General features: G+C 40.8%; 56 protein-coding genes, 1 pseudogene and 1 riboswitch (1 of these 58 running past the window's edge). Of the genes and pseudogenes, 42 read left to right on the plus strand and 15 right to left on the minus strand.

The window, feature by feature from the left end; all coding sequences use genetic code 11:
• The 3 genes from E4T79_RS05995 to E4T79_RS06005 all read right to left on the minus strand — a co-directional run.
• Nucleotides 1–316 (minus strand): IS630 transposase-related protein (locus E4T79_RS05995; RefSeq protein WP_135028632.1); only part of this gene is annotated, 316 nt, incomplete at its 3' end.
• A 705-nt stretch (nucleotides 317–1,021) separates the two neighbouring features.
• The gene (gene yidC, locus E4T79_RS06000) at nucleotides 1,022–1,939 is read right to left on the minus strand and encodes a membrane protein insertase YidC (protein WP_135028634.1); all 918 of its coding nucleotides are present in this window, start codon (nucleotides 1,937–1,939) and stop codon (nucleotides 1,022–1,024) included.
• A 65-nt stretch (nucleotides 1,940–2,004) separates the two neighbouring features.
• The gene (locus tag E4T79_RS06005) at nucleotides 2,005–2,289 is read right to left on the minus strand and encodes an acylphosphatase (RefSeq protein WP_135028636.1); all 285 of its coding nucleotides are present in this window, start codon (nucleotides 2,287–2,289) and stop codon (nucleotides 2,005–2,007) included.
• A 71-nt stretch (nucleotides 2,290–2,360) separates the two neighbouring features.
• On the opposite strand from E4T79_RS06005, the gene E4T79_RS06010 reads away from it, so the two are divergent.
• From E4T79_RS06010 to E4T79_RS06020, 4 genes are all read left to right on the plus strand, one after another.
• Nucleotides 2,361–3,101 carry an RNA methyltransferase gene (locus tag E4T79_RS06010; protein ID WP_135028638.1) on the plus strand — a complete coding sequence of 247 codons (741 nt, stop codon included), beginning with the start codon at nucleotides 2,361–2,363 and terminating at the stop codon, nucleotides 3,099–3,101.
• A 273-nt stretch (nucleotides 3,102–3,374) separates the two neighbouring features.
• A complete protein-coding gene (locus E4T79_RS11045) occupies nucleotides 3,375–3,518 on the plus strand; it encodes a hypothetical protein (RefSeq protein WP_167752635.1) in 144 nt (47 codons plus the stop codon).
• Between the two features lie 56 nt (nucleotides 3,519–3,574).
• The gene (locus tag E4T79_RS06015; RefSeq protein ID WP_135028640.1) at nucleotides 3,575–4,270 is read left to right on the plus strand and encodes a Bax inhibitor-1/YccA family protein; all 696 of its coding nucleotides are present in this window, start codon (nucleotides 3,575–3,577) and stop codon (nucleotides 4,268–4,270) included.
• 598 nt (nucleotides 4,271–4,868) lie between these two features.
• Nucleotides 4,869–5,525 (plus strand): CBS domain-containing protein, encoded by a 657-nt coding sequence (locus E4T79_RS06020; RefSeq protein ID WP_135028642.1) that lies wholly within the window; start codon nucleotides 4,869–4,871, stop codon nucleotides 5,523–5,525.
• 519 nt (nucleotides 5,526–6,044) lie between these two features.
• Here the strand turns inward: E4T79_RS06020 and E4T79_RS06025 are convergent.
• A complete protein-coding gene (locus E4T79_RS06025) occupies nucleotides 6,045–6,908 on the minus strand; it encodes a YitT family protein (protein ID WP_135028644.1) in 864 nt (287 codons plus the stop codon).
• Nucleotides 6,909–7,399: 491 nt separating this feature from the next.
• Here E4T79_RS06025 and tmk point away from each other — a divergent pair, with 491 nt between their 5' ends.
• The 10 genes from tmk (at nucleotide 7,400) to E4T79_RS06075 (ending at nucleotide 14,815) form a co-directional block, all read left to right on the plus strand.
• Nucleotides 7,400–8,032, plus strand: a complete 633-nt coding sequence (tmk, locus tag E4T79_RS06030; RefSeq protein WP_135028646.1) for a dTMP kinase — start codon at nucleotides 7,400–7,402, stop codon at nucleotides 8,030–8,032.
• Between the two features lie 3 nt (nucleotides 8,033–8,035).
• On the plus strand, nucleotides 8,036–8,941 hold the full coding sequence (locus E4T79_RS06035) for a DNA polymerase III subunit delta' (protein WP_135028648.1): 906 nt from the start codon (nucleotides 8,036–8,038) through the stop codon (nucleotides 8,939–8,941).
• A 3-nt stretch (nucleotides 8,942–8,944) separates the two neighbouring features.
• Nucleotides 8,945–9,262 carry a DNA replication initiation control protein YabA gene (gene yabA, locus E4T79_RS06040; RefSeq protein WP_076995439.1) on the plus strand — a complete coding sequence of 106 codons (318 nt, stop codon included), beginning with the start codon at nucleotides 8,945–8,947 and terminating at the stop codon, nucleotides 9,260–9,262.
• Between the two features lie 2 nt (nucleotides 9,263–9,264).
• Nucleotides 9,265–10,131: a 16S rRNA (cytidine(1402)-2'-O)-methyltransferase gene (gene rsmI / locus E4T79_RS06045; RefSeq protein WP_135028651.1), complete on the plus strand. Its 867-nt coding sequence runs from the start codon at nucleotides 9,265–9,267 to the stop codon at nucleotides 10,129–10,131.
• A gap of 746 nt (nucleotides 10,132–10,877) precedes the next feature.
• Nucleotides 10,878–11,969, plus strand: coding sequence for a 3-phosphoserine/phosphohydroxythreonine transaminase (gene serC / locus E4T79_RS06050; protein WP_135028713.1), 1,092 nt, complete (start codon nucleotides 10,878–10,880; stop codon nucleotides 11,967–11,969).
• Nucleotides 11,969–12,529, plus strand: coding sequence for a GNAT family N-acetyltransferase (locus E4T79_RS06055; RefSeq protein ID WP_135028653.1), 561 nt, complete (start codon nucleotides 11,969–11,971; stop codon nucleotides 12,527–12,529). The genes serC and E4T79_RS06055 overlap by 1 nt, the downstream gene beginning before the upstream one ends.
• Nucleotides 12,530–12,585: 56 nt before the next feature.
• Nucleotides 12,586–13,767, plus strand: coding sequence for a 3-phosphoglycerate dehydrogenase family protein (locus E4T79_RS06060; protein ID WP_135028655.1), 1,182 nt, complete (start codon nucleotides 12,586–12,588; stop codon nucleotides 13,765–13,767).
• A 2-nt stretch (nucleotides 13,768–13,769) separates the two neighbouring features.
• Nucleotides 13,770–13,973, plus strand: a complete 204-nt coding sequence (locus E4T79_RS06065; RefSeq protein ID WP_135028657.1) for a DUF6440 family protein — start codon at nucleotides 13,770–13,772, stop codon at nucleotides 13,971–13,973.
• Entirely contained in the window at nucleotides 13,960–14,472 is a 513-nt protein-coding gene (locus E4T79_RS06070) for a methylated-DNA--[protein]-cysteine S-methyltransferase (RefSeq protein ID WP_135028659.1), read from the plus strand. The genes E4T79_RS06065 and E4T79_RS06070 overlap by 14 nt, the downstream gene beginning before the upstream one ends.
• On the plus strand, nucleotides 14,456–14,815 hold the full coding sequence (locus tag E4T79_RS06075; RefSeq protein ID WP_135028661.1) for an arsenate reductase family protein: 360 nt from the start codon (nucleotides 14,456–14,458) through the stop codon (nucleotides 14,813–14,815). Before E4T79_RS06070 ends, E4T79_RS06075 begins: the two co-directional genes overlap by 17 nt.
• A 601-nt stretch (nucleotides 14,816–15,416) precedes the next feature.
• On the opposite strand, the gene E4T79_RS06085 is transcribed toward E4T79_RS06075, so the two are convergent.
• Nucleotides 15,417–15,827 carry a VOC family protein gene (locus tag E4T79_RS06085; RefSeq protein WP_135028665.1) on the minus strand — a complete coding sequence of 137 codons (411 nt, stop codon included), beginning with the start codon at nucleotides 15,825–15,827 and terminating at the stop codon, nucleotides 15,417–15,419.
• Nucleotides 15,828–15,836: 9 nt separating this feature from the next.
• A complete protein-coding gene (locus E4T79_RS06090) occupies nucleotides 15,837–16,664 on the minus strand; it encodes an exodeoxyribonuclease III (RefSeq protein WP_135028666.1) in 828 nt (275 codons plus the stop codon).
• A gap of 143 nt (nucleotides 16,665–16,807) precedes the next feature.
• Between E4T79_RS06090 and E4T79_RS06095 the strand changes: the two genes are divergently transcribed.
• The 5 genes from E4T79_RS06095 to pepF all read left to right on the plus strand — a co-directional run bounded on the left by E4T79_RS06095 (nucleotide 16,808) and on the right by pepF (nucleotide 24,061).
• Nucleotides 16,808–17,260, plus strand: coding sequence for a DUF3290 family protein (locus tag E4T79_RS06095; protein ID WP_135028667.1), 453 nt, complete (start codon nucleotides 16,808–16,810; stop codon nucleotides 17,258–17,260).
• Nucleotides 17,257–17,889, plus strand: a complete 633-nt coding sequence (locus tag E4T79_RS06100; protein WP_135028668.1) for a DUF421 domain-containing protein — start codon at nucleotides 17,257–17,259, stop codon at nucleotides 17,887–17,889. Before E4T79_RS06095 ends, E4T79_RS06100 begins: the two co-directional genes overlap by 4 nt.
• Nucleotides 17,890–18,644: 755 nt before the next feature.
• The gene (gene metG, locus E4T79_RS06105; protein ID WP_135028669.1) at nucleotides 18,645–20,648 is read left to right on the plus strand and encodes a methionine--tRNA ligase; all 2,004 of its coding nucleotides are present in this window, start codon (nucleotides 18,645–18,647) and stop codon (nucleotides 20,646–20,648) included.
• A 595-nt stretch (nucleotides 20,649–21,243) separates the two neighbouring features.
• Nucleotides 21,244–22,209 carry a competence protein CoiA family protein gene (locus E4T79_RS06110; RefSeq protein WP_135028670.1) on the plus strand — a complete coding sequence of 322 codons (966 nt, stop codon included), beginning with the start codon at nucleotides 21,244–21,246 and terminating at the stop codon, nucleotides 22,207–22,209.
• Between the two features lie 49 nt (nucleotides 22,210–22,258).
• The gene (gene pepF, locus E4T79_RS06115) at nucleotides 22,259–24,061 is read left to right on the plus strand and encodes an oligoendopeptidase F (RefSeq protein ID WP_135028671.1); all 1,803 of its coding nucleotides are present in this window, start codon (nucleotides 22,259–22,261) and stop codon (nucleotides 24,059–24,061) included.
• 578 nt (nucleotides 24,062–24,639) lie between these two features.
• On the opposite strand, the gene E4T79_RS06120 is transcribed toward pepF, so the two are convergent.
• The 4 genes from E4T79_RS06120 to E4T79_RS06135 form a co-directional block, all read right to left on the minus strand.
• A complete protein-coding gene (locus tag E4T79_RS06120) occupies nucleotides 24,640–25,143 on the minus strand; it encodes a hypothetical protein (RefSeq protein WP_135028672.1) in 504 nt (167 codons plus the stop codon).
• The gene (locus E4T79_RS06125; protein WP_135028673.1) at nucleotides 25,140–25,763 is read right to left on the minus strand and encodes an ATP-binding cassette domain-containing protein; all 624 of its coding nucleotides are present in this window, start codon (nucleotides 25,761–25,763) and stop codon (nucleotides 25,140–25,142) included. Before E4T79_RS06125 ends, E4T79_RS06120 begins: the two co-directional genes overlap by 4 nt.
• Entirely contained in the window at nucleotides 25,760–27,742 is a 1,983-nt protein-coding gene (locus E4T79_RS06130) for an ABC transporter permease (RefSeq protein ID WP_135028674.1), read from the minus strand. The genes E4T79_RS06125 and E4T79_RS06130 overlap by 4 nt, the downstream gene beginning before the upstream one ends.
• A gap of 64 nt (nucleotides 27,743–27,806) precedes the next feature.
• Nucleotides 27,807–28,049, minus strand: a complete 243-nt coding sequence (locus E4T79_RS06135) for a hypothetical protein (RefSeq protein WP_135028675.1) — start codon at nucleotides 28,047–28,049, stop codon at nucleotides 27,807–27,809.
• A gap of 365 nt (nucleotides 28,050–28,414) precedes the next feature.
• Here E4T79_RS06135 and E4T79_RS06140 point away from each other — a divergent pair, with 365 nt between their 5' ends.
• From E4T79_RS06140 to E4T79_RS06170, 7 genes are all read left to right on the plus strand, one after another.
• A complete protein-coding gene (locus E4T79_RS06140) occupies nucleotides 28,415–29,134 on the plus strand; it encodes an O-methyltransferase (RefSeq protein WP_135028676.1) in 720 nt (239 codons plus the stop codon).
• A 61-nt stretch (nucleotides 29,135–29,195) separates the two neighbouring features.
• Nucleotides 29,196–30,179 (plus strand): peptidylprolyl isomerase, encoded by a 984-nt coding sequence (locus tag E4T79_RS06145; protein WP_167752636.1) that lies wholly within the window; start codon nucleotides 29,196–29,198, stop codon nucleotides 30,177–30,179.
• A 295-nt stretch (nucleotides 30,180–30,474) separates the two neighbouring features.
• Nucleotides 30,475–30,969: an LURP-one-related family protein gene (locus E4T79_RS06150; protein WP_256958062.1), complete on the plus strand. Its 495-nt coding sequence runs from the start codon at nucleotides 30,475–30,477 to the stop codon at nucleotides 30,967–30,969.
• Between the two features lie 21 nt (nucleotides 30,970–30,990).
• Nucleotides 30,991–33,609 carry an alanine--tRNA ligase gene (alaS, locus tag E4T79_RS06155; protein WP_135028678.1) on the plus strand — a complete coding sequence of 873 codons (2,619 nt, stop codon included), beginning with the start codon at nucleotides 30,991–30,993 and terminating at the stop codon, nucleotides 33,607–33,609.
• Nucleotides 33,610–34,677: 1,068 nt separating this feature from the next.
• Nucleotides 34,678–34,884: a helix-turn-helix transcriptional regulator gene (locus tag E4T79_RS06160; protein WP_135028679.1), complete on the plus strand. Its 207-nt coding sequence runs from the start codon at nucleotides 34,678–34,680 to the stop codon at nucleotides 34,882–34,884.
• 220 nt (nucleotides 34,885–35,104) lie between these two features.
• Nucleotides 35,105–35,869 (plus strand): DUF3169 family protein, encoded by a 765-nt coding sequence (locus E4T79_RS06165; RefSeq protein ID WP_167752637.1) that lies wholly within the window; start codon nucleotides 35,105–35,107, stop codon nucleotides 35,867–35,869.
• An 11-nt stretch (nucleotides 35,870–35,880) separates the two neighbouring features.
• Nucleotides 35,881–36,549 (plus strand): type II CAAX endopeptidase family protein, encoded by a 669-nt coding sequence (locus E4T79_RS06170; RefSeq protein WP_135028681.1) that lies wholly within the window; start codon nucleotides 35,881–35,883, stop codon nucleotides 36,547–36,549.
• Between the two features lie 697 nt (nucleotides 36,550–37,246).
• On the opposite strand, the gene nrdF is transcribed toward E4T79_RS06170, so the two are convergent.
• From nrdF to nrdH, 3 genes are all read right to left on the minus strand, one after another.
• Entirely contained in the window at nucleotides 37,247–38,206 is a 960-nt protein-coding gene (nrdF, locus tag E4T79_RS06175) for a class 1b ribonucleoside-diphosphate reductase subunit beta (protein ID WP_135028682.1), read from the minus strand.
• A gap of 775 nt (nucleotides 38,207–38,981) precedes the next feature.
• Nucleotides 38,982–41,141, minus strand: a complete 2,160-nt coding sequence (gene nrdE, locus E4T79_RS06180) for a class 1b ribonucleoside-diphosphate reductase subunit alpha (protein WP_135028683.1) — start codon at nucleotides 41,139–41,141, stop codon at nucleotides 38,982–38,984.
• Between the two features lie 37 nt (nucleotides 41,142–41,178).
• On the minus strand, nucleotides 41,179–41,403 hold the full coding sequence (gene nrdH, locus E4T79_RS06185; protein ID WP_135028684.1) for a glutaredoxin-like protein NrdH: 225 nt from the start codon (nucleotides 41,401–41,403) through the stop codon (nucleotides 41,179–41,181).
• 334 nt (nucleotides 41,404–41,737) lie between these two features.
• Between nrdH and E4T79_RS06190 the strand changes: the two genes are divergently transcribed.
• Together E4T79_RS06190 and ptsP are read left to right on the plus strand one after the other, a co-directional pair.
• Nucleotides 41,738–42,001, plus strand: a complete 264-nt coding sequence (locus tag E4T79_RS06190) for a phosphocarrier protein HPr (RefSeq protein ID WP_018378296.1) — start codon at nucleotides 41,738–41,740, stop codon at nucleotides 41,999–42,001.
• A gap of 4 nt (nucleotides 42,002–42,005) precedes the next feature.
• Complete coding sequence (gene ptsP, locus E4T79_RS06195) at nucleotides 42,006–43,739, plus strand: phosphoenolpyruvate--protein phosphotransferase (RefSeq protein ID WP_135028685.1); 1,734 nt, start codon at nucleotides 42,006–42,008, stop codon at nucleotides 43,737–43,739.
• A gap of 604 nt (nucleotides 43,740–44,343) precedes the next feature.
• On the opposite strand, the gene E4T79_RS06200 is transcribed toward ptsP, so the two are convergent.
• Entirely contained in the window at nucleotides 44,344–45,831 is a 1,488-nt protein-coding gene (locus tag E4T79_RS06200; protein WP_135028686.1) for a DUF1846 domain-containing protein, read from the minus strand.
• A gap of 214 nt (nucleotides 45,832–46,045) precedes the next feature.
• Between E4T79_RS06200 and E4T79_RS06205 the strand changes: the two genes are divergently transcribed.
• The 14 genes and pseudogenes from E4T79_RS06205 to E4T79_RS06270 all read left to right on the plus strand — a co-directional run bounded on the left by E4T79_RS06205 (nucleotide 46,046) and on the right by E4T79_RS06270 (nucleotide 56,586).
• Nucleotides 46,046–46,282, plus strand: a complete 237-nt coding sequence (locus tag E4T79_RS06205; RefSeq protein ID WP_135028687.1) for a hypothetical protein — start codon at nucleotides 46,046–46,048, stop codon at nucleotides 46,280–46,282.
• 468 nt (nucleotides 46,283–46,750) lie between these two features.
• Nucleotides 46,751–46,987, plus strand: coding sequence for a YneF family protein (locus E4T79_RS06210; protein WP_135028688.1), 237 nt, complete (start codon nucleotides 46,751–46,753; stop codon nucleotides 46,985–46,987).
• Between the two features lie 611 nt (nucleotides 46,988–47,598).
• The gene (gene racE, locus E4T79_RS06215) at nucleotides 47,599–48,393 is read left to right on the plus strand and encodes a glutamate racemase (protein WP_135028689.1); all 795 of its coding nucleotides are present in this window, start codon (nucleotides 47,599–47,601) and stop codon (nucleotides 48,391–48,393) included.
• 275 nt (nucleotides 48,394–48,668) lie between these two features.
• Nucleotides 48,669–49,658, plus strand: a complete 990-nt coding sequence (locus tag E4T79_RS06220; protein ID WP_135028690.1) for a nucleoside-triphosphate diphosphatase — start codon at nucleotides 48,669–48,671, stop codon at nucleotides 49,656–49,658.
• Nucleotides 49,628–50,158: a metallophosphoesterase gene (locus E4T79_RS06225; protein ID WP_135028691.1), complete on the plus strand. Its 531-nt coding sequence runs from the start codon at nucleotides 49,628–49,630 to the stop codon at nucleotides 50,156–50,158. Before E4T79_RS06220 ends, E4T79_RS06225 begins: the two co-directional genes overlap by 31 nt.
• Entirely contained in the window at nucleotides 50,155–50,601 is a 447-nt protein-coding gene (cbpB, locus tag E4T79_RS06230; protein WP_135028692.1) for a cyclic-di-AMP-binding protein CbpB, read from the plus strand. The genes E4T79_RS06225 and cbpB overlap by 4 nt, the downstream gene beginning before the upstream one ends.
• Nucleotides 50,601–51,347, plus strand: coding sequence for a site-specific tyrosine recombinase XerD (gene xerD, locus E4T79_RS06235; RefSeq protein ID WP_167752640.1), 747 nt, complete (start codon nucleotides 50,601–50,603; stop codon nucleotides 51,345–51,347). Before cbpB ends, xerD begins: the two co-directional genes overlap by 1 nt.
• Entirely contained in the window at nucleotides 51,337–52,056 is a 720-nt protein-coding gene (locus E4T79_RS06240) for a segregation/condensation protein A (protein WP_135028693.1), read from the plus strand. The genes xerD and E4T79_RS06240 overlap by 11 nt, the downstream gene beginning before the upstream one ends.
• Complete coding sequence (gene scpB / locus E4T79_RS06245; protein ID WP_135028694.1) at nucleotides 52,040–52,615, plus strand: SMC-Scp complex subunit ScpB; 576 nt, start codon at nucleotides 52,040–52,042, stop codon at nucleotides 52,613–52,615. Before E4T79_RS06240 ends, scpB begins: the two co-directional genes overlap by 17 nt.
• On the plus strand, nucleotides 52,602–53,333 hold the full coding sequence (locus E4T79_RS06250) for a pseudouridine synthase (protein ID WP_135028695.1): 732 nt from the start codon (nucleotides 52,602–52,604) through the stop codon (nucleotides 53,331–53,333). Before scpB ends, E4T79_RS06250 begins: the two co-directional genes overlap by 14 nt.
• Nucleotides 53,330–53,572: a membrane protein insertion efficiency factor YidD gene (yidD, locus tag E4T79_RS06255; RefSeq protein WP_135028696.1), complete on the plus strand. Its 243-nt coding sequence runs from the start codon at nucleotides 53,330–53,332 to the stop codon at nucleotides 53,570–53,572. The genes E4T79_RS06250 and yidD overlap by 4 nt, the downstream gene beginning before the upstream one ends.
• Before the next feature lie 523 nt (nucleotides 53,573–54,095).
• Nucleotides 54,096–54,638 carry a tRNA (cytidine(34)-2'-O)-methyltransferase gene (locus E4T79_RS06260; protein WP_135028697.1) on the plus strand — a complete coding sequence of 181 codons (543 nt, stop codon included), beginning with the start codon at nucleotides 54,096–54,098 and terminating at the stop codon, nucleotides 54,636–54,638.
• Between the two features lie 489 nt (nucleotides 54,639–55,127).
• A riboswitch (FMN riboswitch) is annotated at nucleotides 55,128–55,240 on the plus strand.
• A gap of 105 nt (nucleotides 55,241–55,345) precedes the next feature.
• Nucleotides 55,346–55,912, plus strand: a pseudogene (locus E4T79_RS06265) (ECF transporter S component); the annotation flags it as partial.
• Between the two features lie 23 nt (nucleotides 55,913–55,935).
• Nucleotides 55,936–56,586 (plus strand): phosphatase PAP2 family protein, encoded by a 651-nt coding sequence (locus tag E4T79_RS06270; RefSeq protein ID WP_135028699.1) that lies wholly within the window; start codon nucleotides 55,936–55,938, stop codon nucleotides 56,584–56,586.
• A gap of 351 nt (nucleotides 56,587–56,937) precedes the next feature.
• Here the strand turns inward: E4T79_RS06270 and E4T79_RS06275 are convergent, their stop codons facing one another.
• Nucleotides 56,938–57,671: the final stretch of an acyltransferase family protein gene (locus E4T79_RS06275; RefSeq protein ID WP_135028700.1), read on the minus strand. 1,099 nt of this gene lie beyond the right edge of the window; 734 of the gene's 1,833 nt are visible here — the last part of the coding sequence; the start codon falls outside the window, past its right edge; it ends in the stop codon at nucleotides 56,938–56,940.

Raw genomic sequence — 57,671 nt, forward strand, 5'->3', positions numbered from 1 at the left:
CGTCTTTTTTTAAAGTGATAGCGAGCTGTTTGAGGGCTGCCCAAACAGAGGAGATACGACAGTTGAAATGTTCTGCTAGTTCTCGTAAAAAAGCATCTGGGTGCTGTTGAACATAGGCTTCCAACTGTTCTAAGGGAATTTTGCGAGACTTAGCAACACGTTTTTTCCGCTCTAGATGCCCTTGTTCTGAAAGTTGTTTTTCCCAAACGTAAAGTGTGTTTGTGCTAATGCCAAAAAGCGCACAGGTTTCTTTTTTGCTGTGACCAGCAGTTACGTATTCTAATACTCGGTTCCTAAAATCTAAATCATATGCCATATAACTACTATACCATATACTGTTTATAAACTAAAGGAGTATACTAGGCAACGAACTGCAAGCTGTACTGGAGTACGGCAAAGCGAGTTAATGAAGTATTAAAAATATAAACGAAATGACTATATAAACATCAACTTCTGACTAGGGGAGTAGGAAAGAAGTTGATAGGTAGAAAAAGAGCTCGGTTTTTTCCTCACTTCTTACATTCTAGGTTCGGCCTGAAATAGTCGTCGTCTGGGAATAGACTGTTTCCTTGAAGCAAAAAGAACAACCTTTTATTTCTAACTTTCAACGGCATTATTCGCGAAGCACTCAATCACTGAACTGGGCTGTTGATACAAACTCTGGGAGGTGGAGCTGGGCTTTTTGTCTAGGAATAGCAGGCTAGTTTCCTCTAAACTGCAGGTAGAAGAGGGATATTCAGCAAGGTGAGCTAACGATTTAGACTAGAATAGATAGACTTTTAGTTTGCTTTTATAGCCGTTTTAGTACTAGGCAAGGAGCTGCAGGCTGTACTGGAGTACGGCAAAGCGAGGTAACGAAGTAATAAAAATATAAACGAAATGACTATAGCACTAGGCAAGGAGTTGCAGACTGTAACTAGAGTAGGCAAAGTAAAATAAACTGAAGGACTATAATATCACAAAAAAACTTGGTACTAATGGTGGCACCAAGTTTTCATATTATGCTCTAGAGGTAGCTGTTCTATCGTGAACGTTGCTTACCGGCGTTGCGGTTTTTCTTTTCCGATGATGATGTAATCGCAGTATCCATTGTAGGTGTGATATCTTTGGCACGACTACTTGTATGGAGTGGTTTTGGAGGATTTTGTTCAAATTCCTCTGCAATTTGTCTGCGAAGTTTTGGTTTAAGGAAGAAGTTGGTGATGCCCTGTTGAATGATTCCGATAAGTCCACCGACCACCCAGTAGAGAGTTACACCAGCTGGGGAGCTCCATGAGAAGAAGATGATCATAAGCGGGTTCATTAGCATCATCGATTTCATCTGATTTTTTTGTTCTTCTTCCATGCCGACCTGCATGAGAAGTGATTGGAAGAAATAGAGGATACCAGCTACCGCTGTAAGAATAAGGCTTGATTTTCCAAGAGCAATTCCCATGAAGCTAGCATCTGCAATTCCTTCTGTATAGCGGGCTGCATAAAAGAGTGCTGAGAAGAATGGCATTTGGATGAGTAGTGGGAGACAGCCCATTCCACCAAACATGCTGACACCGTATTCTTTTTGAGTGGCAAACAATTCTTGTTGGGCAGCCAATTGTTCCTCTTGCGAACTAGCATTTTTCATTCGCTCTTGAATAGGACCAAGAATCGGTTTGAGGTACTGCATTTTCTCAGACTGATAGGTCGCTTTCCAAGATTGATAAATACCAAGTGGCAAGATGAGCAAGCGAACACAAATGGTTACAACGATAATGGCTACTCCAAAACCTAAACCTTGGTTTTCAGCAAAGAATTGAATAACATTTCCCATCGGCTCAACGAGGAGCTTGTAGACCCAGCCTTCCCCAGTCGGTACCCCGTTTTTGGTCTTTACACAACCAGATAGGAAGAAGAGCATAGATAGGACAAGTCCTGACAATATAATACGGTTTGATTTTTTCACTTTCTCAGTTCCTTTTTTACATGATACACTCTATTTTACTTGTTTTGGAGAAAATATACAAGTCTTTAATGCCATTGTTTTACTTGAAAGTCCTGAAAGTTTTCAAAGTTTGCAAGGGTCACATCGAGATAGGTGACCTTGGCCATACGAGAGGGGCCTTTACGAATTTCTTGGATAAATTGGCTGAGTTTGGCTGGCTTATCCGATTGGGCCAGAATGGAGACAGTTCCGTCTTCGTTATTCCAGACCCGACCATAGATGTCCCCAATCTCTGCTGCCAGATATTGGACGGACCAGCGAAAGCCAACTCCCTGTACCCGACCAGAGGCAATCATTTTTACTTTTTGCATATGTTTCTCCTTTTGACAAGACCTTTACTTTATTATATCATTGTTGGTAGTGAAAGAAAACGGAGAGTGATATGGAAGTTATTCGTTCCAAGTCTAATAGACTGATAAAGGAAGTAAGAAAATTACACCAAAAGAAATACCGCAAGCAGTCCTACTTGATTGAGGGATGGCATTTGTTTGAAGAGGCTTGTCAGGCAAAAGCTGATATTGAGCAAATCTTTGTTTTAGAGGAATACTGTGAAAGGGTGGCGGGAGATATTCCTATGACGGTGGTTAGTCCGGAAATTTTGCAAGACTTAGCGGATAGTCAAACTCCGCAAGGCATTGTCGCTCAGTTAACTTTACCAAAGACTAGGATACCGAACCAGTTTAGAGGGAAATACCTCGTTTTAGAAGATATCCAGGATCCAGGAAACGTTGGAACCATGATTCGGACAGCAGATGCAGCCGGCTATGATGCCGTCTTTCTCTCAGATAAGTCAGCAGATATCTATAGTTTAAAAACCCTGCGTGCCATGCAGGGAAGCCATTTTCATTTACCGGTCTATCGCGTTGCTATAAAAGAGCTTCTTACCCAATTCAAAGATGATGGGGTACAGATAGTAGCGACAACCTTATCTGAGAAATCTATAGATTATAAGGCAGTTGATCTAGCAAGCTCATTTGCCCTTATCATGGGCAATGAGGGACAGGGAATTTCAACATTCGTCAAAAATCATGCTGATGACTTGGTTCACATCAGCATGCCAGGCCAGGCAGAGAGCTTGAATGTTGCAGTAGCAGCTGGCATTCTTCTCTTTAGCTTTCTTTAAGCCAGAATTTATAGACTATGGTATAATAGAAGACAGAATGACGAGATGATTATCTAATAATAGGAAATTGAACAGTACATAACCTATGTCGGGCATTTAATCAAAAAGCTCAGGGAAATCCCTCATCATTATCATTTGACTTGTTTAGAGGCTTTTAAGCCAGCTATAAGACTGCCATATCAACGGCCTATAGTAGGCTCGTGTGTTTGGTTACGCTTAGCCGAACCAAGTTGAAAAGAGCCCTCTACGGCTCGCAGAAAAAAGAGCGGAAAGTTGACTGATTTGAAAAAGGTCGAAGAAACGCTCATTTTCAAATACCTGTTTGGCATGACTACTGTGCTAAAGGAAGCGGGGATTGTGACCTATGTTGATAAGTATTGGGTGGTGACAGAAGCAACATTCCTTTTACAACAATAGGGTGGCAGCGCCGTTTTCATACTCATTCAATCGTTATTCATTAGAGGAGGATTAAGATGAATCAGAACCCCTATATTATCAATCAAGTGGATAATACCGCTATCAATCGTTTCTTTGGTAAAATTTATGGTCTTGTGGCAGTAGGAATCGGAGTTTCTGCTCTGGTAGCTTATCTGTCTCTGACTGCTTTCTGGCCCTTTACCAGAAGTCTGTTATTAGGAAGCTCATTTGTCATCTGGCTTATCATGCTGGCTGAAATCGGACTTGTCTTTGTAGCTTCTCGTATGGCAGCTCAAAATAGTCCGTTGGCCTTCCCCCTGTTTTTAGCTTACTCTGTCATGAATGGTTTTACATTTAGTATCGTACTATTGGCCTATACAGGTACGACAGTCCTAACAGCCTTTCTATCAGCTACCCTGATGTTTGTTGTAATGGCTGTGATTGGTCTGACAACTAAGAAAAATCTTTCAGCTATGGGACAGGCTCTCTATGCAGCCCTATTTGGTGTGATTATTGCAAGTCTTATCAATCTCTTCTTAGCGAGCTCAGGCATGAGCTTTGTCATTTCAATCATTTCGGTCTTGATTTTTTCCGGTTTGATTGCCTATGACAACCAACGGATTCGTTATGTCTTTGAAGAGACGAATGGAGAGGTTGGTCAAGGTTGGGTTGTTTCAATGGCCTTGTCTCTCTACCTTGACTTTGTTAATCTTTTCTTGAGTCTTTTGCGTATCTTTGGTTCGAGAGACTAAGGGAGTATAATGTGTATAAGAAGATTGCCTGGTGCAGTCTTCTTTTGTGTAGTATAGTCTTTTGTTTACTTTTAATACTAGGCAACGAGTTGCAGGCTGTACTGGACTACGGCAAAGCGCGTTAACGAAGTCATAAAAGATAAACGAAATGACTATAAAAAGATGAAAGAAGTACCAGTATTCATACTTTTCTAAATTGTCAAAGGTACCTTGGGGATATTTTTAAGGCAGTGCGGACAAATGTGCCATAAGGAGAATGAGCCCAGCTCCTGATTATTTTCACTCTCCGACAGTTTACAGGACTGTCAGAGAGGTTGATACTGTTGCTTTTCATTTCAAACAGTCAATGTGATGATTCATTGAGTAAACGTTGTTACGGCATGATGAGATAGCTAGGAATGTTGCCTACATCGTTGGATTTGGGCTTCTGTTAGGGATAGCTTTTTCTATTTGTTGAATGGGTCATTCATTTCCTATGTTGAGTTTTTAACGAGCCCTACCTCTTGTAAAAGAAACCGTTCATTTTTTTAATAAAAATTGAAATCGTTTTCTAATTTGTGGTATACTAGACCTATAGAAGAAACTAGGAGGATTGTACATGGCAGTGAAAGATTTTATGACGCGAAAGGTTGTTTATATTTCACCTGACACGACGATTGCGCATGCAGCTGAATTGATGCGTGAGCAGGCGATTCACCGTTTACCTGTCATTGAAAATGATCGATTGGTTGGTCTTGTCACAGAGGGAACGATTGCAGAAGCGAGTCCATCAAAGGCGACTAGTCTTTCAATCTACGAGATGAATTATCTGTTGAACAAAACCAAGGTTCGTGACGTGATGATTCGTGATGTGATTACGGTATCCAAGTTTGCAAGTTTAGAAGATGCCGTCTATTTGATGTATAAACATAAGGTCGGTATTTTACCTGTCGTAGACAATGATCAAATGGCAGGGGTTATTACAGACCGTGATGTTTTTGCGGCTTTTCTACATGTATCTGGTTACGGTGAGGCAGGTGTACGTGTGCGTTTCCTAGTAGAAAATAAGGCTGGAGAACTTGAAAAGATTATCAGACTGATTTCAGAGCAGGGCTACAATATTGTCAGCACCGTTCAGATTGCAGATAGATCAGGTCGCGTGGTGATTGAAGTGCAGATTGAAGGCAAGGTAGATAGCCAGCAGGTCGCAGAAACGTTTGAGCAGGCAGGGATCAAAGTGGACAGCATGGTGCCAACTGAAACTAAAAAAATATAAGAGAGTAGGGCAAGGGAGTGATGTCAAAGTTTTGATTGTTCCTACCCTTTTATCCTGGGGTTGAGTTGATAATATTCTGTAAAAATCAACCTCTGACGAGCTTTTACTATTGAGAGTGTGCAGTTGGAGATAAGGGGAGTAATGCTAGCTCCCTTTTACATAAGCTGAAAGTAGAACTGAAGTTCAGCAAGGTGAGGTAGGCTGGTCAAACTTGAAAACCTACTATCAGTCATGTCGTTTATCTTTTATGACTTCGTTCACTCGTCTTGCTGTACCATTGAGAAAAGTTACACTTTTCTTATCTGTCACTTGAAATAGTTATCAACTATTTCAACTACCTGCGACTCCTTGCCTCGTACTAAAAATAAACGAAACGGCTATAACAGCAAAGGAAAAGACTATAAGGTTCAGCATTTTTGTTTCAACTGCCTTATGTTGAATTGCTTGCCTTATAGCTAAATGATTTTTTGAGAGAGAAAAAGAGTAGCCACTCACACTTGATTGTGAATGGCTTTGTGTTTATTTTTCAAAGGGTTGTTTGTTACTGTCCAGCGTAAATCCTTCTCCTAATACTTCGTGGGCATCGGTAATGGTGATAAAGGCATGGGGATCGATACGGTGAATCAAATCTTTCATTTCTTGTAGCTGACTCTTGTAGATGACGGAGTAAACCATGTCAATTTCTTTACGGCTATAGAAGCCTTGAGCTTTGATAAGGGTAATACCGCGTTCGATAGTTTCATCAATAGCTTGGGCCAGTTCGTGTGATTTCTCAGAAACAATCATAACCCCCTTGCTACCATAGTTTCCATCGCTGATAAAATCAATGACACGAGAGACAATAGCAACCATGACCAAGGTATAGAGTACATTACGGAGATCATGAAAGACCAAGATAGTTAGGGTCAAGACGAGCACATCGATAGCCAAAATGATTTGTCCAATGGTAAAAGAGGTGTATTTATGACCAATGCGAGCAAGAATGTCGCTTCCTCCCGTTGTACCACCAGCCTTGAAGATAATCCCGAGACCTGCTCCCATAAGGATTCCTCCTAAAATAGACACTAGAACCAAATCGCCCTCCAATGGAATATGAATAGGAATGCGTTCAAAGAGTGCCAACCAAGCAGTCACCCCCATAGTGCCCAAAATGCTATAGTAGAGGGTTCGTTTCCCTAAAATTTTCCAACCAAGGATGAAGAGAGGAATATTGATGAGGATATTCATTATCCATGGTTGAATACGGAATAGATAATAGATAATGAGATTGATCCCTGTTGCACCACCTTCATAGAGATGGTTTGGGATAATCAAGTAGTTGAGTCCAAAAGAAAAAAGTCCAGCACCCAGTATAATAAAAAAGAGATTCTTAAATCGTAGCATCCTCTGCTCCTTCCAGTTTACCTATTCCCATTCTACCAGATTTAAAAGGGATATACAATACAAATAAAAAGTGCTTTTTCGCTATTTTTTTGGTAGAATAAAATGAAATACACTTACGCAAAAGAATCGTACTCTATAAAAATTAAGGTCTGAATAGACAGCGAAATCGTAGATAGTTGGAACAGTTGACCAGTATTTCAAGCTTATGAATAGGAAGTAGAGCTAAAATCGTGATGACAAGGTCTGCCTTGTTAGCTTTATGTCTAGGTTCATGACTGTTTTCATTTGCTAGTTTTTGGGGTTGGGTATCAGTTGTCACTTTCTTGACGATTTGATAGTTGATCAAACTATGTATGTTATAAAATTTCAGGAAAACAGTGCTTTTGTCTCAGCGACTGAGCGTTCAGCAAGGTTCATTAAGGACGGAAAGAACTGCTTTTTAACGAGTATTAGGTGAATTTCAAAGAGTATCGATAGTATAGGGGATTCGTATGACACAAGGAATATTTATCACATTGGAAGGACCAGATGGTGCAGGAAAGACGACAGTTCTACAACAATTAGTCCCGCGCTTGGAAGTGCTAGGAAAGCAGGTCACAACGACTCGTGAGCCAGGAGGGGTTGCGATTGCAGAAGATATCCGATCTGTCATCTTAAATCCTCAAAACACAGCCATGGATGATAAGACAGAGTTACTGCTCTATATTGCTGCACGGCGTCAGCATTTGAAAGAAAGGATTCTACCAGCCTTAGCAAGCGGACAGCTACTCCTGGTTGATCGTTTTATTGACTCCTCTGTTGCCTACCAAGGTTTTGGTAGGGGATTAGATATTGAGGCGGTTCATTGGCTAAACCAGTATGCAACAGACGGACTGAAGCCAGATTTGACACTTTATTTTGATATTGATGTGAAAGAGGGGTTGGCACGGATTTCTCGCAATGCGAATCGGGATGTCGATAGGCTTGATATGGAAACCCTAGACATGCACGAACGTGTGAGAACAGGCTATCTGGCGATTTTGGATAAGGAAACAGAACGTGTCGTAAAAATCGATGCATCTAAGCCCTTGGAGGAAGTGGTAGAGGCAGCCTTTACTGTCATCTATGACCGCTTTTTTAAATAACATATGAAAAAAGAAGAATTACAGGCTCTACAGCCCCAGATTTATCAGTCTTTTCAAGTCATTTTGCAACAAGGACGCTTGGCACATGCCTATCTTTTTTCGGGTGATTTTGCTAGCTTTGAAATGGCTATCTTTCTCAGTCAAGCGATTTTTTGTGAAGATAAGATAGCAGAAATCCCTTGTGGACAATGTCGCTCGTGTCGTTTGATTGAGCGGGGTGAATTTACTGATGTGAGCATTATTAGCCCTCAAGGAAATACTATTAAGACGGAAACGATTCGCGACTTGGTCAAGCAGTTTTCTCAGTCTGGTTTTGAATCGAATCAGCAAGTCTTTATCATTCGTGATGCGGAGAAGATGCATCCCAACGCGGCTAATTCTCTGTTAAAAGTCATGGAAGAACCGCAGAGTGATATTCGAATTTTTTTATTGACCAATCAGGAACACGCAGTACTGGCAACGATTAAAAGTCGGGTTCAGATTGTTCCCTTTCCTAAAAATCTGCTCGTTTTGGAGCGATTGTTGGAAGAAGAGGGGGTGTTAAAAACGCAGGCCAGACTGATTGCCCGTCTCGTTGCAAGTATTGAAGAAGCCAAACAATTAGCCAGCCAGAAATCCTTTTTAGAATTGATGCTGGTTGCGAAAAAGTGGATTGATGTGTTGGTAAAACAGCCCGATAAGGCCTACTTACAGGTAGGAAGTCTGGTTCGTTTGGTAGATGAAAAGTCAGATCAAGTGCGCTTGTTTCATTTGCTCACATTGTTACTGGCAGAGCGGATGACAGAGCCGATTGTTTTGATCTATTTAGAGAATTTACAGTTCGCTTATCTACAGTGGCAGGGGAATGTTAGCCTGCAAAATGCTTTAGAATACTGGTTGTTATCAACAGAAAAACAAGTGAAAGGATAGAGAATGGATAAGAAGGAGATTTTTGATGCCTTAGATGGTTTTTCTCAAAACTTGCTCGTCACTCTGGCAGAAGTAGAGGCTATCAAGAAACACTTGCGCGGTGTGATTGAAGAAAATACCGATTTACGTTTAGAAAATTCCAAACTACGGGAGCGCTTGGAAAAAGATGATCGAGAACAGAGTAGGACGGCAAATTTCGGAAAAGAAAATTTGGAAAATATTTATGAAGATGGCTTTCATATCTGCACTTTTTCTTATGGACAACGCAGGGACAATGATGAGCCGTGTATGTTTTGTTTGGAGTTATTGAATAGAGAGTAGTCATGCAGATTCAAAAATCAGTTAAACATTCGTTACCCTACGGCACCCTGTATTTAGTCCCGACCCCGATTGGCAATCTTCAGGATATGACCTTTCGAGCTATTGATACCCTAAAAGCAGTGGCTGTCATTGCAGCAGAAGATACACGCAATACGGGTCTTTTGCTCAAGCATTTTGAGATTGAAACGCGTCAGACATCCTTTCATGAGCATAATGCCCATGAAAAAATTCCCTATCTACTAGATTTGCTCTGTTCGGGTCAGTCCATTGCCCAAGTTTCAGATGCAGGACTTCCAAGTATATCAGATCCTGGACATGACTTGGTGAGGGCTGCGATTGCGGAAAATATTCCAGTGGTTGCCTTGCCGGGCGCTTCTGCAGGAATTACAGGTTTGATTGCTTCAGGCTTAGCACCGCAACCACATATTTTTTATGGCTTTTTGCCGCGGAAATCAGGGCAACAAAAAGCCTTTTTTGAAGAGAAAAAGAATTATCCCGAAACACAGATTTTCTATGAATCACCGCATCGGGTCAAAGCAACTCTGGAAAATATGCAGGTGGTTTATGGAGATCGATCGGTGGTGGTTGTTCGTGAATTGACAAAACTGTATGAAGAATACCAGCGCGGACAAATCAGTGAACTCCTGACTTTTATCGCTGACAATCCCCTAAAGGGTGAATGCTTGATAATTGTGTCAGGTTATGCTGGAAAGGGGACAAATCAAGCTGACGAGGTGGACTTGGTAGAAGAAGTAGCTGCCTTAATCGCTACAGGTTTTAAGCCTAATCAGGCGATTAAAGAAGTAGCCAAACGTTACCAACTCAAAAAACAAGAAGTATATGATGTGTATCATGGACTAGGGGAATGATACAGAGATTATGATGTTGGAGCAACTGGCTCCAGGTTCTGTATAGGTCTAGGGCTGGGGCAATGAATTCACCAGCTTCTTCTACTTTTCAGCCATATAGTCCTTTCGTTTCTCTTTTATTACTTCGTCACCTCGCTTTGCCGTACTCCAGTACAGCCTGCAGCTCGTTGCCTAGTACTAAAAGTAAACTAAAAGACTATATCAGAATGTAGACACTTATCGTAAGGAAGCGATAAAGTCCTGCTAAAAAACTTCACTTGATGAGCGGAGCAAGTCCTAAGCGGGACTTGCTGCTGTGATAAAGTGTCTGAAACGATGCATTCTACATCTCAACCTTAAACGATGTTATAGGAGTTTGCACGGCAGACTTCTATTTTTATAGTCCTTTTATTCCTTCGTTCACTCGTCTTGCTGTACCATTGAGAAAAGTTACACTTTTCTTATCTGTCACTTGAAATAGTTATCAACTATTTCAACTACCTGCGACTCGTTGCCTAGTACTAAAAATAAACGAAACGGCTATACTAAAAGTAAACGAAAAGACTATATTTCCAAAAGTAGAGGATACTTTCTAAGCTTTAGGAAGATTTCTACTTAGTTGGATTATTTTGAAAAAAGGTCTATAGCTGGAAAAAAGCTGATGCATATTCTCTGCCTGCGGATATCGTATAGATTAAGTTAAAAATATAGAATTGTCTGAACATTTGTGATATAATAAGCAAAATCATTTTAATTGGAGGGTTATGATGACAATCTATAATTTTTCTGCAGGTCCTGCAGTATTGCCAACATCTGTTTTAGAAAAAGCTCAGGCTGAATTTCTGGATTATAATGGCTCAGGTATGAGCGTATTAGAGATGTCGCATCGCTCCAAAGAATTTGATGAAATTATAAAAGGTGCTGAGGCGACCCTGCGCGAGCTAATGGCCATTCCAGATAACTATAAAGTGTTATTTTTGCAAGGTGGAGCTTCTCTTGAATTTACCATGATTCCCCTCAATTTTGCGCGGGGGAAGAAAGCCTACTATCTAGCAGGTGGTTCGTGGGGGAAAAAGGCCTATACGGAGGCTGTTAAACTTTCCAAAACAATGGCCTTTGAACCAATTTTATTGGGTTCGACTGAGGACATTATCTATGCAGAATTGCCAAGTTTTGATAAGAATGTGATTGATCCAGAGGCGGCCTATGTCCACTTGACGACCAATAATACTATTGAGGGAACAGCGGTTTACACCATTCCAGATACGAATGGGGTCCCTATCATTGCAGACATGTCTTCTAATATTTTAGCGGCTCGTTACAATGTGGAAGACTTTGCCATGATTTATGCGGGTGCCCAGAAAAATATCGGTCCTGCTGGTGTGACGGTCGTCATTGTTCGGGAAGATTTCTTGAATGATGAACCAGTTTTGTCTAGTATGTTAGACTACCGTATTCAAGCAGCTAATGAATCGCTTTATAATACACCTCCGGCTTATGCTATTTACATTGCTAAATTGGTCTTTGAATGGGTTAAGAAAATGGGTGGGGTTGATGAAATGGAAAAGCTCAACCGTGAAAAATCAGGCCTCTTGTATGATTACATTGACCAGTCTAATTTTTATAAGAACCCAGTCCGTAAGGTGGAAGAACGATCTATAGCTAATATTCCCTTTGTATCGCCCAATCCAGAACTGGATGCAAAATTCGTCAAGGAAGCGACAGCAGCAGGTTTTCAAAATATCAAGGGGCACCGCTCAGTAGGTGGTATGCGAGCTAGTCTTTACAATGCCTTTCCACGTCAGGGAGTAGTTGATTTGATTGCCTTTATGAAGAAATTTGAAGAGGAGAATGCTTAATGGAAATTCGGCTTGCTCATCCCAATGAAGTGATTGCGATTTGTCAAATTTTTGAAGAAGCCCGTGTTTTTTTAGCTCAATCAGGTAGTGACCAGTGGCAGGGTGTCTATCCAAGTCAAGAAGATGTCTTTGAGGATATCTTATCGGGACGTGCTTATGTTGCTATTGTTGAGGGGCAGGTGGCAGCCTATGCAGCTGTCCAAATTGGTAATGAACCAGCCTACAATGAGGTTTATGACGGCAAATGGCAGCACAACAATTTTCTTTACACTACTTTTCATCGCATAGCTGTTGCTCAAAAGTTTCGTGGTCAGCAACTGGTCCAGACCTTTTTACAGGGCTTGATTGAGGGACAAAAAGGTCCAGATTTTCGCTGTGATACCCATGAAAAGAATCTAGCGATGCAACATATCTTGGAAAAATTGGGCTTTATCTATTGTGGAAAAGTACCGATTGACGGAGAGCGATGGGCTTATCAGAAGATAAAAAACAAGCGGGAAACCAGCCTTTATCAAGAAATTGCTGAAGATGACCGTTGGTTGCTTGGTAAAAACGATTAAATGAAGAATAGAAAGAGGAGGGAATGGGTCAAGGCCGCTCCCTTTTAGGAAATAAAATGGTATTTAGTGTACGAACTTTTAATAATATCAACCAGGTTGGCTTGAAAGAATTAGGAAATACATTCCAAATTGACGGAGACCAGGCAGCGAATCCAGATGCTTTTATCATTCGCTCTGAGAATTTGTACGGTTTTACTTTTCCAGAAAATCTGAAAGCCATTGCTCGAGCAGGAGCGGGGACGAATAACATTCCGATTGAAGAAGCAACCGCTCAAGGAATTGTCGTTTTTAACACGCCAGGTGCTAATGCTAATGCGGTAAAAGAAGCGGTGTTGGCTTCTATCCTACTATCTGCTCGCAATTATATCAAGGCTACTGCTTGGAGTAATACCTTATCCGGTGATGATGTACCCGAGCAAATCGAGGCAGGAAAAAAACAATTCGCAGGGACAGAGATTAGAGGTAAAACCCTCGGTGTGATTGGACTTGGTGCGATTGGCGCAAGGGTTGCGAATGATGCCCGTCGCTTGGGAATGAATGTCTTGGGCTATGATCCGTATGTATCTGTCGAAACAGCTTGGAGTATTTCGAGCCACGTCAAGAGGGTTAATGATGTGAAAGAGATTTTCACACAGTCAGACTACATCACGGTTCATGTACCACTAAATGATGCTACCCGAGAATTGTTTCATACGAAGACCTTTTCCATGATGAAAAAAGGGACTACCATTATCAATTTCGCACGCGGTGAATTGGTCAACCACCCAGATTTATTTGATGCGATTGCAACAGGAGTCATCGCTCACTATGTGACAGATTTTGGGACAGAAGACTTACTCAATAAGCCACATATTACAGTCTTTCCACATGTTGGTGGATCGACCGAGGAAGCAGAATTGAACTGCGCTATTGCTGCAGGTCAGACTATTCGTCGCTTTATGGAAACAGGTGAGATTACGAATTCAGTCAATTTCCCCAATATGCATCAGTCACTTTCAAGTCCATATCGTATTACCTTGATTAACAAAAATGTGCCAAATATGGTGGCAAAGATTTCCACAGCAGTTTCCAATCTTAATATCAATATCAACAATATCCTCAACCGCTCAAAAGGTGATTATGCCTATACGATGCTGGATTTGGATGAAGTAGATAAGGAAAAAATTAAGGCTCTAGCAGAACAATTTGAGAGTGATGAAAATATTATTAAAGTGCGTATTATTGAAAGTAGGCAATAAGCATGGATAAAAAAGAAAGAAAAGACTATGTGAAAGAATTAAACGAACGTTTTAACATTTTTCGAATCAATTTTGTCACAGAGCTTTGGGTTGATAAGGAGACAGGTGTCGAGTATCTTCGCTTAGGGAACAGCGAGTTGCGCCCTTTGTTCAATCCAGAAGGAAAGCCAAATATCAACAAGAAGTTTAAAGATGGTCTATTATAAATCTCTCTATCTGTCCCCCATAGGTTCCCTATCCCTGATTGCGACTCCCAAAGGACTGCGAGGAATTTGGTTTGAAGACCAGAAATATTTTGAGCGGGGTGTGACAGATGTACCGATGCTAGCAGATCATCCCGTCCTTAGGCAGACGATGGCCTTGCTGGATACGTATTTTTCTGGTTGTGCCGTTGATTTATCTACCCTGCCGATAGATGTTTCTGCAACTCCTTTTCAGAAAGCTGTCTGGCAGATTTTGCAGGAGATTCCTTATGGGCAGACCTTGACCTATGGGCAAATAGCACAGCGGTTAGGAATTGCATCTGGGCAGGCAGTTGGTGGTGCAGTCGGAAAAAATCCGATTTCTATTTTAATTCCCTGTCACCGAGTGGTGGGGAGTCAGGGACAGTTGACAGGCTACGCAGGTGGGCTAGAAAAAAAGCGCTGGTTATTAGCGCATGAATCATCAATGAAGAAAGAGGAGTACGATGTTACTATTTTATGAATATCCAAAATGTTCGACTTGCCGAGCAGCCAAGGCTGAATTGCAAGCTCTAGGTCTTAAATTTGAAGCGATTGACATTAAGATAGCTCCACCAAAAGCTGACCAGTTGAAAGAATGGATGGAAGCTACGGGGTTTGAACTCAAGAAATATTTCAATACCTCCGGCAATAGCTATCGCGCGCTTGGTTTAAAAGATAAGTTTGACAAGTTGACAGTGGAGCAAGCCTTGGATTTGCTCGCTAGTGATGGTATGCTAATCAAGCGTCCCTTGCTCATTCAAGACGGTAAGATCTTGCAGATTGGCTATCGTACAAAGTATAAGGAATTGGGCGCGTTCAATTAAGATGTGAAAACGTTAAGAAAATGTAAAAAATGGGCTGCCGAACGGAAGCTGCAAGCTACTTCGTAGTGAGCCTCTTGCGAGGCTGGCTAGGCTAGTCACTAATGAAAAAAGCAAAGAGTAGCCAGCTAGCTACCACAAAGTAATCGAAGCAGTTTGTCTTGCAATCTATGAGATTGGAACCAAAAGATAGCCACAGTTGTAACCAGTAAAAACTGGGACATCTGTGGCTTTTTCTATCGATTGAGTTCTTTCTTGCTCCCTTGCTTTCCCTGATATAGTTTTTTTGTTTGCTTTTACTACTAGGCAACGAGTCGCAGGTTGTACTAGAGTAGGGCAAAGCGAGTGAACGAAGTAATAAAGGATAAACGAAATGACTATAAAACTCACTTTATCGTTTTTAGTTCGGGGAGGGAGTGGGAAAGAACGCGATAGGTTAAAAAAGAGTTGGTTTTTCCTTATTTCCTAAATTCTAGCTTTGGGCTGAAACGGTCTATTCCCAGACCGTCTCAGCCCACCTTCAAGGGCAGGATAGCCATTGGAGCAAGCAACCACTGCGTCAACGTCATTCGGTTCATAAAGTTAGAAAGCTGGGACTTATGTCTCAGCCTTTAAAGCTAGAATATCGGCGTCTATTTTTTGAGCCTGTTTCTCTTACTGCGATGTAATTTCCCTCATTATCCACAAAGGTAAAATGCACCATGCCTTGGTATTCCATAATCGGGTTGGTGACAACACCTGCCTGAGTTAGGCGTTGATGTTCGGCTTCCAAATTTTCTGTTTCAAACAAAAGGCTTGGAAAACCGGTATTCACACCAGGGCTGTTGGCGGCGACCCAGTCCTTTTGATGAAGTCCAAATTTGGTTGCAGAATCGGTTGACGGCGCGATTTCATAGGAAATAGCCTCGCCGTAGTCGGCTGTTGCCAAGAGGACAAAGCCGACTTTTTCTGTCCAAAATTTCATCGTAGCTGTGGTATCTGCTACATAGAGCATAGTAGTTGATTTTGTAATCATTTTTTCTCCTTATAGGTCAATTTCCATGACGATTGGTGTGTGATCTTGGCGGGCTCCTGAATGAATCATCTCTGACTTAGTCACCTTGTCCGCCACGCGGTTGCTTGTGAGCCAGTAGTCAATTCTCCAACCAGTATTGTTGATTTTGCTAGTCTTACTACGTTGTGCCCACCAAGTATATTGGTGGGGAAGATCACCGTGCAAGTAGCGGAATGTATCTGTGAAGCCTTTTTCTAGCAGGTTGGTAAATCCTGCCCGTTCTTCATCGGTAAATCCAGGTGACTGACGGTTGCTTGCAGGATTTGCAAGGTCAATTTCATGGTGGGCAACGTTGTAGTCACCTGTTGCAAGAACAGGTTTTTGCTGGTCCAGAGTTGCTAGATATTCCGCATATCGTTGATCCCACACTTGGCGATCGCTCAAGCGTTTCAATCCGTCACCAGCGTTTGGTGTATACACTTGGGTCACAAAGAAATTGTCAAATTCCAAGGTGATGATTCTTCCTTCTAAGTCCATGGTTGTTGGTGCCCCGATTTCTGGGAAGGTAACGGTTGGAGTCAAGTCCTTTTTATAGAGGAACATGGTTCCTGCATAGCCCTTACGAGCTGGTTCAACAGAAGAACGCCAAGTCGTTTCATGGTTTGGAAAGAGCTCTCCTAGAATATCCAAATGTTTCTTGGTAGGCCCTGTAGCAGATAATTTGGTTTCTTGAATGGCAATAATATCGGCATCCTCTGCTACCAAGGTTTGTAAAACAGCCTGTGACAGTTGGGCACGGGCGGAATCGCTGGTTAAGGCTGCATTGAGGGAATCAATATTCCATGAGATGAGTTTCATAAAGGTATCCTTTTCTTTTTGTTCTTTTTCTATTATATCAGAAGAGGACTGCCTAAGCGTCTTTCTAGCTCAGAGGTTGAGGAAAAAGAGTTGAAAATAACAAAAAATTTCCCTATAATAAGTAAAAATAAATGGAGGCTTTGATGAAATTTTATTCTTATGAGTATGTCCTGAGCCAGCTTAGTAGTGCTAACTGGGTATTAGCAGGCATCATTTTGCTTATTTTAGTGGCCGTTGCCTTTGTGGCTTTTCAATATTACCATGAGAAAAGGGATAGCAAATACCGCGAGCTATTTATGATTTTACTCAATGGTTTACTTGTTACAGTTCTAATTGGAGTGAGCCAGCTTCAGAGTAATCAAGCTTCAGACAGTCAATACCAAACCTCGTTACATTTAATTGAAATGGTATCCAGTGACTTACATGTGGATAAGACAAAGGTTTATATCAATGCATCCGTTGCAACAGACAGAGTAATTGTGAAAGTTGGGGACCAGTTTTACCGTGTCATCAGCGGTAGTGAACCAGATACCCATCTCTTAGAAAAAATGGATTTACATGAAGCAGCTGTTGAATTAGTGGAGGTGGAGAAATGACCTTATCTTATCTGGATATTGCGATTAAACTAGGAATGGGCTTGATTTCCCTTATCTTTGTTATTAATGTTTCTGGCAAGGGCAATCTTTCCCCTAATTCTGCTAGTGATCAAGTGCAGAATTATGTTCTTGGGGGCATTATCGGAGGTGTGATTTACAGCCCGTCTATTTCAATTTTGCAATACAGTATTATCCTCTTGATTTGGACGATGTTGGTTCTAAGTTTAAAATGGTTGAAAACCCATCATCATTTCCTTAAACGTATAGTTGACGGCCAATTTACGATATTGATTAAAAACGGAAAAGTAGATGTAGAGGCTTGTCGTTCGGTTGGTTTGACAGCGTCAGATGTGGCTTTGAAATTGCGAGGACAAGGGATTTATCAGTTGAAGTTGGTCAAACGTGCAGTATTGGAACAAAATGGTCAACTGATCGTGGTGCAGGCAGGAGAGGAAAATCCCAAGTATCCTGTTGTAGCAGACGGAACTATTCAGACGGATGTTTTGGAATCCATTGATCGCTCAGAAAGTTGGCTTCTTGAAAAACTAGCAGAGATTGGATATCATGAAGTGACAGATATCTTCATTGCTGAATACGACAAGGGAGAGCTTGTTGTGGTGACCTATTAGCGAGTATAGGCAACGAGCTGCAGGCTGCACTAGAGTAGGGCAAAGCGAGTGAACGAAGTAATAAACGATAAACGAGATGACTATAAAAGAGCAGATAGGTGACCTCGTACACATCAAACGCAGGAAGAAAGCCTTGTTTTTAGAATAAGATAGTTTCATCAAAAAGCATTTCTGTTTAAGTAAATGTTGTAGTATAGGGACTAGATAATGGTGATATGTAAGAAACTCGGAAATGTTTTTAACAAATGGGAGCGGGAAAGAACGCGATAGGTCAAAAAAAAAAGAGTTGGGTTTTCCTTATTTCCTAATTCTAGCTTCGGGCTGAAACGGTCTAGAAATAGACCGTTTCACTCCTCCGCACAGCTCCAACAGTCAGAGTAGTGACTGTTGGAGGTTGGAAATGAAGCGAATTCGTTCGCATCAGTCGTAGAGGTCAGAGTTGGAGTTTAAAAAATGAATAAATAGGAGTGGAAAGCTCCAGTGGCAGTTTTTGAGCCTGTTCCTTGAAACAAAAAAGCAAGATCATTTCCACCTTTCAACGGCATGATAGCCGTTGCAGCAATCAACTACTGCGTTGAGATGTTGATAAACTAAAAGACTAAGCCAACTCTGAGATAGGGAGCTGGGCTTTTTACATGGCTTCATTTTTTCCATGTATCCGGTGTGCGAAATCGTAGAATTTGTGTTTATCAGGCTCTTTTTATGGTATAATAAAAGGATAAAACTGGGTTTCATTTGCCCTGAAAGGAAAAGGTATGACGAAAAAGAACTTTTACATTACCACACCGATTTACTATCCATCTGGAAAACTCCATATAGGAACTGCTTATACGACCGTTGCCTGCGATGTTTTGGCGCGTTACAAGCGCCTTATGGGGTACGACGTTTTCTCTTTGACAGGTCTTGATGAGCATGGTCAAAAGATTCAAACCAAGGCAGAAGAAGCAGGTATTGCACCGCAGACCTATGTGGACGGCATGGCTGAGGAGGTCAAACAACTGTGGGAACGTTTGGATATTTCCTACGACAAATTTATCCGTACGACTGATGATTACCACGAGAAAGTGGTGGCAGAAGTCTTTGAACGCTTGCTAGCTCAAGATGATATCTATCTTGGGGAATACTCGGGTTGGTACTCGGTTTCAGATGAGGAGTTCTTCACGGAAAGTCAATTAGAAGAAGTTTTTCGAGATGAAACGGGCAAGGTCATTGGAGGAATCGCTCCTAGTGGTCACGAAGTGGAATGGGTGTCAGAAGAAGCGTATTTCCTACGTCTTAGCAAATATGCCAAAAGATTAGTAGAATTTTTAGATACTAACCCACAATTTCTACAACCTAAGGGAAGAAAAAATGAAATTATTCAAAATTTTCTTGGACAAGATGGCGGCAAATTAGAAGATTTAGCAGTATCTCGTACGACTTTCGAATGGGGAGTCAAAGTCCCATCAAATCCCAAGCATGTTGTCTATGTTTGGATTGATGCTCTTTTGAACTATGTGACAGCTCTTGGCTATGGACAAGAAGAACACGCGAAGTTTGATGCATTCTGGAACGGAACGGTTTTTCATTTGGTTGGAAAAGATATTATGCGTTTCCACGCAATTTACTGGCCTATTCTCCTCATGATGCTTGACTTACCGCTGCCAGAACGCTTGATTGCCCACGGTTGGTTTGTCATGAAAGACGGAAAAATGTCTAAATCTAAGGGAAATGTTGTCTATCCAGATATGTTGGTAGATCGCTATGGGCTTGATTCCTTACGGTACTATCTCCTGAGAAGTCTACCAGTCGGATCGGACGGGACTTTCACACCAGAAGATTATGTGGGGCGCATCAACTACGAACTAGCCAATGATTTAGGAAATCTCCTCAACCGTACAGTGGCTATGGTTAACAAATACTTTGACGGTCACGTTCCTGCCTATGTAGCAAATGTTACAGCTTTTGACGGAGATTTAGCAAGTGTGGCGGCAGCTTCGATTGTCGAGTACCATAAGCAGATGGAAGCGGTGGATTATCCGCGTGTTTTAGAAGCTGTCTGGACCTTGATTGCCCGCACCAACAAATACATCGATGAAACAGCTCCATGGATGTTGGCAAAAGAGGAAGAAAAACGACCAAAACTGGCTTCAGTTATGAGCCACTTGGTGGCGAGCCTGCGCGTAGTAGCACACTTAATTGAACCCTTTATGATGACAACGAGCGCTGCTATTCTCGAGCAATTAGGCATGGACAAGGTAAGCAGTTTGGAAGCTTTAGCCTTTGCTGATGTACCAGCAGATTTGACCGTGGTTGCAAAGGGGCAGCCGATCTTCCCGCGCCTTGATATGGAAGAAGAAATTGCCTACATCAAAGAACAAATGGCGGCAGGTCAGTCAGCTGTTAAAAAAGAATGGAAACCAGAAGAGGTTGACTTGACGTTCAACCGCAAAGAAATCAAGTTTGATGACTTTGAAAAAGTGGAGATCCGTGTCGCGGAAGTCAAGGAAGTCAAGAAAGTAGAAGGCAGTGAGAAATTACTCCAATTCCGCTTGGATGCAGGTGATAGTGAAGATCGCCAAATCTTATCTGGGATTGCCCAATACTATCCAAATGAGCAAGAATTGATTGGAAAGAAACTCCAAATCGTAGCCAATCTTAAACCGCGTAAGATGATGGGGCATATCAGTCAGGGGATGATCTTATCAGCAGAACATGGTGATGGCCTGACCCTCTTGACAGTTGATTCTGCCGTTCCGAATGGTAGTCTGATTGGATAAAGGGAAAGATCTTACAGCTGTACTGTTCTAGCGGATAAGCCTTGCGGTTATGGCGAACCCACGAGCTGGAATACCAGATGAAACAGATTACGGGGCTTTTCACTAGCACATGGATATGAGATTATGGGGAGGGGTTCCTTTGATGAAGTGCCAACAATAGGGGGATTCTGCCTAATCTTCCCCAAGCATAACACTGTCATCTTTACCTCCTGATAGGGATGTTCCTCACAAAGGTTTTGTAGCAGGGTCTGAGGTAGAGTTTTGGGATGATACGCTAGTTGGTGTGCTAATCTTGTAAGCATTACATGCTTTGTTATCACAAAGGACATCCTGTCTTTGTTCTAAAGGAAGCGGCTTAGAGATTTGCATTACTCGATGATACGCACTACGGGCGACTCGCCGAGATGATGCCCTATCTAAAATAATAGAAAAAACAAGCGATACAGTCATTTCGTTTATCTTTTATTACTTCGTTACCTCGCTTTGCCGTACTCCAGTACAGCCTGCAGCTCGTTGCCTAGTACTAAAAGCAAACTAAAAGACTATACTAGTAAGTAGCTTGTTTTTTTTGCGAATAAATAGGGTAGGAGGGCTTATGTTAGTTGCGAAAAACGAGCAAGGACAGTCGATTTGTTTAGTGAAACAGCAGGCAGTAGGAGGAAAAAAATTTTTTTGTCCAGGGTGTGGCGGACCTGTTCGTCTGCGCAAAGGACAGGTGATACGACCACATTTTGCGCATATTTCTTTAAAACATTGTCGTTATTTCTCAGAAAATGAATCTGCTCAACATCTTGCATTGAAAACAAGTGTGTATCAATGGGCTCGTAAACATAACAAGGTGGAGCTGGAAAAATGGTTGCCCGAGATTGAGCAGATTGCAGATCTATTGGTGGAGGAGCGGCTTGCGCTGGAAATTCAATGTTCGAGTTTATCTTTCAAGCGTTTGCAAGAACGGACCCATGCCTATCAGCAGGCGGGCTACCGTGTGCTATGGCTTTTAGGTGAGCAGTTGTGGTTGAAAAATCGTCTCACCAAATTACAAAAGCAGTTCCTCTCTTTTAGCCAATATATGGGCTTTTTCGTCTGGGAGTTGGATTTAAAATGCCAGAGATTACACCTGCGCTACTTGATTCATGAGGATTTACATGGTCGTTTGCAATGTCTGACGGAAGAATTTCCCCTCGGAGTTGGAAATCTTCTTACGATTTTGCGTTTTCCTTATCAAAAGAAAAAAGTAGCTGTTTTAAAGGGGAGGCAAGATGTACAGTTACTTGACTATATTGCGCGCCAACTCTATCATCACTCCCCGAAGTGGATGGCAGCTCAAGCTCAGCTGTATCAGAAAGGAGGAAATCTCCTCATGCAACACCTGGATGATTTTTATCCTCAAATTCGTCCGCCCCAGTCTAGATGTGGTTTTGTCCAAATCCAAGAGGATTTAACGGACTATTATGCTAACTTTCAAACCTATTACCAGCAATTAAACCACAAAGACGAGCAGTATCTTTATTCACCTGTTTTCTATCAGACAATTCTCAAGAAAAATTCTACCCCAAATTAGAAGTGACCCTTGATTTATGGTAAAATAAGAGGCATGGAGGTAACCCAAGATGATAAAACAACGAAATGAAATTGATGAAAAATACCAGTGGGATTTGACCACGATTTTTCCAACAGATGAAGCCTGGGAAGCAGAACTTGCAGCCCTTCAAGCAGATGTGGAGGCGACTGCTGGTTTGGCGGGTCACTTGCTCGATTCTGCTAAGAATTTATTAGAAATTAGCGAAAGGCAACTCACTCTCATGCGTCGCATGGAAACAGTATATGTTTATGCTTCCATGAAAAACGACCAAGATACTCGTGAAGGCAAGTACCAAGAATTTCAAGCTAAAGCTTTGGGCTTGTATTCAGCCCTTTCACAAGCCTTTGCTTTCTACAAGTCAGAATTTTTAGTCGTAACAGAGGAGCAGTTGGCAGCTTTTATGGAAGAAGAGCCAGCCTTGAAGCAGTACAGCCACCAGTTTGAGAAATTATTGGCGGAAAAAGAGCATGTCTTATCACAAGAAGTTGAAGAGGTGCTGGCAGCCACTAGCGAAATCTTTGATGCACCGTCAGAGACTTTTGCTGTTCTTGATAATGCAAGTATTCGTTTTCCAGAAATCACCGATGAAGAGGGGAATCTTGTGCCACTTTCACACGGTAGCTACATTTCATTTATGGAATCAAGCAACCGTGAGTTACGCAAGGAAGCTTATGAAGCCTTGTATGATACGTATCATCAGTTCCAGCATACCTATGCTAAGACCTTGCAATCAAATGTCAAAGTTAATAACCTAAAAGCTCGTTTGCGGAAGTATGGTAGTGCCCGCCATGCAGCTTTGGCTGAAAATTTTATTCCAGAGTCTGTCTACGATACGTTGATAGAAGCCGTTAACAAGCACTTGCCACTTTTACATCGCTATATCAATCTACGGAAGAAATTGCTCGGTATTGATGATTTGAAGATGTATGATATGTACACACCTCTTTCTGATGTGGACTACAAGCTCACCTATGGAGATGCATTGGAAAAGGCAGCAGATACCTTGACTATTTTTGGCGATGAGTACAGCATACAGGTGAAAGAAGCGTTTGAAAACCGTTGGATTGATGTACATGAAAATGACGGAAAACGTTCTGGAGCTTATTCAGGTGGTGCCTATGACACCAATGCTTTCATGCTGTTGAACTGGCAGGATACACTGGATAATCTCTACACTCTTATCCATGAAACAGGCCATTCGCTTCACTCCATGTTTACCCGTAAAAATCAGCCCTATGTCTATGGACATTATTCTATTTTTTTGGCAGAGATTGCTTCTACGACCAATGAAAATCTGTTGACGGAAAAATTATTGTCAGAAGTGGAAGATGACAAGACTCGCTTTGCTATTTTGAACCATTACTTGGATGGTTTCCGTGGTACAGTATTCCGTCAGACCCAGTTTGCTGAGTTTGAGCAGGCAATCTATCAGTCAGACCAAGACGGAGAAGTATTGACAGCTGATTTCTTAAATCATTTGTATGCAGAAATCAATGAGAAATACTATGGCTTATCTGCTGAAGAAAATCCACATATTCAATTTGAATGGGCGCGGATTCCGCACTTCTATTATAATTTTTATGTCTATCAATATGCGACAGGTTTTGCTGCAGCGTCTGCCCTTTCTCATAGGATTGTTCATGGAAGTCCAGAAGATAAGGAACATTACCTTGCTTATCTGAAAGCAGGTAGTTCAGACTATCCGCTTAATGTAATCAAAAAAGCAGGTGTAGATATGACCAAGGAAGACTACTTAAACGACGCTTTCAAGGTCTTTGAAGCCCGATTGACAGAGCTAGAAAGTTTGGTAGAAAAAGGGGTTCATTTGTAAGAAGCTCGGGATTTATTGAAGCCTGCTTTTCGGCCAGTCAGCCTTCGTTTTTTCGAAATACAGTCAGTATTTCATCAAAAAACTGACTTAATTATCGTTAGTTAGCTTTTAAACACTATCCTTTAATAGTCGTTTAGTTTGCTTTTATATAGCCTTTTAGTACTAGGCAACGAGCTGCAGGCTGTACTGGAGTACGGCAAAGCGAGTGAACGAAGTAATAAAAGATAAACGAAATGACTATACTTTTCGAAAATCAAAACCATACTTTGGTCAAAATCCTCGATAGACGGAAGCTCTACCTTCACCTTCAGTTTCTTGGCTATTTTCGCTTTTCTGGAAGTATGAACATAAACAAAGAACAGCTAACCCCTTGTTACCAAGGAATTCCGCTGTTCTTTTTGTTTATTTTGGTCTTGTGTGTGAAGTCTTGGCCGAATGTTTCAACTTCTAAAGTTAGACCCAATAGTCAGTTTAGCTCCTGCATATCAGAGCTTTAGAGCACGACAAAGAGAAGGTGGTCTTTGGGGTACAATTTCCTGAAAATAGATAATCGCCCACTAGAAAACGTGATAGATACTTTAGCTTCCGGATTCCTTAAAAGCTTCATATAGATGTTTATAAAGTTTTTTCTTCCCTTTTTTCTGAGAATTAAAATCTTCTTTTCCGTAGTCAAAATTTGCGACCACAAACCCCTCGTCATCAGTAGAAAACGTGAAAAATTCTAGTTCAATTAATTGATTATGCTTAGAATCTTCTAGGGTGTTCTCTCCTAAAAGGTTGTTAAATTGTTTAACTTCTTCTTTACTAACTCCGAAACCCATAGAGGCTCCATCTTCAATGATGTTGGAAAAGACTTCTTCTGTGGAGGTGGCTTCTTTTATCGTTATGAGGTAAATAGCGTCTGCTGTTTCTACTTGTCGTACTTTCTTCCATTTTTTGGTATCACTAGAAGAAATCGTATAGACGGTTAAATCTACTGTAGGTTTAGTCGGATTTTCTTGTTTGATGACTTGTCGTCCAACTAAGAAAATGGCGAGTAGTCCAGCGACTACTATCAAAATAATAGATATTTTCTTTTTCATATCTTACTCCCTATATCTTTCATATTAATGATACAATCAACCTGATTATAGACAGCTGGGTCATGGGTTGCGATAATCACATATTTATCTTCTGCTGTTTCATTCAATAATAAATGAATGATTTCTTGTCCGATTTCCCCATCCAAAGCTCCAGTAGGTTCATCGGCTAAAATAATTTTACGTGGTTTCAATAACATTCTAGCAATGGCGACACGCTGGGCCTGACCTCCAGATAATTCATAGATTTTTTGATGTAAGTAGTCACTAGAAAGCCCTACTTTTTCAAGTACCTCAACGATTGTTTTTTTGTCTTTAGTGATGAGTTTCAAATTATCATATACTGTTTTGTTTTCGATTAAAGAATAATTTTGGAATACGTACCCAATAGTATTTTTAAAGAAGGTTCGTTCTTTTATTTTCCAAATATCTTGCTCATCCACTAAAACCTTCCCACTGTCAATTTTTTCGAGTCTTCCGATGATATTCAGCAGTGTGCTTTTACCTGAACCAGAACCTCCAATCAATGCATAGCTTTTCCCAGCTTCAAAGTTTACATGTAAATCGGTAAAGATCTTTTTTGAGCCGAATGTTTTTGTAACATTCAAAAGGTCAATTGTCATTGTTCATCTCCTTTTAAAATTTGAGTGTACTTATCAGATAATTTTCTAAAACTCATGATGGTTGAAAAAATTAAAACCATTAAAGAAGTAGCACCAATAGTTAATAACTCTATTTGTCTGGTCATCATAAATGTAAATAGGATGGTCATTATAATCGTCATCACAAAATATTTGAGGCTAGAAATTGCTATACCTGTCTTTGAAAGACCTAATAGTATTTTTTTCACGAAGTCATTCTGCTTTGAAGCTATAAATAGTTGGGTATATTGATAAATGAGTAGAAAGACAATAGAGTAAATAATCTTCTGTAATATCTTTGAAAGGAAGACTTGGTGCTCTAAGGATTGAAGATTCAGTTGCACAATTTGGTAAACGTTTACTGGATCCATTGAAAAGTTCAAATGAACACTCATATCGTTCATTTTTTCTATTGCTTCAGGACTAAAAAGGGAGTTATTTACGATGTTACTTGCTAAAGAAAAATCATTGTTTTCGATCATTTTATCAGTGTCTAACACAACTACTATATTATCTTTGGTAGTTGCTGCACTTGCTAAATATGAAATGTCTTTATTTTCATGATAATTGTCCCCATGCTCATTGAAATAAAAAATTCTTTTCCCATTAGGAATGATTTGCACTGTAAGATCTTTTTTGGTATAGCTTGTTCCAGTAAATTGTTCTGCCGCAACGGTATTCTCAATTGATTCCCTACTGTCTTTGAATTTATCAGGAATATAGATGGTTGCTATCTTGTGATTTAACATTTGATAGTTGGTTCCATTCACCTTATTTTGTACACTAGCACCTGTTTGGTTGAGATAGAGCAATTCTTTATTGACCTCTGGACTCGTTATACCATCACTGTTCAATTGTTTAGAAAAATCTTCTGCAAACTCAGAATCTTTCATAAAATCTGGAATATATGCCGAAGATGGTTGGATATACAAAAAATCCAAGGTTTTCAAGGCGGAGGCTATCTGGAGATATTGAGCGTCTACATTATTTACTTCTCCACTCTGCACAGATTGATTTTCAATCCCTAGCAATTCTAGCCTTTGCCATTTTTTCACGTAGTTCCATGGTTCTAAATGTTCTATCTGAATGCTTATTCTTGCTTGACTAATCTTGGTTTCTTGTAAAAAAATACCTGAGATAATGATGATACCAGAAATAATGACCAGCCATATGGTAAAGAGTAGTTTATTTTTTGCCTTATTTTTGATAATTTCAATTGGTTTTTCAACCTTAATCGTCAGCCAAAAGAGGGCAAAGGTAATGATGTCAACGATTTGAAAGAGGACAAAATTCGTTAACAGCATGGCGAAAAATAACTTGGAACTGTAAGTGAAGAATCCGCTACCCCAAAAAGAACTGTAAGCAATCATCAATAAGGCAACTAAGACTAGTTCAAACGTCAAAGAAATGAAATAATCTCTTCTTAGGTTGTATACAGGTAATCCTAAAGAACGTCTGATGACACCTTCTTTCATCTGCCTCGTTCTAACAACAAATAAAACAACTAATAAGGTTAAGTAGATGGATACCATTAGCAACAACCTTAAATCCCCAGTAAATTGTAAAACCCCTCCTATATACCAGGGGTAAGCCATATACATTGTTTGCAGTCCAGCAGTCGTCAGTGGTTGTAAACTAGTTGAATCCATTTTTCCTAGGGTATAATACATCCCTGTTATTGGTACAGACTTTAATTGTTCATAGTCAGTATCATCGAAATTGATATAGATTACCTGACCTGAACTCTGAACGATTGGCTTATAGATAGTAACGTTTTTCCTTTTTGCTAGGTCACGAATTGTTTTGTATATTTCGTTACTAGAAAGGTTGCTTTTCCCTTGAATGGAAAAGGCACCATCAATGGGTAAAGGTACAGGTTTTTGAGTATCACTAATACTGACAACACCAATTGCAGCCATCAAACAAAAGAAAAACCCAATGACACCTAATTTTAATTTCATAAACACCTACCTATCAGTCCGAAACACCCTACAATATGATAGGGTATTTAGGCTTTCATTTTTGTTAAAATCTAAAGTAATCCCAATATGCATTTAATCGGACATCATTCCAATCTTTTGTTGCACTTGACATTGCCCAGCCATAATCTCGAGAAGCAGTTGCCTTAATTTTTCCCCAAAAATTAGTCACTGAAGATTTTGAACCAATATTATTTGGAGATTTGACATAGTAATTGGAGTAACCATAGTTACCATCTACCCCATAATGCCATTCATCAATAATTGGATCTGGAGCTGGATGTGCCACTGCTGCATTAACAACACTAGCTGTAGTGGTAAAACCGACACATAAAGCGCTTACAGCGAGTAAAGCTAATGCTTTAGTACTTCTCTTTGAATTACATTATTGAAGAATGTATCATTTTTCAATAATATAATAACATATTTTTATTTTAATTTAAAAATATTAATGAAAGATTTTTAGCAAGAAAATAAGGTTTTCTCTATTTCAAGAATAGGTGTGAATTTTTGTAGATTTTACTATAGGAAAACATGGAAAGTATTTATTTTAATCTGTATGTTCATTCATCAGAACTAGCTGGTTCATGCGTTTGTTGTGGACGATAAAAAGGATTAGTTGACCGACCAAGAGCCTTGTGATATACTGAAAAAATGGTAGAATCATATAGTAAAAACGCAAATCACAATATGCGCCGCCCGGTTATCAAGGAAGAGATTGTGGAGATGCTGCGCACACGTCAGGCGCAAAATATAGGCTTTTTAAAAGAATTAGAAGACTTTGCCCGCAAGGAGAATATTCCCATTATTCCCCATGAAACAACGGCTTATTTCCGTCTGTTGATGCAGGTCTTACAACCTGCTTCTATCTTAGAAATCGGAACTGCCATAGGCTATTCCGCTCTCTTAATGGCGAAAAATAGCCCGGCTTCCAAGATTACAACGATTGATCGGAATGAAGAGATGATTGGTTTTGCTAGGGAAAATTTCGACAAGTATGACAAACGACATCAGATTAAACTGCTCGAGGGGGAAGCCATGGATATTTTGCCGACCTTGGCAGATGATTGCTATGATTTTGTTTTTATGGATTCTGCTAAGTCTAAGTATATCGTCTTTTTACCAGAGGTCTTAAAGAAAGTGAAAGTCGGAGGACTGATTGTCCTCGATGATGTTTTCCAGGGTGGAGATGTTGCGCGAGATATTAAGGAAGTCCGCCGTGGTCAGCGCACCATCTATCGAGGCTTGCAGCGCTTGTTTGATGCAACCTTGGATCATCCGGATTTGACAGCGAGCTTGGTGCCCATGAGTGACGGTCTGCTCATGCTTAGAAAAAATGTAGAAAACGTCAACCTAAGTACGGCAGAAATTTAAGTCATTTTTAAGCATTTATGGTATAATGGTAGGGTTAATAAAAAAGGAGAAATAATTCATCATGAAGACTAAAAAAATTCTTGCAGGTGCTGTGACTTTGATTGCAGCAGTAACGCTTGCAGCTTGTTCAAATGGAGCCAATAAAGATATCGTGACTATGAAAGGTAATACTATCAATGTATCAGAATTTTATGAACGCGTGAAGACCAAGCAGCAGGCACAACAAGAGCTTTTATCGATGGTAATTGAAGATGTCTTTGAAAAAGAGTATGGGAAAAAAGTTTCTTCAAAAGAGGTAGATGAAGTTTATGACGATATAGCAAAACAAAATGGGGAATCCTTTACAGCAGCTCTGACTTCGGCAGGATTTACACAAGAGACCTATAAGCAACAAATCCGTGCTAACAAGCTAGTTGAGGTTGCGGTAAAAGAAGCAGCCGAAAAGGAGTTGACAGATGAAAAGTATAAAGAAGCCTATGAAGCTTACACGCCAGAAGTGACCGCTCAAATCATCCAGTTGAGTGATGAAGCAAAAGCAAATGAAATATTAGCACAAGCGCAAGCTGAGGGTGCAGATTTTGCTCAATTAGCAAAAGATCATTCACTAGATGCTACAACGAAAGAAAATGGCGGAACTGTCAAATTTGACTCTACATCGACAACTGTGCCAGATGAGGTGAAGAAAGCTATCTTTGCCTTGAATAATGATCAAGTAGGCGCTGCTGTTGTGAAAAGCATCAATCTATCGAACTATCAAGCTAGCTACTATGTAGTAAAATTGAACACCAAATCAGAAAAAGCTGCTGATTGGAAAGAGTATAAAGATGTTCTAAAAGATAGCTTTATCAAGGCAAAACAAAATGATGCAAACTTTGTGAAAAATGTGATTTCAGAAACCTTTAAGAAAGCCAATGTCAAAGTGAAAGACCAAGCCTTTCAAGGTATCCTATCACAGTACATCACAACTGAAGATTCTTCAAGCTCAACTTCTTCAACGGAAGCTTCAAGCAATTCTGAAACGAGTGAAGCAAGTTCAGACAATTAAGATTAGGAATGGGTATTCAGCTTCCTTATATAGTCTTTTAGTTTGTTTTAGTACTAGGCAACGAGCTGCAGGCTGTACTGGAGTACGGCAAAGCGAGTGAACGAAGTCATAAAAGATAAACGAAATGACTATACCAGAGAATTGGCGGTCGGTGCGAGCCATATAAGGAAGAATATCTTGCTGCTTAATCGCTAACAACTGTATAAGAAATGAGAATGACAAGTTCATTGAATGAAGGTGGTACCGCGGTTTTTCGCCCTTCGTTGGTGTTCTTGTCTTTTCTTTTTGGAGGTCTATGATGAAACAATTTCAGATTCAACAACGTTTTTGGTCCTGGGGTGGAAAATTTGATATCAAAGATGAGCGTGACCAGCTTTCTTATCAGGTAGAGGGGAGTCTTTGGAAGTGGTTCAAGAACTTTGAAATCCGTAATGCTGAGGGTCAAGTTGTTAGCACCATTCAGCAAAAATTTTCTTGGTTTTTTTCTCGTTTTGAAGTAAATGTTGTAGGACAAGCCCCCTTTATCATTCAGCAGAAGTTTTCCTGGTTGAAACCTTGCTACGAAATTGAGAACCTAGGTTTCGAAGTGGTTGGGGATTTCTGGGAGATGAAGTTTGAACTGCTTCACAACGGTATGGTAGTGGCCGACATTTGTCAGGAATGGTTTCGGATGACTTCGACTTATCAAGTAACAGTTTATGAAGAGGCTTACGCAGATAGCACGATTGCTCTTGTGATTGCAATTGATTATGTAAAGGAGATGCGGCTTGCAGCAATAGCTGCAAGCTAGCTGGAAAGGAAATAGGAAAAAATGAAACAATTATCTAGTGCTCAAATTCGTCAAATGTGGTTGGACTTCTGGAATTCAAAAGGACATTCAGTAGAGCCATCTGCTAATCTTGTTCCCGTTAACGATCCAACACTTTTATGGATTAACTCTGGGGTTGCGACCTTGAAAAAATATTTTGACGGTTCTGTCATCCCTGAAAATCCACGAATTACCAATGCCCAAAAATCCATTCGGACCAACGATATTGAAAATGTTGGAAAAACAGCCCGTCACCATACCATGTTTGAGATGCTTGGAAACTTCTCCATTGGAGATTACTTCCGTGATGAGGCAATCGAGTGGGGATTTGAACTTTTGACCAGCCCAGAATGGTTTGGATTTTCAAAAGAGAAGCTCTATATGACCTACTATCCAGATGATACAGCCTCTTACAATCGCTGGCTTGCTCTTGGGGTAGATCCAAGTCATTTAATTCCGCTTGAGGACAATTTCTGGGAAATTGGTGCAGGACCTTCTGGACCAGATACTGAAATCTTTTTTGACCGCGGAGAAGCCTTTGATCCAGAAAACATCGGTATTCGTCTTTTGGAAGAAGATATTGAAAATGACCGTTACATTGAGATTTGGAATATCGTTCTTTCTCAGTTCAATGCAGATCCGGAAGTGCCGCGTTCTGAATACAAGGAATTACCAAATAAAAATATTGATACGGGAGCTGGTTTAGAACGCTTGGCAGCGATTTTCCAAGGAGCAAAAACCAATTTTGAAACGGACCTCTTCATGCCGATTATTCGCGAAGTGGAAAAGCTGTCTGGAAAAACCTACAATCCAGACGGGGACAATATGAGCTTTAAGGTGATTGCAGATCACATTCGGGCCCTTTCTTTTGCGATTGGTGATGGAGCTCTTCCTGGAAATGAGGGACGTGGTTATGTCCTTCGTCGCTTGCTCCGCCGTGCGGTCATGCATGGGCGTCGTTTGGGTATCAATGACTCATTCCTGTATACGTTGGTTGTGCCAGTAGGTCATATCATGGAAAGCTACTATCCAGAAGTGCTTGAAAAGCATGAATTTATCGAGAAGATTGTCAAGCGTGAGGAAGAAACCTTTGCCCGTACCATTGATGCGGGATCTATCCACTTGGATGAATTGTTGGCTCAATTAAAAGAAGCGGGTAAATCAATTCTCGAGGGAAAAGATATTTTCAAATTGTATGATACTTACGGATTCCCAGTTGAATTGACCGAAGAATTGGCAGAAGACCAAGGCTTTGCTATTGATCATGACGGGTTTAAGATAGCCATGAAAGAGCAACAAGAGCGTGCACGTGCCTCTGTGGTTAAGGGGGGATCAATGGGGATGCAGAATGAAACCCTTGCAGGTATTACAGAAGCCTCAACCTTTGTATACGGTGTCGATGAATTGATAGCAGGATTGGCTGTCATGATTGCGGATAATGAGCGCGTGGATAGTCTATCAAATGGAGAGGCTCTTCTAGTTTTTGAGCAGACGCCTTTTTATGCGGAAATGGGTGGACAGGTTGCAGATCATGGAACTATTATTGATGAAGCTGGTTGTCTTGTAGCCCGTATCAAGGACGTGCAAAAAGCACCAAATGGTCAAGCTCTTCATACTGCTGAAGTGCTTGGTGAATTGCAGGTAGGTAGAACTTATACCCTTGTCATTGATACCTTACGTCGTCATCGTGTAATGAAAAACCATACTGCGACTCACTTGCTTCATGCAGCTCTTCACAATGTAATTGGTGAGCATGCCACTCAGGCAGGGTCCCTCAATGAAGAAGAATTCTTGCGCTTTGACTTTACCCATTTTGAAGCTGTAACAGCTGAAGAACTGCGCCGTATTGAAGAAGAAGTCAATGCACAAATTTGGGCAGCTCTTCCAGTTGTGACGGTTGAAACAGATATTGAGACAGCTAAAGAGATGGGAGCAATGGCTCTCTTTGGTGAAAAATATGGAAAAGAAGTTCGTGTTGTCACCATTGGAGATTATTCGATTGAGCTATGTGGTGGTACGCACGTAGGCAATACAGCTGAAATAGGTCTCTTCAAGATTGTGAAAGAAGAAGGGATTGGTTCTGGCACACGCCGTATTCTAGCTGTTACTAGCCGTGAAGCCTTTCTTGCCTATCGTGAAGAAGAGGAGTTGCTCAAAGCAGTTGCTTCAACCATTAAAGCACCGCAAATCAAAGAAGTAGCAAACAAGGTTGCGAGCCTCCAAGAACAGTTGCGTGAGCTACAAAAAGAAAATGCAAGCTTGAAAGAAAAAGCGGCAGCTGCTGCGGCTAGTGATGTTTTCAAAGATGTCACTGAAGCAAATGGTGTACGCTATATTGCAAGTCAGATTGAAGTATCAGATGCAGGAGCCCTGCGGACCTTTGCAGATAACTGGAAACAAAAAGACTATTCAGATGTTTTAGTCTTGGTTGCAGCGATTGGAGCAAAAGTCAATGTCCTCGTCGCAAGTAAGACCAAGGACGTCCATGCTGGTAATCTGATTAAAGCGTTAGCCCCAATCGTTGCAGGTCGTGGTGGTGGGAAACCAGACATGGCCATGGCAGGAGGAAGCGATGCATCTGCAATCGGAAAACTCTTAGCAGCGGTCGGTAATCAGTTATAATTAGACAAGAGAATCGAGTTTATCTCGGTTCTTTTTTTGATAGTCGCTTGTCTTTAAAATAGTTGTGTTTCTTATGCCCTATAAACGTCAAGCTCTGACTAGCTTTTATAGTCCTTTCGTTTATCTTTTATTACTTCGTTCACTAGCTTTACCGTACTCTAGTACAGCCTGCAGCTCCTTGCCTAGTACTAAAAGTAAACGAAAAGACTATATAATTGGGAGTGGTGAATGGTTAGGGATAGGGAGCGATAGGTAGAAAAAGACTCTATTTCTTACATTTTATGCCGTTTTAGTCCCACCCCAGTACAGTTGATGAGGCTAGATTGGGGAGCGTAAAAGGTAAGCAAATACGAGCGAAAAGTTTTTATAGTCCTTTCGTTTATCTTTTATTACTTCGTTCACTAGCTTTACCGTACTCTAGTACAGCCTGCAGCTCCTTGCCTAGTACTAAAAATAAACGAAACGGCTATAACCTGTTCTTTGGAAATAAAAGGGAACAGCCATTCATTTCCAACCTGCAACGGCAGGATAGACGTTGAAAGCATAACCACTGCACTGAGATGTTAAAGCGAGTTCTGAAAAATAGAGCTGGACTGTTTTGTCCAAGCTCTTTTTAATCGAAAGTAGAGATGAAGTTCAGCAAGGAGGTACTGACAACCAAAGAAGTGGATGTTGGACGAGTACTAAACAGGAAGCGGAAAGCTATCTAGGATGTCGAAGTCTTTTCTTGAAATTTATGCTGGTGTCAGGTGGTGTGAGATACTTGGCTCTAAGATAGAGCGCTATTAGGAAAAAAAGAGAGCTTATTCGTGATACGGTATAGGGGATTGATTGTAGAAAAGGTGTAAGTAAGCATGTAAGAGAAAGTCATACTTATTTATAGCTTGTTTTTAGTGGAAATACTCTAAGACTGAGTTTGCTTAAAACAATTTCAATCTATACATCATTAATCCAGCCCAGTGAGTATAAATAAATAGGAATATAAAATGACAACAAAAGTTGTCAATAAGTAAAAGATGTGTTACAATAAGATAAAGGTTATCAACAGCGTGTAGAAAGGAGACGTTCATGCTTTTAAAAAATAGGCTCAAGGAATTGAGAGCTAGAGATGGCTATAACCAGACAGAACTGGCTAAGCTAGCCCAAGTTTCGCGTCAGACTATCAGTCTGATAGAGCGGGGAGAGTATACGCCATCTGTTGTCATCGCTTTGCGGATTGCACGGATTTTCCAGGAACCTTTGGAGAGGGTTTTTCGCTTGGTGGAAGATGAATAAGACGATAGAAAAATGGCCGATTGTGTATGAGATTGGGTTCGAGCAGATAGGAGAAGTGTATGGAGAAGCTGGAGTAAGAATTACTATCTAAAAGATAGATTGCATGAGTTATGGTATCGCTGATGTTTTTCTTTCCTGCTGATAGAATGTTAGTAAGGTGTAAGAGAGATATCATGCTAGAATGGTATATGGTAGAAGTAGGTCTGGTGTTTCTAGAAACATGAATGAAAGGAAAGAAGCAATGAAAAAACAGGGCTTGAAGTATTTTAGTAAATATATGATGGCAGGTCTGCTATGTGGGTTCTTGGGAACCTTTATAGCAGGTATAGTTATTGGATATACGGGTGAATATTTTTCACTAACCACCTTAAGGGAGCCGCTTTTATGGATAAGTAGGGCAGCACTGGTATTGATAACAGGTTGGAGTCTTTATCTGATGCAAGTAGCTAGTCAATCTTACGATTACGATTCAAAAGGCGACTTGGAGGAAGAAAACGATGGTATGCTTTATAGAAAGACATTTCGTTCCTTAGAATATGCCCATATCGGCTTTAATGTAGCGCAAGTCTTAACCATTTTAAATATACTACTGAGCATACGGGGAGCTTTGACACCCGAGGGCTTGATATATGAATTTACCTTTCTTGATCTGGGCAGTCTCGTTATAGTAACCTTGTTGCAGATTTTCCTCGTACGAGTGATTAGAAAAGTAAGAGGACATCAGATCAGTGCTTTTCCAACTTCTCAGGAAATGAAAGAGTATATCTATTCCTATGATGAGGGAGAAAAAGAATCTATCTTTGAAAATAGTTTTTTAATCCTTTTTCAGCTGAATCAGCAAGTGCTTCCGATTGTCTATATTGTGCTCTTTGTTCTATCCATAATTACTGGAGAGATACAGTTTATAGCCTATCTAGTCGTTGCTTTTATCCATATTTATATCAATATGAAACAATTCAAACAAGTGCAGAGTTACTTTAAATAAGGAGAAAATCAATGAAAAAATTATTTGCCACTATTGGTTTGTGGTTTGCGGGTCTGCTAGGGTATTTGATTGGGAGCAGTTTTTTAGTAGCTGGTAGTTCATTATCGGGAAATCCAGATATTCCTGCGACCTACGTCCAGGTGTTGACGATGGCTTTTGGTATCTTTGGATTGATTTATCTTACTGCTCTGTCTTATCTTCATTGGAATCGAGTCTATAACAAGCTCGCGATAAGGATTGAGTTGCCCAAACCTTGGATGAGCACGATCTTTTTCCCGCTGGGACTTTTTGCTCTCTTGCTTATTGCCCAGCTACTCTTGCCGATTCCTCCGAGCGACAATCAGCAAGCAGTAGTCAATGGAATTTTAGCGCAGCCTTTCTTTTCTTTCTTTGCAGTTGTGATTTTTGCGCCAATTATGGAAGAATTACTTTTTAGGGGTCTGTTTGCAGGCTATTTCTTCCCAAATTTGACGAAGAAGACCAGTCTCATCACCTATTTTATCTTAACGAGTAGCCTGTTTTGCTTGGCACATGGACCGCGTACTCTACCACATATTCTGATTTACTTTACCATGGGAGCAGCCCTAGGGTGGCTCTACCTTGCCAAACGCGATTTGCGGTATTCAATGGGCTTACATGCTGCTAATAATCTGTTATCCTTTGTGTTAATCTTTTTATAAGATATAAGGGCGTAAAAAGCCCAAGTGTACCCAGAGGGCATCCGTATCTGTAAGTGAAGCATAGCCTGTAATAGCTACAGCAAGCTAGGAAAGCTGAAGAGGCTGGGACATAAGTCCCAGTTTTCTCACTTTATGAACCGAATGACGTTGACGCAGTGGTTGCTTGCTTCAATGGCTATCATGCTGTTGGAAGTTGGAAATGAACTGTTGCTCCTTTTTGTTTTAAGGGAACAGGTTAAAAAGCTCCACTGGAGCTTTTACTCATACTTGTTCGTGTTTCCCACTCCACTCTGACCTCTACGACTGCTGCGAACTCGTTGGCTTCATTTCCAACCTCCAACAGTCACTACTCTGACCGTTGGAGCTGTGAGGGAGTGGGAGTGAGACGGTCTGGGAATAGACCGTTTTAGCCCGAATTTAGAATGTAAGAAGTAAGGAAAAACTGCATTTTTCTGTCTGTCACGTTCTTTTTGGCTCCCTATCCGTAACTATTCACAATGCTTTATTGGGAAAGCTGGTCAGAGGTTGTTGCTTATAGAGTAGGAACATAAAAATTGGTTGGAACCGAAAGGGTTCCAACCAATTTTAGATGATGCTATAGTCTTTTGATTTGCTTTTGGTACTAGGCAAGGAGCTACAGGCTGTACTAGAGTACGGCAAAGCAAGTGAACGAAATAATAAAAGACGAACTAAATGACTATAAACCATAGAGGTAATCGTCGTCCTTCATGGCTTCGACACTACCGAGGAGGTAGCCATTTCCGACTTGGGAGAAGAAGTCATGGTTGGATGTACCTGTTGAGATACCATTCATGACAATTGGGTTGACATCATTGGCTGAATCAGGAAAGAGTGGATCCTGTCCTAGATTCATGAGGGCTTTATTAGCATTGTAGCGCAGGAAAGTCTTGACTTCCTCAGTCCAGCCAACACCGTCATAAAGACTTTCTGTATAGCCTTCTTCATTTTCGTAGAGTTGGTAGAGGAGGTCATACATCCAGTCGCGGAGTTTTTCTTGCTCATCTTCAGATAGCTCGTTAAAGCCAAGCTGGAATTTATAGCCGATATAGGTTCCATGTACGGATTCATCGCGAATGATGAGCTTGATAATCTCCGCTACATTCGCGAGCTTGTTATTTCCGAGGTAGTAGAGCGGTGTGAAGAAGCCAGAGTAGAAGAGGAAAGTTTCCAAGAAAACACTGGCTACTTTTTTCTCTAAGGGTGTACCTGTTTCATAAAGTTCATTGATGATTTGGGCCTTGCGTTGAAGATATTCGTTGCTGTTGGTCCAGTCAAAAATCTCATCGATTTCGGATTTGGTATTGAGAGTTGAAAAGATAGAGGAGTAGGATTTAGCATGGACAGATTCCATAAATTGGATATTGTTGTAGACTGCTTCTTCATGCGGTGTCCGAATATCTTGGCGAAGCGCTTGAACTCCTGTTTCAGATTGTAGGGTATCAAGAAGCGTCAATCCCCCAAAGACTTTTCCAACTAGGTCTTTTTCTTCAGCGGTTAATTTACGCCAATCATCCAAGTCATTTGAGAGTGGGATACGAGTGTCAAGCCAGAATTGCTCGGTCAATTTTTCCCAGGTTGACTTGTCAATTACATCTTCAATAGCGTTCCAGTTTATAGCTTTATAGTAGGTGGTCATTCGATTCTCCTAAGTGTGATGTACTTGTTAATACATGGTTCTGCCTGATTTGGTGGTATCTTGGCTCCCGTCCCAATGTTTGATGAATGTACGGTTTTCATTAAAATGGACGAAATCCATTGTGATGTACTCTTTGTTATAGTCTTTTCGTTTATTTTTAGTACTAGGCAAGGAGTTGCAGGTAGTTGAAATAGTTGATAACTATTTCAAGTGACAGATAAGAAAAGTGTAACTTTTCTCAATGGTACAGCAAGACGAGTTAATGAAGTAATAAAAATATAAACGAAATGACGATATCAGGTGGTTCCCAGATTTAATGAGTATGTAGGACAATAAGATTGTCTTCTGCTACTGCACAGACAAATGCAATAGATTTGTCAAGAGATTCATCTGGCATATGGTTGAGGAAGTGATAAAACTAGGAAATCCGTTCTTGACGTTGGCAGCATTTGCTATCGACATATTTTGCCAACAGCTTTTCAGGATTTCTTTCAAGGGCAGTTTTATAGCCGTTTCGTTTATTTTTAGTACTAGGCAAGGAGTCGCAGGTAGTTGAAATAGTTGATAACTATTTCAAGTGACAGATAAGAAAAGTGTAACTTTTCTCAATGGTACAGCAAGACGAGTTAACGAAGTAATAAAAATATAAACGAAATGACTATATAGAAATGGATAGCAGCGTGTTATGACACGGATATTGAAAGCCGATAATGCTTTCGATATGGGTCTAGCGTAGCAGGATTAGAGTCGTTAGACTCTAATCCTGCTTGGACCGTCAAATCACACAACTTTCGCACTGGTTTGCACCAACCTCTTCGCCGTCATCTGTAAAAGTGCGGACGTAGTAGATGGACTTCACACCTTTATTAAAAGCATAGTTGCGCAAGATAGAAAGGTCACGTGTCGTCTGCTTGTTATCTGTTTTCCATTCGTAGATCCCTTTTGGAATATCGCTACGCATGAAGAGAGTGAGAGATAGCCCTTGGTCAACGTGTTCTGTTGCGGCAGCGTAGACGTCAATGACTTTTCGCATGTCCATATCATAGGCTGATGTGTAGAATGGAATGGTTTCTGTTGCAAGCCCAGCTGCTGGATAGTAGATTTTACCGATTTTCTTTTCTTGGCGTTCTTCAATCCGTTGGGTAATTGGATGAATAGAAGCAGAAACATCATTGATGTAGCTAATAGATCCATTTGGAGCGACTGCTAGGCGGTTTTGATGGTAGAGTCCCTCTGACTGTACCTTGTCGCGAAGCGTAGCCCAGTCTTTTCCACTTGGCACAAAGATTCCCTCAAAGAGTTCTTTGACACGAGTAGATTGTGGTTGATAATCACCGGTAATGTATTTATCGAAGTAAGAACCGTCCGCGTATTTTGATTTTTCAAAGTTGTGGAAAGTTGTCTTGCGTTCGCGGGCAATATTATTTGATTCAACTAAGGTCCAATAGTTGAGGAGCATAAAGTAGATGTTGGTAAATTCAACGGCTTCTGCTGAACCATACTCAATCAAGTTTTGAGCAAGGAAGCTATGTAAGCCCATCGCCCCGAGACCGATTGAATGAGCCTGACTATTTCCATGTTCAATCGATGGAACAGCTGAAATATGTGAATGGTCTGTTACATAGGTGAGAGCACGCGTCATGGTGCGGACAGAGCGACCAAAATCGGGTGATTTCATGAGGTTGACGATGTTGGTTGAACCGAGGTTACATGATACATCTGTTCCCATAGTGAGGTATTCTTGCGAATCGTTCAATTTGCTTGGGACTTGAACCTGTAGAATCTCCGAACAGAGGTTAGACATGATAATCTTACCGTCTACAGGATTGTTGCGATTGGCTGTATCAATATTGATGACATAAGGATAGCCAGATTCTTGTTGGAGTTTTGAAATTTCGGTTTCTAAATCACGGGCTTTAATCTTGGTCTTACGAATGTTTGGATTTGCAACCAGTTCATCGTATTTTTCGGTAATATCGATGTAGCTGTATGGCACACCGTATTCACGCTCAACTGAGTAAGGACTAAAGAGATACATGTCTTCATTGCGACGAGCCAATTCGTAGAACTTATCTGGAATGGTAACCCCAAGAGAAAGTGTTTTGACACGAACCTTTTCATCAGCATTTTCTTTCTTAGTAGAAAGAAAGGCGATGATGTCTGGGTGGAAGACATCAAGATAAACCACACCAGCTCCCTGACGTTGCCCTAATTGATTAGAGTAAGAGAAGCTATCTTCAAACAGCTTCATGACAGGAACAACCCCCGAAGCAGCTCCCTCATACCCTTTGATTGGCGCTCCAGCTTCGCGCAGATTGCTGAGGGAAATACCGACCCCACCACCGATACGAGAGAGTTGGAGGGCAGAGTTGATGGAACGTCCAATCGCATTCATATCGTCCGTCACTTGAATAAGGAAACAAGACACCAATTCCCCGCGACGCGCGCGACCTGCATTTAAGAAACTTGGAGTTGCAGGCTGATAGCGGAGATGAATCATTTCATTTGCTAAGTTCATGGCTAACTCTTCATCACCCTCTGCAAAATAAAGAGCGTTGAAGAGGACACGGTCTTCCATACTTTCTAGATAATAGGCGCCATCATTTGTCTTGAGGGCATACTGGTTATAGAATTTATAGGCTGCCATGAAAGACTTGAAGCGGAAATGTTGCTCTTTCAAGAATTGCGCTAGTTTTTCAATAAAAGCAGGGCTATATTGTTCTAAAAAGGCTTTCTCAAGATAGTTTTCTTCCAATAAATAGTGGATTTTATCTGTAATGCTAGCAAACGGTTTGGTATTTGGCTGTACATTTTCCTTGAAAAAGGCTTTGAGGGCTTCTTGATCCTTGTGAAGTGGAATTTGCCCATTGATTGGACGGTTGATTTCATTATTAAGACGGAAATAGGAAACATCCCCTAATTCTTTCAAACTCATACATTCACTCTTTCTATATCTTTCAAATGGTAGATGATTAAGCTGAGACAAGATGTTTTAGTTTACTAGGTTGAAACCCAGAGAAGCTCTCTGTCTTTGTCTCGATGACAGGTGCTGCGGAAAAACCTAGGTTCTTGACATGTTCGATAAATTCAGGTTGTTCGTCAAGATTGATTTCCTTGAATGGGATCTGGTGTTGGTCCAAGAAACGTTTGGTCATCTTGCATTGTACACAATCATTTTTTGAATAGACAGTAATCATACGATTCTCCTTTTTTTAATCACCCATATAGGATACAATGAAATGGGAAAATTGTCAACTGAAAGAACTAAATATTGTGTTGCTTTTAAAGATTGAACACTATATATAGTGCAACTCCTGCTCTTATGCGGTTTGAGGAGCTTTTCACATTGTTTATAAAATAGTTTCACATTTTTACAGGGATATCCTCCTTGTAAGTCCTCTCTGGCTTGGAGGGATTTTTGAAAGAAAGGTAAAAAATTCTTGAAAATGATTTCAAGAAATGGTATAATGTCCTTTGTAAGGGTTATCACAATTAACCTTCAATATTGAAAAAATAAAGGAGAATCCAAAAATGGCTTCAAAAGATTTCCACATTGTGGCAGAAACAGGTATTCACGCACGCCCAGCAACATTGCTTGTGCAAACAGCTAGCAAGTTCGCTTCAGATATTACATTGAACTACAAAGATAAATCAGTAAATCTTAAATCAATCATGGGAGTTATGAGCCTTGGTGTTGGTCAAGGTGCTGATGTAACAATCACTGCTGAAGGTGCTGATGCTGATGATGCAATCGCAGCTATTACTGAGACAATGGACAAGGAAGGTTTGGCATAAGAGTATGACAGAAATGCTTAAAGGAATTGCAGCATCTGACGGTGTTGCGGTTGCTAAGGCATATCTACTCGTTCAACCAGATTTGTCATTTGAAACTGTTACAGTTACAGATACAGATGCAGAAGAAGCTCGTTTGGATGCTGCTTTAGAAGCATCACAAAACGAGCTTTCTATTATTAGAGAGAACGCAGTAGCTAGCCTTGGTGAAGAAGCGGCAGCTGTTTTTGATGCGCATTTGATGGTTCTTGCTGACCCAGAAATGGTCGGTCAAATTAAAGAAACTATTCGTGCAAAAAAAATAAATGCTGAAAGTGGACTGACTGAAGTTACAGACATGTTTATCGCTATTTTTGAAGGTATGGATGACAATCCATACATGCAAGAGCGTGCGGCAGACATTCGTGACGTGACTAAACGGGTCCTTGCGCACCTGCTAGGTGTTCGTTTACCGAACCCTGCAGCGATTTCAGAAGAGTCTATCGTGATTGCACATGATTTGACACCCTCTGATACAGCACAATTAGATAAAAACTTTGTAAAAGCATTTGTGACCAATATTGGTGGTCGTACTAGCCACTCAGCTATCATGGCTCGGACGCTTGAAATTGCGGCTGTTCTCGGTACAAATAACATTACTGAAATTGTAAAAGATGGTGATGTTCTTGCGGTAAATGGTATTACTGGTGAAGTAATTATTAATCCGTCAGAAGAAGAAATTGCAGCCTTTAAAGCAGCGGGTGAAGCATATGCTAAGCAGAAAGCAGAATGGGCTCTTCTAAAAGATGCACAAACTGTGACAGCTGACGGGAAGCATTTTGAACTTGCTGCTAACATCGGCACACCTAAAGACGTTGAAGGTGTGAACGACAATGGAGCAGAAGCTGTTGGTCTTTATCGTACAGAGTTTCTTTACATGGATTCACAAGATTTCCCGACAGAAGATGAGCAGTACGAGGCTTACAAGGCAGTTCTTGAAGGAATGAATGGAAAACCAGTCGTTGTTCGTACAATGGATATCGGTGGAGACAAGGAACTTCCTTACTTCGACCTCCCACATGAAATGAACCCATTCCTTGGTTTCCGTGCTCTTCGTATCTCCATTTCTGAAACGGGTAATCAAATGTTCCGCACACAATTACGTGCCCTTCTTCGTTCGTCTGTTCATGGTCAGTTACGTATCATGTTCCCAATGGTGGCCTTGATTACGGAATTCCGTGCAGCAAAGGCAATCTATGAAGAAGAAAAAGCGAAATTGATTGCAGAGGGTGTAGCAGTTGCAGATGATATCCAGGTAGGGATTATGATTGAGATTCCAGCAGCAGCAATGCTTGCAGATCAATTTGCTAAAGAAGTTGATTTCTTCTCAATCGGAACAAATGACCTTATCCAATATACCATGGCTGCTGATCGAATGAACGAGCAGGTGTCATACCTTTACCAACCCTACAATCCATCCATCCTTCGTTTAATCAATAACGTGATTAAAGCAGCACATGCCGAGGGCAAATGGGCTGGTATGTGTGGAGAAATGGCAGGAGATCAACAAGCAGTACCGCTTTTAGTGGGTATGGGCTTGGATGAGTTCTCAATGAGTGCAACTTCTGTTCTTCGTACACGTAGTTTGATGAAACAATTAGACACAGCTAAAATGCAAGAATATGCAAACCGTGCGCTGACAGAGTGCGCAACTGCAGAAGAAGTTCTTGAATTACAGAAAGAGTATGTGAATTTTGATTAAACCAATAGTCCATTGAACTATTGGTTCTCTAGTTAAAAAGCAAAAAGAGGTTCGTAGAGCCTCCTTTTTTATACATTTGTCTTTGTGATGTAACACTTCCAGAGGCTTGTTTTCACAAGCTGGAAGACGACTGCCTGCGATACTTCTGATTTTTATGTCTATTATAGCCGTTTCGTTTATTTTTAATACTAGGCAAGGAGTCGCAGGTAGTTGAAATAGTTGATAACTATTTCAAGTGACAGATAAGAAAAGTGTAACTTTTCTCAATGGTACAGCAAGACGAGTGAACGAAGTAATAAAAAATAGAAACGAAATGACTATATCACGATTGATACATGTAAATTATGGCGAGATATTCCATCAATCCTGTAGGAATGCACCGGTTCCTCTTTGAAGAGTTTCAACTCCAACAGTCGATATTTAAACGGTTTGTGGCAAGCATACAGTCATTTTATTCCTTCGTTCACTCGCTTTGCCATACTCTCTAGTACAGCCTGCAGCTCGTTGCTGAGTACAAAAGCAAACGAAAAGACTATAAGAGATAGATTTTTAAGAGAAATAAGTCAAAACCCAGCTTGAGCTACTCTCAAGCCGGGTCGCTTTTTTAGAATTTATGATAGAACTTGTTGTGTTGGTAATTGGGGTCAAAGGTGACGTTAATGCCGAGTTTTCGTAGGACATTGCGGTCTTCTTCGGGCAGGGTCACGGTAGAGTGGCACTCGCTACCTTTTAAGTTCCCCAACTGTTTCATGGCAAGATCTGCTTCTGGCTTGTTCATAGCCGTGATAGCGAGGGCGATTAGGAGTTCGCTAGAGTGCAGACGTGGATTGCGGTTGCCGAGGTGATGAATCTTGAGATTCTGAATTGGTTTGACATACTCAGGCTCAATCAGGTGGGTCGTCTTGTCAATCTTAGCTAGGTTTTTAATGGCATTGATGATGACAGCAGCAGACGGTCCAAAGAGATCTGATGTTTTCCCTGTCACAATCTCACCATTAGGTAGTTCAATGGCAAGGGCTGGTTGACCTGTTGCTTCAGCTTTCGCACGTGCAATAAGGGTCACCTTACGGTCGTTTGCTGAAACGCCGACCTCATTCATCAAGAGTTCAATCTTTTTCACCGCTGATTCTGGTACTCGTTCGGCCTTGAAATCCACCAAGGTTTGGTAGTAGCGGCGGATAATCTCTTCCTTAGAAGCAGCAATAGCAGCCTCTTCATCTGCGATTGAATAGCCTACCATGTTGACGCCCATGTCAGTCGGTGATGCGTAAGGAGACTTGGCTAAGATGCGCTCAAATGTCCGATTGAGCACAGGGAAGACCTCAATGTCACGGTTGTAGTTGACCGCTGTTTTGCCATAGGTTTGTAAGTGGAAAGGGTCAATCATATTGAGATCATCTAGATCTGCTGTCGCTGCTTCATAAGCTAAATTGACAGGATGATGCAATGGTAAATTCCAGACGGGGAAGGTTTCAAATTTGGCGTACCCTGCTTTGATACCATGTAGTTGGTCATGGTAAAGCTGTGAGATACAAGTTGCCAATTTACCAGATCCAGGACCAGGTGCTGTTACGACAATTAAGTTGCGACTGGTTTTGATATAGTCATTTTTTCCCATACCTTTAGGGGAAATAATATAATCAATGTCTGACGGATAGCCCTTGATAGGATAGTGTAGATAAGATGTGATACCGTTCTTTTCTAATTGGTGACGGAAAGCATCAGCGGCTGGTTGCTGAGTGTACTGGGTAATAACGACAGAACCGACATAGATCCCCAAACTATTAAAGGTATCGATCAAGCGTAGAACCTCTTGATCGTAGGAAATGCCAAGATCGCCTCGTGCCTTAGAATGCTCAATATTACTTGCGTTAATGGCAATGACAATCTCTACCTGCTCCTTTAATTCTTGCAGGAGTTTGATTTTGTTATCAGGCTCATAACCAGGTAGGACACGGGCTGCGTGGAAATCTTCCAGCATTTTTCCGCCAAATTCCATATACAATTTTCCGTCAAATTGCTGGATGCGTTCTAAAATATGGTCACGCTGTAATTGTAAGTATGTAGTTGAATCAAAAGCAATTTTTTTCACATTTTTCACCTCTTTTAAAATTATAATAAAAAGTTTGTAAAAAGAAAAAGATTTACCGTCATTTTAATAAAATATAGTTTTACATCAATACTTAACTGTTACTAAATACAAGTTGATTTATTTCAAGAGAAATGTAGAATAGTAGTAAACAAGTATTTAATGGATATAAAGCGAGAGATATGATGAGGACTTACTGACAGGGACCTTAAAAATCATGAATGATGAGATGCGCTATAAGATTATGGTAGCGCTGACCAACCCCTATGCTAAAAGTAAGGATATTGCAGAGCAACTGGCTATGACAGGTGCTGCCGTATCTTTTCATACCCAAGAGCTTATCAAAGCCCAACTCCTGCTCTTTCATTCAGAGGACAAGAGCGTAAAATGTGATGCTAATAAGAGTTTTCTACGGGAAATGCTTGCTGAGCTAGAGGAAGATTTGGCATTGTAAGAACCTACCGCCACAAGTGAGCTAAGTGGAGGTGGGAAATCGTTTTTCAATCCTCCAGCGTGGTTTTTATAGCCGTTTCGTTTTAGGCAAGGAGTCGCAGGTAGTTGAAATAGTTGATAACTATTTCAAGTGACAGATAAGAAAAGTGTAACTTTTCTCAATGGTACAGCAAGACGAGTGAACGAAGTAATAAAAATAGAAACGAAATGACTATAAAAGGATACAGAGGGGATATGGAAGAAAGTGAACGGGGGGAAGTGAAAAAGCAATCACAAATGAAAAAGTCTGCGCTATGCTTGCCCCTTATTAGTACTCTAGGGGAGGACCTCTTATGGTCTATAATAATGGTTCTTGGGTCTTCGTTTCATGCGTTTATTGCACGAAGTATGAGATAAATCTTGGAAATCCCCTGTAAATTTGGTATAATAGGGGGAATTGATTTTGTAATTTAGAAAATAGGAGATGGATATGCATTTAGGTCTTGCAATTATATTGATTATCGTAGCGTTTGCAGGTGGTGTTGCTTTGGGAATTTACCTTTCACGTAAACAGGTGGAAAACTACATTGCTGATAAACCTGTTTTAGATGAAAATGCCCTCCGTGCTATGATGAGCCAAATGGGTCAAAAACCAAGCGAAGCCAAAGTACAACAAGTGCTTCGTCAAATCAAGAGTCAGCAAAAAATAGCGACTAAGAAAAAATAATCAAGTGGGGGAAGTGGGACACCAGTCGAAATATCGGAAGCATCGACTGTCCTCACTCTCCCATTTTTTAGCGAGAGGCTCTTTTATGGTAGGTCAGTTTCGCTATTGATACTCGGTAAAGATCACTTTCTTTCGTCATTGACTCATCTTGCTGAATGTTAACTCAACTTTTGGTTTAGAGGAGGGGCTTTGCTATCCCTATTTCTCACTTATCACAGTTCTCACTTGTGAAAGCTAGTTAGATATCGCTATTTGTAGGGGAGGATGTCTAGGTGCAGGTATACTCCTTGCTTCCATTGATGAGTGATAGATACGTCACATTGTTTAAGATGTAGAACAGAACGGGTGGTTTTCGTCTTTAACAGATAATATAGTAGGTTATAGGCATCTGATAGCTACGTTTAGTTTGTCAAGGTAGCAATGACGTAAGAGTTCAAATGGAGAGGTTTGTAGTCAGTGCACTGTGAAGACGGTATGTGTAAGGTGATTTGCACCTGCACCATTTAAGAAAGGATTACAAATCATCAATCCTATGGCTAGTTATTAAGATGAACAAGGCTAGCGTTCAATTTTTGAAGAGTAAGAGTAGTCACACTCAGTAAGGAAAAACTATGGATAATCGACCTATTGGATTTTTAGATTCGGGTGTTGGGGGGTTAACAGTAGTGCGTGAATTGATGCGTCAACTGCCCCATGAGGAAATCGTGTATATTGGAGATTCGGCTAGAGCTCCATATGGTCCGCGCCCTGCTGAACAGATTCGGGAATATACTTGGGAATTGGTTCAGTTTTTACTAACGAAAAATGTTAAGATGATTGTTTTTGCTTGCAATACAGCGACGGCAGTCGCTTGGGAAGAAGTCAAGGCTAAGTTAGAGATTCCTGTTCTCGGTGTGATTTTGCCGGGGGCGTCATCAGCTATTAAATCATCAAAAACAGGAAAAATCGGTGTATTAGGTACAGCGATGACGATTCAATCAGATATTTATCGAGAAAAGATTCAAGCCCTTTCTCCTGACACTCAGGTAACGAGTCTTGCCTGTCCTAAATTTGTTCCCTTAGTGGAGTCAAACAATTACCAGTCGAGTCTAGCGAAAAAGGTGGTCTATGAAACCTTGATGAGCATGAAAGGGAAAGTTGATACAGTTGTACTAGGCTGTACTCACTATCCCTTGCTCCGTCCCATTATCCAAAATGTCTTGGGACAGGATGTGACCTTGATTGATAGCGGGGCAGAATGTGCGCGGGATATTTCTGTTTTACTCAATTATTTTGAAATCCACCATAGCCGTACAGCAGAGCACCCCCAGCATTTCTTTTATACAACAGCTAGTCCAAGAGCCTTTCGAGAAATTGCAGAAAATTGGTTGGAAAAAGACATACAGGTGGAGCATGTAACACTATAGCAGAAGAGATGTATGCTATACGGACGAAATGATTGGGACATCGGAACTTGGAAAGGTTTGAATCGTATTTCAGCCTGGGGAAATGAGAGCAGTGAAGAACCTGTCTTATTCAGTCGCATATTTGACAGCTTCATGCCATTTACTTTAAGAATTGGATGATAGAGGATGATCCGGATAGTGTTGCGGTGATTGTTGTGAAAAAAGTTTGGTGTTGGCCGTAACCGAGAGTTAATAAAGGATTGTTTTCGGCGGTAAAAAACGGGAGTTTAGAAACGATGACAGAAAAAATTTACGAATATAAAGATGCCAATGATTGGTATATTGGCAAATGGGATGAATGGAATGACCTGACTTACTTTGGTGATGAGGAAAATTATAAAGGGATTAGGACATGCTTTTATCAGCTGATAGAATCGCTATCCTTAGAGGGCTTGCAGGTTCATCTTGTGAAAGCTAGCTCTACTATCTCCTTTTTAAATTTTTTGATTCAAATCATCAACGAAGAGCTGGGACGTGACTTGTCCCTTGTCCAACATAGGGGTGCTGTCCTTGTACTAGAAGAAGAGAAGATTGTGACGATTTCATTGCCACAAGCAGGAGTAGATGTCAAGACCTTTTTTGGGAAACTCGATATGCTGACAGCTGTTGGGGATTCTATTTTAATTGCGACTAGAAATGAAGGAAAGACGGCTGAATTTCGCCAATTTTTTGCAAAGTTAGGCTACAAGGTGGAAAACCTTAACGATTACCCCGAGCTTCCAGATGTGGCAGAAACAGGTGTAACCTTTGAAGAAAATGCCCGTCTCAAAGCGGAAACCATTTCCAATTTGACTGGAAAAATGGTACTGGCAGATGATTCGGGGCTTAAAGTTGATATACTTGGTGGTATGCCGGGTGTCTGGTCAGCTCGTTTTTCAGGTCCTGATGCGACCGATGCACGCAACAATGCCAAATTGCTTCATGAATTGGCCATGGTCTTTGAAGCAAGTGACCGCTCAGCTCAGTTCCATTGTACCTTGGTTGTGGCAGCACCAAATGTGGACAGTCTTGTTGTCGAAGCAGATTGGGATGGTTATATTGCAACTGTTCCACAAGGAGAAAGTGGTTTTGGCTATGATCCGCTCTTTTTGGTTGGAGAAACTGGACGTACAGCAGCTCAGTTGACTTTGGAAGAGAAAAATAGTCTTTCTCACCGTGCCCAAGCACTTAAAAAATTAGTAGAGGTATTTCCGGTATGGCAAGAACAAAACAGCAAACCCTTGTAGTCATGAGTGATTCGCATGGTGACCGTGCCATTGTTGAAGAAGTAAAAGAACGCTATATGGGCAAGGTGGATGCGATTTTTCATAATGGAGATTCAGAATTGGATGCCAAAGACCCTGTCTGGGAGGGCATCTATGTAGTGGGAGGAAATTGTGATTACGATCCCGTCTATAAGGATCAGCTTGTAGTTCAGCTTGGAGATGTGACCGTAGCGCAAACGCACGGGCATCTCTACGGCATCAATTTTAGTTGGCAGAGGCTGGATTATTGGGCAGAAGAAGTAGGGGCGGATATCTGTCTTTACGGACATTTGCATATTCCTGATGCAACAGTGCGAGGTGCGACCCTCTTTGTCAATCCTGGATCCATTCGCCAACCACGCGGGATGATTCAAGAATGCCTCTATGCTATTCTCACGATTTTTGAAGATCGTATCCACATTGAATATTACAATCGCGCTCACAAAGTCTATGTGCCACTAACAAAGGATATTCCCAGATGATTACACGTGAATTTGAAACCTTTCTCCTAGCTCAGGAAGAAACTTTTTTGACCCCAGCCAATAAGCTGGCGGTAATTATTGATACGCACAATGTTGACCATGCCAAACTCTTGCTCAGCCACATGACCTACTCACGTGTTCCTGTTGTCACTGAGGATAATCAATTTGTCGGAACGATTGGATTGCGGGAAATTGTCAAATATCAAACTGAAAATGAATTGACAGAAGACCAGTTATATATGGATATTTCCCTGATTGTGAAAAAGGATGTTGCAACCGTTGGAGCCGATTATCATTTAGAAGAAGTGATGCGGAAATTGGTAGATCAAGCCTTTTTACCAGTTGTTGGTGAAAAAGGGGAATTTTTGGGGATTATCACCCGAAAGTCGATTTTAAAAGCTGTCAATGCCTTGCTTCATAATTTCACGTTTGGATTAAAATGATGAACGAAATGATAGATTACATGCAGGCTTTTTTAGCAACTAAAAACCTATCTGAAAATTCAAAGACTGCTTATCTTTATGATTTACAGCAATTTATCAAGCAGTGTGAGGGGAAACCCACCCCATCTAAGTTAGCTCTATACCAGATTTTTTTACAGGATCTAAAGCCCGCTGCCCAAAAGCGTAAGGTATCTACGGTCAATCAATTTTTGTACTACCTGTATGAACAAGGGCGAGTGGAGCGCTATTATAAGGTTAAAGTATCGCAGCAAGTTTTACCGCAGCCTAGGGTTGTTAGCTTGGAAGATAGGAGTTTTTTATGGATGGAGAGCAAGTATGAGGACGGACAGCGGATTGCACTCTTAATTGCCTATCTAGGTTTGTTGCCGAGTGAGTTAGCAGTCATAAAGCAAGCAGATATCGATCTGAATTTTCAGGTCTTGACCATTACAAAATCTGGTCAGAAGCGGGTTTTATCGATTCCAAATCAACTTCTTTCGATATTAGAAAGGAAAGAGGGAATATATCTTTTTGACAAGGATGGTTCTCCTTACTCGCGCCAATGGTTTTTCAATCGTTTGAGTGAATTTTTGGAGGAACAAGGAAAGTCGGAGTGGACGGCTCAGAAGTTACGGCAACAATTTATCCTTAGTCAATTACAGGCTGGAAAGGATCTAGCAGCAGTTGCTAAGCATCTAGGTTTAAAGACGATGATTAGTCTGGAAAAATACAAACATGGATATTAAATTAAAAGATTTTGAAGGACCACTTGATTTGCTCCTTCATTTGGTATCTAAGTACCAAATGGACATCTACGAAGTCCCGATTACAGAAGTCATTGAGCAGTATCTTGCCTATATCGCGACCTTGCAGGCCATGCGTCTTGAAGTTGCAGGCGAGTACATGGTCATGGCTAGCCAACTGATGTTGATCAAGAGCCGTAGGCTCTTGCCTAAAGTTGTTGAACAAGAGGATATTCTAGATGACCCTGAGCAAGAATTGCTATCGCAGTTGGAGGAGTATCGCACCTTTAAGGCGCTTAGTGAGAAATTAAAGGAACAGCATGATGAGCGAGCCCATTATTTTTCAAAACCTAAGTTGGAATTGGTGTATGATGATGTGACCTTGAACCAAGACAAGTCGGTGATTGATATTTTCCTGGCTTTCTCAAAAGTCATGGCTGAAAAGCAGGAAGAATTGCGGATGAGCCATACAACCATCGCTCGCGATGAATACAAAATCGAGGATATGATGGCGCAGGTTCGTAGTCAATTTCAGCCAGGAAAACGTTTGGTACTCCGGGAATTATTTGCTCAGAGCCACGATATGAATGAAGTAATTACGATTTTTTTAGCCACTCTTGAAATGGTTAAAAGTAAGGAGATTACGATGGAGCAGCCAGAAAATTTTGGAGATATTTACTTGATAAGGAGTGAAGATGAGCCGATTAGCTGAGATTGAAGTGCTATTATTTGTAGCAGGAGAAGAGGGATTGACGGTACGCAATATGGCTGAAATGCTTGATTTACAGCCGTCAGCTGTAGTACAACAGCTCGAAAAATTAATGGAAAAACATCAGGAAGACCCTCAGTCGGGGCTCGCCATTTTCGAGTCGTCCAATCGTTATAAACTGGTTACGAAAAAAGAGTATGCCGACCTCCTGCGCACCTATGCCAAAACACCGATGAACCAATCCATGTCTCGTGCCTTACTGGAGACCCTATCCATTATTGCTTACAAACAGCCGATTACAAGGATTGAAGTCGATAGCATTCGCGGGGTTAATTCAAGCGGAGCAATCAGTAAGTTGCAGGCTTTTGACTTGATTCGGGAAAATGGTAAGAAAGAAGTGTTGGGGCGTCCAAATTTGTATGTCACGACAGACTATTTCCTTGATTATATAGGAATCAATCATTTGGAAGAATTACCTGATGTGTCCGATCTTGATTTGGTTGATGAAGAAACCGAACTGTTTGTAGAAAGAAAAGAGATAGAAGAAGATGAGAATCAATAAATATATTGCTCATGCTGGAGTAGCTAGCCGTAGAAAGGCGGAAGAGCTGATTAAGCAAGGCTTGGTGACCATCAATGGTCAGGTTGTGCGTGAGCTTGGAACAATCATAAAATCTGGTGATAAGGTTGAAGTGGAGGGGCAGCCCATTTACAATGAGGAAAAGGTCTACTATCTCCTCAATAAACCTCGTGGTGTTATCTCAAGCGTATCAGATGACAAGGGTAGAAAGACAGTGATTGATCTCTTACCTCAAGTTACTGAGCGGATTTACCCTGTGGGACGCTTAGATTGGGACACATCAGGGGTCTTGATTTTGACCAATGACGGAGATTTCACCGATGAAATGATTCACCCACGTAACGAAATCGACAAGGTCTATGTAGCGCGTGTGAAAGGAATTGCCAATAAAGAAGTCTTGCGTCCCTTGACCCGCGGAGTGGTGATTGATGGAAAGAAAGCCAAGCCAGCTGTTTACAATATTCTTAAAGTAGATCCAGTAAAAAAACGTTCGGTCGTTGAATTGACCATTCATGAAGGGCGTAATCATCAGGTCAAGAAGATGTTTGAAGCCGTTGGTTTGCAAGTGGATAAGCTGTCGCGAACCCGTTTTGGCAATCTTGACTTAACCGGTCTTCGTCCAGGAGACTCTCGCAAATTGAATAAGAAAGATATCAGTAAGCTTCATACTCTTGCTGTTACGAAGAAGCCAAAAAAATGACCGCTATCTTGATTGGACTGGTGCGCCTTTACCAGCGCCTTATTTCGCCCCTTTTTCCTCCGAGCTGTCGCTACCAACCGACCTGTTCGAGTTACATGATTGAAGCGCTACAACAGCATGGACTCAAAGGCTTTTTGATGGGGATGGCGCGCATTTTGCGCTGTCATCCCTTTGTGGCAGGAGGAAAAGATCCAGTACCAGATACGTTCAGTCTGAGACGGCAGCGGATAGAAGAATGAGAGGGATTTCTCATAATATAGCCTAGGTCAAGATTATTTCAGCACTATGAAAACAGGGTATCAGTAAGTACAGGCTGAGGAATCCTTTGAAATGAACATCTAGCTGGGACGAACAGAATGATGACGCAATCTAGAAGAAAACGTAAAAACGTAGAGCTGTGCTGTTTGAAGTGAATTTAATCATCATGAGAAAAAGTTGAAAAAAATTAGGAATTTTCATTTATATTGCTTGACGCACGTAGTTGCTTGCGTTATAATAGTAACAAGACTTTCATTGATTTAAATCAAACCTGTTGTGATTTAAGTGAATGAAATCATCATTCACCATGCTGTTTGCTGAGCTTGACTCCGGGCAGTGTGGCTATTTTTTTGCAATGGAGTGAGTTTTGTAGTCTAGCCGTTTCGTTTCTTTTTAGTACTAGGCAAGGAGTCGCAGGTAGTACCGGAGTGCAGCAAGACGAGTGAACGAAGGAATAAAAATATAAACGAAATGACTATATCTGAAAAAGTATGAGGAAAGACGATGAATATTGAAGAATTATCTTACCAAGAAATGCAACCTCGTAATCACGTGGTCTTGTTTGAACCACAAATTCCACAAAATACCGGTAATATTGCCCGTACTTGTGCAGCAACCAATAGTCCGCTGCATATTATCAAACCTATGGGGTTTCCTATTGATGACCGCAAGATGAAACGAGCTGGTCTAGATTATTGGGACAAGCTGGATGTGCGTTTTTATGATAGTTTGGACGATTTTATGGTTCAGCTTGGAGAAAGCAAGGTCCATTTGATTTCTAAATTTGCAGAAAAGACCTATTCTGATGAAGTCTATGATGATGGCTGTCACCATTACTTTATTTTTGGGCGAGAGGACAAGGGCTTGCCAGAGGATTTTATGAGAAAATATCCAGAAAAAGCACTTCGGATTCCCATGAATGACGAGCATGTTCGTAGTCTCAACGTGTCAAATACCGTTTGTATGATGATCTACGAGGCTTTACGCCAGCAGGCATTTTCGGGATTAGACTTGGTTCATCAGTATGAAACGGATAAATTGAAATAGATCCTATGTCATTTAGTTAATAGGAAACATAGTGGCTAGAAGCTATCCGTTTGGGCTCCTCATTTTGACCCTTATATAGTCTTTTCGTTTACTTTTAGTACTAGGCAAGGAGCTGCAGGCTGTACTGGAGTACGGCAAAGCGAGTGAACGAAGTATTAAAAGATAAACGAAATGACGAGATTCTAAAAATTGTCGTGCCTGGTTTAGGGGCTATAGAGCAGAGACTTGCATCAGCAAGTCTTTTTTGGTATTATGGGAGATAAGTTAGTGGAAAAATTCACTAATGATACTCGTTAAATATCAACCTTTAACATCGATAACTTACTTAGGTGAACACAGTTTATCTTTTGTTTTGTTAGAGTCATTTCGTTTGTTTTAGTACTGGGCAAGGAGCTATAGGCTGTACTAGGGTGCAGCAAAGCGAGTGAACAAAGTGCTAAAAGATAAACGAAATGACGATACTTCGTGTGATCTTGATTTTTATAGAGTATAAGTCTTCGGGGCAGGGTGTAATTCCCGACCGGCGGTGATAGTCCGCGAGCGCAAGCTGATGTGGTGCAATTCCACAACCGACAGTATAGTCTGGATGGGAGAAGACGGAAAGAGATTGATTTGTAGCTCAAAATAGGAAAGTATATAGGGTATGTTCGTATGTTGAAGTCTATGATGACATCCATTTCCCACTTCTCTAATTTGTTAAAAATTGGAGGAAGAAGATGACAAATACACGCAAAATGGCTTTAATTGCCATTCTTTCAGCAGTTTCCTTTCTGCTCATGTACCTAAAATTTCCCTTGATTCCGTCAGCGAGTTTCTTGGAAATTGACTTTTCAATTATTCCTATTTTAATTGGAATGTTGATTTTAGACCTAGGATCGGCCTTTAGCATTCTCTTGATACGGACAGTTCTCAAGTTTTTATTCAATAATAATGGTCCGTCGACAGTGATTGGCTTGCCGATGAACATTGTAGCTCTCGCAGTTTTTATGACGGTGCTGTATGTAATGTGGGGGAAGAGGCAGACACTCAAGCATTATTTCATCGCTTCTAGCTTGGCTACTTTGAGCCTAACGCTGGTGATGATTGCTTTAAACTATGTTTATGCTATTCCAGTCTATGCAGCTTTTGCGAATTTTGATATCAGACAGATTTTAGGTGTGAACAATTATTTATTTGGTATGGTTTTGCCGTTTAATCTCTTAGAGGGTGTTATTTTTTCACTGGTATTTTATCTGGTGTATCGCGCAGGTCAGCCGATTTTAAGGAAATTGTAAAAAAATTAGAGTATACTTCTTGTATGAAAAATAGACAAATTTATGTTCGAAATGCTTCTTTTGTAGCCCTCTTTTTTGTGATTTTAGGATATATGGTGAAATTCTATCCTCAGCAATTAGCGGACTTTGATAGCAGTATTCAAACATTTCTGCGTGGGAATTTGCCTGCGCTTGCGACCTTGTTTTGGACCAATATTACCTTGCTTGGAAATGTGGCAGTTCTATTGCCAATTTGTTTAGTAACTGCCTTTTTTTGCTATCGGAAGAAATGGAAGATTGAAAGCTATTTTATACTCGTTAGTTTTGCGGTGATGGGAGTTTTATCTACAGCCCTGAAATATGTCTACCAACGCCCAAGGCCTAGTATTGAGTGGCTGATTGCTACGACGAACTACTCTTTTCCCAGCTGGCATGCAGCCTCCACCTTGATGATAGCAGGTGTCCTGGTTATCTTGCTTCAACAGCATCTAAAGAAGACTATTCTAAGGCGCTTCTTGCAGCTAGGATTGATTGTCCTTGCAATGCTGGTAGGGCTTTCTCGCATCTATGTGGGAGTTCATTATCCAACAGATATTATCGGCGGTTGGTTACTCGCAATCGCTCTGTTATACCTCTTCTTTCCATTTTATGATCGCTTACGATTTCAGTGGAGATTTCAAGGGAAACAGAAATAAAAAGAGTTGGACGCTACCATATAGTCTTTTAGTGGAGTACAGCAAGACGAGTGAACGAAGTAATAAAAACATAAACGAAATGACTATAAAATCAAAAAACGAACCAAGGTGGGGGATTTCTTCCCTATCTTGGTTCGTTTTTGTATCTGTTTTGTTGGCGAGTACTGGGTCTGCAGTCATTCAGTTTTAAACGAGCAAACTCGTTTCGGTGTTTGTAGGAATCAATTTGCGATTAAAAAATGGGTTCGTTTCTATTTGCAAATCATGCTGTAAAAATAGAGTACGGCAAAGCGAGTGAACGAAGTCATAAAAGATAAAGGAAATGACTAGAACATCTCTTGGTCTTAGCTTTTATTCTCCATTAAGTCCAACATTTTTGACCGGTTGTTTCTCTACTTGCTCTAGGGCAGTTTGAATGGTTTGTGCAAAGAGTGTCGCTCCCTCAACGATGGTGTCGTGATTGCTGCCATAGTGAATGTTATCTGAACCAGTCCAGATTTGTGGATTATTCTTGGCAACAGTATTCCAGTCAGCAATGGCAATGAAATCATATTTTTTAGCTAATTGTCGAGCATAGTTCGCATACTTTTCAGCAACAGGGTCACTGTATTGGGCGAAGTTACCATCATAAGGGGTGACGAGAATCAAATGGTGCCCGTTTGGAAGAATGGAGATGATTTTCTCAAGATCTTCTTCATAACTATAGGTAATATTCACCCCTGTAGCAATGACGACCTCTTTCATGAGTGCATGATTATCAATGTTATTTTGGAGAATCTCTGTCGCTTGGGAAACATTCCGACTACCTTGAGCATCTATAAAGGCATCTGGGAAAAAAGCATTTAATTGTTCAACTGAGCGTAATGTAACAGAGTCACCAATAATGGTTAGCCCCTCTGTCACTTCAAAAGAAGAAGCCTTTCCTTTTTGAGCAAGTTGTAGGGTTTGTCCCATACGATTATTGGATTGATAGAGGTTATTGATGAGCGATTCACGTTCAAAATTTCCCAATCGTGGAGCAAGGATACTAATCCCAATCGTAGCGATTAGAAAGATTGTAGCAGCAGTCCAAATCTGCTTATTAT

Source organism: Streptococcus sp. LYSM12 (assembly GCF_004569635.1).
Lineage (GTDB): Bacteria > Bacillota > Bacilli > Lactobacillales > Streptococcaceae > Streptococcus.

Bases quoted from the DNA above. Each gene is read 5' to 3' on its own strand.
- E4T79_RS06005 (WP_135028636.1), bottom strand. From the start codon at position 2,289: ATGCAAAAAGTAAAAATGATTGCCTCTGGTCGGGTACAGGGAGTTGGC.
- E4T79_RS06010 (WP_135028638.1), top strand. From the start codon at position 2,361: ATGGAAGTTATTCGTTCCAAGTCTAATAGACTGATAAAGGAAGTAAGA.
- E4T79_RS06015 (WP_135028640.1), top strand. From the start codon at position 3,575: ATGAATCAGAACCCCTATATTATCAATCAAGTGGATAATACCGCTATC.
- E4T79_RS06020 (WP_135028642.1), top strand. From the start codon at position 4,869: ATGGCAGTGAAAGATTTTATGACGCGAAAGGTTGTTTATATTTCACCT.
- E4T79_RS06025 (WP_135028644.1), bottom strand. From the start codon at position 6,908: ATGCTACGATTTAAGAATCTCTTTTTTATTATACTGGGTGCTGGACTT.
- tmk (WP_135028646.1), top strand. From the start codon at position 7,400: ATGACACAAGGAATATTTATCACATTGGAAGGACCAGATGGTGCAGGA.
- E4T79_RS06035 (WP_135028648.1), top strand. From the start codon at position 8,036: ATGAAAAAAGAAGAATTACAGGCTCTACAGCCCCAGATTTATCAGTCT.
- yabA (WP_076995439.1), top strand. From the start codon at position 8,945: ATGGATAAGAAGGAGATTTTTGATGCCTTAGATGGTTTTTCTCAAAAC.
- rsmI (WP_135028651.1), top strand. From the start codon at position 9,265: ATGCAGATTCAAAAATCAGTTAAACATTCGTTACCCTACGGCACCCTG.
- serC (WP_135028713.1), top strand. From the start codon at position 10,878: ATGACAATCTATAATTTTTCTGCAGGTCCTGCAGTATTGCCAACATCT.
- E4T79_RS06055 (WP_135028653.1), top strand. From the start codon at position 11,969: ATGGAAATTCGGCTTGCTCATCCCAATGAAGTGATTGCGATTTGTCAA.
- E4T79_RS06060 (WP_135028655.1), top strand. From the start codon at position 12,586: ATGGTATTTAGTGTACGAACTTTTAATAATATCAACCAGGTTGGCTTG.
- E4T79_RS06065 (WP_135028657.1), top strand. From the start codon at position 13,770: ATGGATAAAAAAGAAAGAAAAGACTATGTGAAAGAATTAAACGAACGT.
- E4T79_RS06070 (WP_135028659.1), top strand. From the start codon at position 13,960: ATGGTCTATTATAAATCTCTCTATCTGTCCCCCATAGGTTCCCTATCC.
- E4T79_RS06075 (WP_135028661.1), top strand. From the start codon at position 14,456: ATGTTACTATTTTATGAATATCCAAAATGTTCGACTTGCCGAGCAGCC.
- E4T79_RS06085 (WP_135028665.1), bottom strand. From the start codon at position 15,827: ATGATTACAAAATCAACTACTATGCTCTATGTAGCAGATACCACAGCT.
- E4T79_RS06090 (WP_135028666.1), bottom strand. From the start codon at position 16,664: ATGAAACTCATCTCATGGAATATTGATTCCCTCAATGCAGCCTTAACC.
- E4T79_RS06095 (WP_135028667.1), top strand. From the start codon at position 16,808: ATGAAATTTTATTCTTATGAGTATGTCCTGAGCCAGCTTAGTAGTGCT.
- E4T79_RS06100 (WP_135028668.1), top strand. From the start codon at position 17,257: ATGACCTTATCTTATCTGGATATTGCGATTAAACTAGGAATGGGCTTG.
- metG (WP_135028669.1), top strand. From the start codon at position 18,645: ATGACGAAAAAGAACTTTTACATTACCACACCGATTTACTATCCATCT.
- E4T79_RS06110 (WP_135028670.1), top strand. From the start codon at position 21,244: ATGTTAGTTGCGAAAAACGAGCAAGGACAGTCGATTTGTTTAGTGAAA.
- pepF (WP_135028671.1), top strand. From the start codon at position 22,259: ATGATAAAACAACGAAATGAAATTGATGAAAAATACCAGTGGGATTTG.
- E4T79_RS06120 (WP_135028672.1), bottom strand. From the start codon at position 25,143: ATGAAAAAGAAAATATCTATTATTTTGATAGTAGTCGCTGGACTACTC.
- E4T79_RS06125 (WP_135028673.1), bottom strand. From the start codon at position 25,763: ATGACAATTGACCTTTTGAATGTTACAAAAACATTCGGCTCAAAAAAG.
- E4T79_RS06130 (WP_135028674.1), bottom strand. From the start codon at position 27,742: ATGAAATTAAAATTAGGTGTCATTGGGTTTTTCTTTTGTTTGATGGCT.
- E4T79_RS06140 (WP_135028676.1), top strand. From the start codon at position 28,415: ATGGTAGAATCATATAGTAAAAACGCAAATCACAATATGCGCCGCCCG.
- E4T79_RS06145 (WP_167752636.1), top strand. From the start codon at position 29,196: ATGAAGACTAAAAAAATTCTTGCAGGTGCTGTGACTTTGATTGCAGCA.
- E4T79_RS06150 (WP_256958062.1), top strand. From the start codon at position 30,475: ATGATGAAACAATTTCAGATTCAACAACGTTTTTGGTCCTGGGGTGGA.
- alaS (WP_135028678.1), top strand. From the start codon at position 30,991: ATGAAACAATTATCTAGTGCTCAAATTCGTCAAATGTGGTTGGACTTC.
- E4T79_RS06160 (WP_135028679.1), top strand. From the start codon at position 34,678: ATGCTTTTAAAAAATAGGCTCAAGGAATTGAGAGCTAGAGATGGCTAT.
- E4T79_RS06165 (WP_167752637.1), top strand. From the start codon at position 35,105: ATGAATGAAAGGAAAGAAGCAATGAAAAAACAGGGCTTGAAGTATTTT.
- E4T79_RS06170 (WP_135028681.1), top strand. From the start codon at position 35,881: ATGAAAAAATTATTTGCCACTATTGGTTTGTGGTTTGCGGGTCTGCTA.
- nrdF (WP_135028682.1), bottom strand. From the start codon at position 38,206: ATGACCACCTACTATAAAGCTATAAACTGGAACGCTATTGAAGATGTA.
- nrdE (WP_135028683.1), bottom strand. From the start codon at position 41,141: ATGAGTTTGAAAGAATTAGGGGATGTTTCCTATTTCCGTCTTAATAAT.
- nrdH (WP_135028684.1), bottom strand. From the start codon at position 41,403: ATGATTACTGTCTATTCAAAAAATGATTGTGTACAATGCAAGATGACC.
- E4T79_RS06190 (WP_018378296.1), top strand. From the start codon at position 41,738: ATGGCTTCAAAAGATTTCCACATTGTGGCAGAAACAGGTATTCACGCA.
- ptsP (WP_135028685.1), top strand. From the start codon at position 42,006: ATGACAGAAATGCTTAAAGGAATTGCAGCATCTGACGGTGTTGCGGTT.
- E4T79_RS06205 (WP_135028687.1), top strand. From the start codon at position 46,046: ATGAATGATGAGATGCGCTATAAGATTATGGTAGCGCTGACCAACCCC.
- E4T79_RS06210 (WP_135028688.1), top strand. From the start codon at position 46,751: ATGCATTTAGGTCTTGCAATTATATTGATTATCGTAGCGTTTGCAGGT.
- racE (WP_135028689.1), top strand. From the start codon at position 47,599: ATGGATAATCGACCTATTGGATTTTTAGATTCGGGTGTTGGGGGGTTA.
- E4T79_RS06220 (WP_135028690.1), top strand. From the start codon at position 48,669: ATGACAGAAAAAATTTACGAATATAAAGATGCCAATGATTGGTATATT.
- E4T79_RS06225 (WP_135028691.1), top strand. From the start codon at position 49,628: ATGGCAAGAACAAAACAGCAAACCCTTGTAGTCATGAGTGATTCGCAT.
- cbpB (WP_135028692.1), top strand. From the start codon at position 50,155: ATGATTACACGTGAATTTGAAACCTTTCTCCTAGCTCAGGAAGAAACT.
- xerD (WP_167752640.1), top strand. From the start codon at position 50,601: ATGAACGAAATGATAGATTACATGCAGGCTTTTTTAGCAACTAAAAAC.
- E4T79_RS06240 (WP_135028693.1), top strand. From the start codon at position 51,337: ATGGATATTAAATTAAAAGATTTTGAAGGACCACTTGATTTGCTCCTT.
- scpB (WP_135028694.1), top strand. From the start codon at position 52,040: ATGAGCCGATTAGCTGAGATTGAAGTGCTATTATTTGTAGCAGGAGAA.
- E4T79_RS06250 (WP_135028695.1), top strand. From the start codon at position 52,602: ATGAGAATCAATAAATATATTGCTCATGCTGGAGTAGCTAGCCGTAGA.
- yidD (WP_135028696.1), top strand. From the start codon at position 53,330: ATGACCGCTATCTTGATTGGACTGGTGCGCCTTTACCAGCGCCTTATT.
- E4T79_RS06260 (WP_135028697.1), top strand. From the start codon at position 54,096: ATGAATATTGAAGAATTATCTTACCAAGAAATGCAACCTCGTAATCAC.
- E4T79_RS06270 (WP_135028699.1), top strand. From the start codon at position 55,936: ATGAAAAATAGACAAATTTATGTTCGAAATGCTTCTTTTGTAGCCCTC.